The following is a 41095-nucleotide window of genomic DNA, read 5'->3' as shown; positions in this document are numbered from 1 at the left end:
GCTCGCACTACCTCGGTGGCTCCGTTCGCGAAAACGGGACGCTTATCAATGCAATCGTCCGTGCCGGACGAACGCTGGAGACCCGCCAGGCACTGTTGAAATCGCTCTCGGCCGCTTGGTCGAGCCTAACCGGGCAACCGGAGCGCAAACTCGTCATCAGAGTCGAGGAAGCGGACGCGGAGACGATCATGGAAGCGGGCCTCATCATGCCGCGTCCGGGCGAGGAAGCCGCATGGATGGCCGCGAACAAGGAGACGCTTGGCGAGCTCGCCGTGTAAGCCCAAAGGCAAGCAGCAATGTTGAAGGCATCGGTTTGTACGTGATTCAAGCGTCCAAGCCGGAGCCTCGAATCATGCGGTACGAACTTATAGACCTTGAATGCGCTGCCATCGGTCCTTCCTTCCGAACAAGACGCGCGGCATTCCGACGCGGCACGCAGTCAACCGAACGCCTGACGTCGAAAGTGGGAGGCGAATGCCCACTTGTGGGAGCTACTTCCGACCATTGGCGTTTTCAATCAGCGAGTGCTCATATAGGACAAATAAAGCGAGGCGTGCAGGCCCTGAAGCTTCTTGCGGCAATCCAAAATTTCGTAGTGGCGGCCTTGTCGCTCAAGGCTGAGTAATTCAAGCAGCAGTCGCATGGCACGCTCCGGACTCCTCTGCGTTGAAGGTTGCGCCGCGATCAGCAGGCGCGCAAGAACGGGTTTCTCGATCAAGACCCAGGCGGGGAACCAAGCGATATCCGTGATATCGCCGGCGCCTTCAAAGCTCGCGTAGAACTTCTTGAGCAATGAATCCAACGACTTATCGCCCATTCGATGGACAAACCCGGCACAGCGGTCCGGCGCGAGCCATGCGAGTTCCGCCAGGAGGGGCCATGTGTCCTCCAGTGCGTCGACACGGTAGGAGGCTTCGGCCATCCATGCTAGCGGAGCTGGAATGCGACGCCATGATTCGATCGTAAGGACCGCGTCGCGCGCAGCCGACCAACCGCCTGCCCGCAGCCACAGCGCTGCGGCATGGGTGTCGATCGAATCGGCTCGGAAGGGCAGAGAAGTCGCACGCTGCGCCAGTTCCTGCCATAGGGGTAGGAGCCATCGGGTCCCCGCGTGCTCGCCCCACATGCGTAGGGCGGCCGGGGTCGTTTTTTCAACGAGTGCACAGCGTGCTTCAGCCGCGACCTGATGATTGGAGAACGCGATGGTTGACCGCAGATCGAGTGCGCCGGCCAGAACGGTCAGTTGGGGAATGCTGTCGTCGTCGGGATACTCGTCACTCAGCCGCCGAAGGGTCTGCTGTGTCTCACGCGCGTCGTAGCGTTGCAGCGCGCTCAGGACATCGTTGCGCAGCATCACATCGCGGCTGTCAGCAAAAATATCGAGTTGCATGCTTGGAATCGGGCGCTGGCAGCTGTTCAGGTAGAAACCAATTATGCCATCTACATCTACTGCCCGGGATTGACTGGCCGGAGCGACGCCGGCTGTCACGGATCGGCGTAATCGAGCCGGGGATGATCGGCCCGATAAGGCCATCGAAACGGGGTATGGAAACGCGATTTCGGAGGCAGGTTTTGATCGAATCCAGAGGTATCGCGCAGGGTGCAATGATGAACTGGGCAATACGTGAATGCCGCAAACTGGAACAACGTCGCGTGAAATCCAGTCTACTTAGACGGGCACCGGGCCCTTACCGGCGCGCCAGTAATCTGTCGTGTCCTTCGCTCGCCCGGTGTGGCAAGCCGTCGCTAGTCAAACCGGGCAATCACGTTCAGGTCGTTCAGCCGACACTGGTTTCGACAACCGCTAACGGGGTGCTCACGGCCGCGCTCTTTGGTGATGTCTTTTTCGTCGGTGTCTTCTTTACGGATGGCTTCTGCGTCGTATTCACGGCAACTTTTCTACCCACGGTCTTTGCGGTCAAGGCCTTCTTGGCAGCAGGCTTCGTCGCTACAGCTTTCTTCTCCGCTACCTTCTTGACGCTAGTTTTCTTGCCTGGAAGCTTCGCGCTAGCCGCATTCGCCGAACCGACGTCGGCGCCGTCAACCAGAAACCGCGTCCGGTCTTTCACTGCCGCAAGCCACGCGGGTGCCGGACCGCGTCCGCTCCATGTTGCTCCGGTCTTCGGGTCGAGGTATTTTGCTGGCTGCGGTCCTTTACGTTGTCCCTTGGAAGCAAGTGCACCTGCAGCTACCGAGGCTTTCTTGGCTGCAGTCTTCGCCTTACTCACAGGATTCACAGGACTCACGCTCGCTGCGCGAACAACGTCCGTACCACTCGCAATTAGAAACTTGGCGCGATCCTTGGCATCTGCGATCCATGCCGGCGCGCGACCGTGGCCGGTCCAGGTGGCACCTGTCTTAGGATGTTGAAACTTCGGTGGGGTCCCGCCATTTAGACTACGGGCAACCTTCACCTTGACGTTTGGAGTACTCCCGTTCGCCGCTTTCGATTCGCGCTTTGCCTTTGCTTTAACTTCGATGTCTACGGTCGTCAAACCGTGCGTGAGCATAATTTTTCGAATTTGGTCGACCGCCGCTTGCGCCTTTTTTGCAATCAACGTATCTGCTTGCACCTGCAATTTCTTCATCTTTTGTTGGATCTGTTCGAGGGTTGGCATGGTGAGCTCCTTAAGTGGATATGGCCGCACTATGCCATGAGCCTCGATAGTGTGAAAGCGCTGATAGGGTCTTCGCGTTACGCATATGCAACCAACGACGACGGTTGGACCGGTAAGCATCCTTTGCGATTTGAGTCTAGCTGCAAGCGTTTGTGTACGCTCGATAACCCCGATTCATGCGAGACGAGGCGCTGGTTTTCGCAGAACAGTGACCGTCAGAGCGTGGGTCTATTGTTTGATTTGACTGTCTTTGAGCGTGTTCCAAGCCGTATTGGGTAAGAGTTCTACTGGACCCGCCTCCATGAAGCGCGGTACAGGTCAGCATTTTCGTGACTTTTATGGCAAAAACCCCTTGATTCATGGGCCGAAACGTTGCGTCTTCATGTCGGTGTTGTTACGCTGGCGCCCAACCCGAGAATTTGTACCTTTGCGTTAGTCGGTGACGGCGCAAAGGCAAAGGCCTTGGGCAACCTTTGACTAGAAGAGAGGCATTCATGGCAACAACCGCCACCAAGAAAACCGCGACTTCCGCTACGAAAAAAGCGACAACTATCAGCAAGAAAGCGGCGCCAGTCGCGAAGAAAGCAACCGCACCTGCAGTGAAGAAGCTAGTTGCAGCAGCCACTCCTTTGAAACCGATCAAGGATACGTTCACGAAGGCATCGCTGACCATTCACCTGGCCGAGCGCTCGGGCGTGGAACCGAAGGCGGCCAAGGCGTTGTTGGCAGCCCTCGAAGAAACGGTGCTCGCATCGATTCACAAGAAGGGCGCGCAGGAGTTCACGCTGCCGGGCTTGCTGAAGGTGGTTGCGCAGGATGTACCGGCCAAGAAGAAGCGCTTCGGCAAGGACCCGTTTACGGGTGAAGACAAATGGTTCGCGGCGAAGCCGGCTTCGGTGCGCCTCAAGGTGCGCCCATTGAAGAAGCTGAAGGACGCCGCGCTGTAAGCGAACGAGTTCTGACCTGGAAATGCCCCTCGTGACGAAAGCCTGTGAACTGAGAGGCGTCTTCCATTTGCCGTCGTGGTCGACGACGCCGGCGCGGCGATGGAATTGCAAAAAAATGGTTGATGGCAGCGAACGAACTGGCATCCACGCCCTCGGGTGAGACCACGTGCCTCACCTGCAAACCACATGACGTCGGCTGTCGTCTCTGTTGGCAACGGCAGCAACTGCTCTGGCTGCTACACCCAGACGCCGGCGACGACTAGCCGCTGTGCAGCGACATCTGGCTTTCCAACAACGCGCGAAGCTCATTCGAATCGGGCTGTGTTCCCCAATTGCGGGCGCCGGCGACAGACGCAATGGCCATCCACGAATTTGGCGGAAACCCACTCGCGCAGGAGAGCGCCATCCTTAAGGATGCGAAGACGTCGGGTCTGTGCGCAGTACTCGGCGCACCTCTCTGTGTCTGCCGACTGCGCGGTTACTCGAAGGCTACGGATTCGCAGCATGGGTCTCTCCAAAGTGATGAGGCGGTGACTGTGTAAGCCGCTGACATGACCGTCATGGACTCAAGGCGAGCCGGAGCGAAGCAACCCGTCTATTGGCCCAATCGCGACGCAATAATCTGCGAGTTCGACACGCGCTACCTGGTACCAGTCATCAGGACTGCGCGACCGCGGAGCGTTGGCTAACGGCTACCGCCTGCTCTTTCTCCTTTTCCTTTGCATAGTGATGCCCCACGAATGCAACAGCCCACGGCTCCGAGTACGGCATGGGGGCCCGCGACGTGGTCGGCCACTCCTCCGACCATCGCACCTTTCAGGCATCGCGCTGCGTGCGCCGTGCCGACGGCCGTCAGTAATGTCAGCGCCGATATTGCAGTGACCACATTCCGTGTGTTCATTTGTGGCTCCAAACAAATGGTCGGACTCGGATGCTGTCCAGTCACTGGAGTCTATGTGCGGGTCGCGCTCACAAGTGAAACCGGCTTGCGAGATTGGTAACATGCAGTTGCCGCTCGCACTGATGTCGCCGACGCAGAGCACTTGCGCTCTGGAACAACAGCGACAGGCTCTTGCGCCGGCAACTGGCGGTGATGACTGGCGATGCTCTTTTGACCAAGTTCGCCGAAGAGATCGCCGAGACCGTTGCGTACCCCATTTAAACGCCGGTTCAGCCGGCCTTACCGCAACAACGCGAGGCCGAAATCGGAAGGCGTATCATGGGCGGCGATTTCCACTACAGAGCGACTTGCCATGGCTGAAGTTAGTTGGTTCAACCAGATAGACCGCGAGTGGGCAGCACTGACCCGGCACGACCCAGGTCTCGACATCGAGAAGTTTTATCGACACGTATTGTCGGCCTATAAGTCTGGATTTGCGCCTCTAGAATCCATCGCTTCCACTGCGAACGCATTGCTCGTGTCGGCGCTCCCTGGCGCGGCGTATCTCGGGCGCAAGATGCTGGACCAGGTGGGCGTCGACAAACACCCGGCCCTACGGGTCACGTACGCGATATCGCTGCTCAGTGGCACCGGTGGCGAGGCCGACTACGCGTTGGGTCACCGCGTGCTGAGGGATGTGCTGAAGGATGAACACGCCCCGGACAAACTCAAAGGTCTATCCGCCGCCGCTCTTGGTGACAGCGCGCGGTTGGGGCGCGGAGAAGCGGTGGACCTCGAGCTTGCCAAAGCTCAGTACGAGATAGCGTTCGAACTCGGCATGCGAGATGCGGCTCATACCCTCGGGCTTTACTGGGAAAACTGTTGGAGCGGCGCCGCGCCCGGTGACGTTCTTCCGGACCGGCCCCGCGCACTGCAGTGGTATAAACGCGGCGGCGTAGCGAGCCCGAGGTGCATGGCGCGACTCGACGCCCTGACCACCAAGTAGTGCGGCGGGCCCGGTAACCGGGCCCGCATAGTAGTTGCCCAGTCGTTATTGGCAATTGGTCAACGGCAGTATCGAAGGGAGACGCTGCGCCAGGTTGGGCTCATCCGGGCGGCACAGGCCGTCGGATTGAACCTTTCGGAGATTCGATCCGGAGCAGATCAATCGCGCACAAGCCGAGCGGGATGGAGCTCGCCAGAACGGCGGAGGAAGTCCGCAAGCTCGCGGCCAAAGCGCGCGAAGCTGGGGCGAAACTAGCCGGGCAACTGGAAGCCACGCGGACGCAGAATGCCGCGCTGCTGGCAGCGATGAAGGAAGTCGGTACCACCGACAAGTCGACAAAAGGCGGAAAGGGCGCGGCGAAGTCACCACGTCCAGCGCGCCGTAGTTCTTCAGCGCATGTTGTTCACAACCTGCAGCTCGCCGGCGCCGCAGATTGTGAACGCTTGTCGGCTGATTACAAAACACGCGATCGGGCTGGCCAAAACTGTAATCAGCACGAGCCATGTGTGCGGTAGTTCTTCAGCGCAAGCCATCGCTCGTCACTTGAGAACGCGGGGCAGGGCCGGCGATGCTTAAAACAGTTGATCGTCAAGCGGCACCAGATTGAGCCACTTCACGGCACTGCGCCGCTCGACGCCGTCACGGTGAATCGATTTGATCATGACTCGTTGGCCGCGCGCCTCGCCGAGCACTTCGGCAATGCGGTCGCCGTATTGCACGAGTGTTCCGCGGGCTGGTCGACGGCGAATGCTGGGTCGGGTGCGTTTCGTCGGCATCGCGCAAGAAGGATTTTTGGAAGACGTATGATTATGCCCATTGCGGCGCATGCAATGCGTCTACTGGCGATTGTTTCTGTCGTGTTTTCCAAATCCTAGGTTTTTGTTATGCGCCGAATCGTTGTGCGTCGCTCACCCGTTCATGGCCGCGGCGTGTTTGCTTTAACCAACATCCCCTGCGGGGAGTCACTCCTCGAATACAAAGGTGATGTGACCTCCTGGCGCGTCGCAAGCCAGCGCTATCAACGCAACGGGGCCGAGGATGGCCACACGTTTTTCTTTGGACTGGATGACGGACACGTTATCGACGGTGCACGCGGTGGCAACTCTGCACGTTGGCTCAACCATTGCTGCGAGCCGAACTGTGAGGCAGAGCAAGAGGGAAGCCGTGTGTTTATCCGGGCGATCGCTGCAATCACGCCCGGCGAAGAGTTGTTTATCGATTATTTGCTCGACGTCAAGGGCCGCCGCACGGCTGCTCTCAAAAAGCTGCATGCGTGTCGATGCGGCGCGCGGCACTGCCGAGGAACGATGCTCGCCCCACGGTAAGTCGAACGCAGCGTTCTGACGACTGCCGTGCGCCTTTCATTTCGGGACCGCGATCGCGAAACCTGCGAGCGTCTCTCAATGCCCTACGGCGCATTACTTCTGTCCAGATTCAGTCTGGGAGGCAAGACCAACCATCCGCAAGGACGTTGTTCCGCTCAGAAGTATTGCCGAAGCAAAATAGCGCTACTGCAATGACAGCACTTGTTACTAGCAATGTTCATTGAGCACAGTAAATACAGCCTTATGCAGCAAGGGCTTGCGGCTCTACACGTAAGAAACCCCAAGCCGCCCGCGCGAGGTTGAAAACTCCCCGCCTCGTCACGCCGTAGAAGACTCGGCCTTACCGGTAGCCGCCCATTGGGTCGAGCGGGTAAATGCTGTCGAGCGAGACGTTGCGGCGAAGCTGGATGCGTCGGCCGAAACGGTGCAGGCGTGCGCTCGCGCTTTAGAATCGACAGGGACGGAGCTAGAGAACGCTCGGCAGGCTGCGCGGCAGGAGATAGACAAGCTGAATCAGACGTTGGACGAGCTCCGCGCGGCAGTGGCGGCACAACAAACGGCATTGCAGGAAACGAAGCAGTGGGCGACAGACAGGATCCGTCGGATTTACTTATCGATTGGAACAATAACGGTTTGTGCTGCGGTTGGGTTTGCCATCGCGTATGTGCTTCTTAAGCACGTTCACGTGATTCCGTAACCTGCAATAATGCAACTAACTATCGATCGAGCTTTTGTCCGCCTTCACCCCCCCATGCAAGGGCCGTGATCAGTACCAGACCCGCTTGATATTCCTACAACAGCACATTGCTCCCAAGGCTGCCGTCCTTCGCACGGTTCGGAGCGTTCCGCCAACCGCTCCCGCGCTTGCCCGATCCCATCTTGATTAGCAGATTTTAGTGAGGGTTCCGCATTACTAGCGTTGTTGGATGTGGATTGTGGTCTCGCTGATCGTTAGTTGCGCCGTATCGCTCTTGTCGACTAGCTAGTGAACACTCCGGGGTAACATCCAGTAGAGGAATTGAAGTTATAAATATCGTTATAAATATAACGATTGTTGTGGCAGAATTTCACGTACAGTCATCGCATCGGGGTGGCCACCGATCACACGATCCGGAGCCGCCTTGACTGACCCGCTAGCAGAAAACCTGCGTGAGGCGCGATTCGAGCATGAGATACCCGAGGCTCAGGCAGGGAATACCGCATACCCCCTCCTGCACAGCAGGCTGGCGATCGACGCGGCGCTGCCGTTCGATCCGGCGCAGCTCGAGGCGGGGCTCAGCGCGTGGCGCGATGACGGGCTGGCACAGCCTGATGGGCTAGCGAACGGCCGTGACGACGGTGCTCCCTCCGGTGCTGCGAGAATGCCGCCGGCGGGTAGAGCCCGAGGCGCGGGCACCTGCGTCGTCGGTCGGCGTCGCAGCTGGCAAGCGAAGGGGCGGCGCATGACTGGACGGGCGACCACTGCAGCCAACAGACGTCGTTGAAGGCGCTGGGTCAAGGCGGCCACATTGCGCTGCGCAGTGCAGGGCACCGTCGACCGGTTCGTCGACCAGCGCACGAACCGGCAACGCCGAAGGAAGAACGGACCATGACAACCCTGAGCAACGATTGCCGCACGAGCCTGTACCGCATCATCTGGGAAAGCGGAGAAGGCAGTGTCCAGGCGTTTGCACTCGAATCCCGACGCGAGACTGCGCGGCGGTTTTTCCAAGCCGCGATTGCGCTGATCGCCGGCAGGCCCGCCGATGATCTGGAGCTGTGTAACCTGTATTCGTTCCGGGACCTGGTCGACAACGGCGTGAGCGAAGACGAAGAGCTGCGCGTCTTCGAAATCGGATCGCGCGGCGAGCTCGTTACCGCGTGGGTCAACAAACCGCTCTTTCTGACGACCGATCCGACGCTGGTCGGCAAGTGGGCGGAGCTGCAGGTGCAACTCGCCGCACAGGCCGCGCAAGACGTGATCCGACGCGTCGGGGGAGGGCGATGACACCGCGTACGTTGAAAACCGCACTCGGCGATCACACGGTCACGGTCCTAACGGGTCGCGAGCCGTCTCTGCGGGATCATGCCATGGTGATCGAAACCCTCACCGGTGACGACGAGCCGCCCTACGGCAAGCTCCCCAATGATCGCGCGGTCCTACGGCTCGCCCACGCGAGATCGACCTGCGACGTCGCAGGCGTTGCGACGCGGGTGTAACGCAACATGACCCGTACCACACTGACCTGGTCGGACCCGCAGATGCGTCTGATCGTGACCGGCATCGAGCAATGCAACCGTGCGTTTCCCACGGACAACCCACGCTTCCTCGATGCGGTGATCAACGAGATCCGCGCCGTCACCGGCCGCCTGTACGGGGCCAAGACGTACGCGCGCCTGATTGACGCCGTGCCGGCATCGATGGCGGTTACGCGCCGGCCGAGCCTGACGACCATCCAGAAAGCGATCGAGCGCGCACAGGCTCTGGCTCCCGCGACGCTGCCCGCCGACGAAGACGTGGCAGCGTCGTCCGCGTTGGACTTGAGTAGCCTGCGCCGGGCGGTAGAGCCGGTGGTGCGGGATGCGATCGGCCCACTGCATGCATTACTCGCCCAACTCCTGGCCACCGGTTCGTCGCCCAGCGTGTTGGGCGGCGCACCGTCCAACGAGCAGGCGCTGCAAGCGAGATCGACCCAGACATCGCTGGAAGACGCCCATGCGCGCGTGCGCCACCTCGAGGACGAAACCGCGCGGTTGCGGCGCGAAGCGGGGCAAGCGGAGGCACGCGCGACGATCGCCGAATCCCGCATCACGCAATTGCTCGAACAGCTGCATCAGGCGTTCTCACACTCCGCCGTCGGCGCCGACACGTTGGCGAAGGCGGCGAAACGGCTTGAGGGCACGGAACAGTTTCTCAACATGCAGAACGACGCGGCTCGCCTGCAGGCGACGGCCGAGGCTGAGACGCTGCGCCGGCAGGTCGATCAACTGCGCAAGCAAATCGACCATCTGCAGCTCGACAACGATCAATATCGGCGCACGCTCTCGAAGCGTCCTGGCCGTAGCGGACAACCGGGATGACAGGCCCTTGTACAAGGAAAGCGCAGCGCGCCTCAACGGCACCCGCCACTGCTGATTGCCATCGTGATTAGAGGCAGGGGTTTGGCGTTAGACGAAAAACGGCGGGGTTTTCGTGCGCACATGGGCTCATCGCGACGGATCGCGCGAACGGCGATCTGATGCGTGAGGAGGGCGGTCGCGTTCGGCGCCCTTTTTGCTGACGTTTTTTTCAGCGGCAGGTACGCTGCGGCGCTCGGCCGAGTGCCTGACGGCGGCGCGTCCTGACGATTGCGCTCGGCCTGGCTAAATCAGCTTGCCTGCGAGCGCGGCGGCCACTTGCTTCATCTGTTCATCCGAGACGCCCGACGCGCTGGCCACGCCGTTGCGCCAAAGCTCCGATTCGCGAATAGCAAGCTGGGCCTTCAGAGGCTTGCGCGTGCACGCCATGGCAAGCAGTTTGAGCATCACCTCAAAACTCGGACCACGCTCGTTTTCTGCTGGAGCGGCCTTCACAGCGCTCAATTCAGCCTCGGCCCGCGCGAGCCGCTTACGCAGCACCAAAGCTTGGCGCCTATCCGATTCTGCGGCGGCCGATGCCTGCTCTTGCTCGAGACGCAGTTGATTCAGTGCGTGGCGGGCCTCGGATAACTCGGCGCGCAGGATCTGCATGTGATGCGGTAGGCCATCATTTTTCGTTACTGTTACATTAATTGAGGCAGCACGCTGTCTCTGCCGGTAAGCGGCCTGCCGCTGCGCGTTGCTCATCGCATCCGGTTTTCGTGGCCGGCCACGACCGCGCTTGGCTTCCTGATTGCCTGCTTGAGCAGTCACGTTATTCGTAACCTCACGCATATTGACCTGGGGCGAGGTCTCTATTTTCCGTTATTTATAACGAATATCCAATGCGCAAGGTGATCGTCTTGTCTCGGTGGCTCACCCGCGCCCGCCTGAAGACGGCTAACAGAGCGCTCAGATCCATTCATACGGCGCGTGTAGGGCGACAATACTTGACCGATGTGTTTTTGTGAGCGTAGAGGGTCCATCGAGTGGCCGTGTGTCTGGCAGGTGTGCCGCCTCTTGTCGGCCAATAGCAGACGATGGCGCATACGCCACGATCGTCGACAATCGCCTTGATTGCGGGTGACTACAGCTACTTGCAAGCTTGGCGGCAAAGTGAGATCGAAGACCCATATAATCTGCCCGGGAAGCGAATTTCAGCTGCTGCTTTACCATTCGATTTGAACCCCGTGTCCCAACGCTGGCATTCCTGAGAGGCCACACTTATGGTCAACGAATCAGCCTTCATCCATCCGACTGAAGTCATTAAATAGGCACTGTCATCGGCGCTTGCGTCGACAGCGGAAAAGCCGCCTGCTTCTACAACCGTGATAAAAGCGGTCAATTTAGGAATCGATCCATCGTCGACTTTTTGCCGTCGGAAACGGCGCAACGAGTTTCTCGTTACGCCAAGCGCAAGCGGAATTCAACGCGGTTCGCCGCGTGCTGAGTGATACAAGTCTAAATACGCTTAGCTCTACGCAACAAATCTGACGATGCCGCCGTCTACGCGTAGCGCGGCACCAGTAGTGGCCGAAGCCTGCTCCGAACAGACGTACACAACCATATTTGCAACCTCTTCTGTTGTTGCGAATCGGTTGATGAGCGATGTGGGACGCGTTGTATTCAGGAATTGCTGCTCGGCGGCTTCTTGGGTGATGCCTTGGCTCTCGGCCCCGGATTTCATCCAGTTCGACATAATTTCGGAGCGCGTCGGGCCTGGAAGAACTGAATTTACCGTTACACCTGTTCCGCCGACCGTTTCCGCAACCCCTCTGGAAATTGCAAGTTGCGCGGTCTTTGTCATACCGTAGTCGATCATTTCCTTTGGTATGGCCAGTGCGGACTCGCTGCTGATGAACACAACTCGTCCCCACCCCCGCTTCACCATTTTCGGCAGATAATGGCGAGTCATCCGTACACCGCTCAAGACGTTGATCTGGAACAGGTCGAGCCAATCATCATCGGTGAGCTCGTCAAAGGGCTTGGGCTTTGCCGTGCCCAGGTTGTTAATCAAAATGTCGGCCCCTTCCACTTGCTTGAAAAAAGATGCTGCGCCTTTCGCTGTAGCCAAGTCGGCGACGACGCCATCGATGTCAGACTCGGGAAATAGCTGACGTATCTCCTGAACAGCTTTGCTAACCCGTTCTTCGCCTCGGCCGTTGACCACGACAGACGCTCCAGCGCGCGCCAGCCCCTCGACAATCGCTCGGCCGATACCGGCAGTAGAACCCGTTACGATCGCCTTCCGGCCTTTTAGATTGATGTTCATAGAATCTTCCTCAGATTAGATAGCGTTGGAGACGCAGGATGGCCTTTGGCGAAGCGCCTCGGCGAAGCGGATAAAACGGCCTTGCCCTAAGGACCATTTCAAGACGACTCTGAAGGATTGTTAATCTTTTCGGAAAGCTGTAAACCCAACACGCTTACCTGCAAGAATGAACATAGAAGACGTTTTCTCTGCTCTTAACTAGAGGCCAATCGTAAAAGCTTTCTCCGCCAAAGATAATCCCCAACTTGTTCATAAGATTCATTCTTATAAAGAATAGATCCGGCGCCTGATCTGGTGGAATTGACGCGGCAACTATGTCTGCCGATTCATGTCGGTCGACCAGCGCCAAGCCGAGCGGTATGAACGTGTAGCAATGTCGATGGTCGCTTCGACAAGGACATCTCGTCTATGACGCAGCGAAGCGAATATTCCAACCGGGCGCGTGAGTGCGTGATCTGGAGACATGCAACTATGGAAAGCGCGTTGGGGCCTCACACCGCCAATGGATTCGAAGTGCCAGCAATGCATGCTAAAAAGCAAGCGCGCTCCCAGCGTTCGACGACGGGAGACCGATGGAAGCATTATGCCGAGGGGGTGCGGAAACTCCATTTATGCCGCTAAGGGCGAAGTCGGTCGGATCGATCAAATTAGAGGCGTCAAGCTTGCGCTAATCGAGCATCGCGGCCGCAAGAAGCCATCAGGGCGAATGGCTGCTTTACGGCTCTTTGATGGGCCGGTTTGGGTCGACTTGAGCAATCACGTCGGGCACAAGCCGGCCATGAACGGCCGGTCGACATACGCCCTTGAATTGTTGACAATCGCTATCCCGACTCAGATTCGTCTCCAATTTGTCAACTGCTGATTGCCGTACCCATTGCCCTCGATTCCGACCGAGCTAGTTGGTCTGCTTGACGGTCCATCCGGGCGGTAGTGTTGTGGGAATCTCCGCGAGCGGGGCCACTCCAGCCTCTGTGATCTTCGCCACTTCGCCAGTCTCAGTGTTCAGCCGCAGGACCATGCCACCGGCTTCCACCAGCCTGTAGCGGTCAACTGAATGGGTGTCGAGGTCTAGCTTGCAACCGGACAGGCCGAGCGTGACGGTGAGGAGGATCGGGAGCAACGTCTTCATCCTTATAGTCTCCTGCCGGACTTAGCTTTGCTGTTTGCCCATGAGGGTCGGGACTTCCGGGCCACTCCGTATGAGTCTGCGGCGAATCCTGTTCGTCTTGTCAAGTTCATAGAGGACCGCCCATCCGTCCAGTTCTTTCGTTGCTATGCGCTCTGCGTTTATCCATTTCAATTCGATGCCCCCCGCCTCACACTGCTTTCGGAAGCCCGACTTCTCAGTCCACTCCCTGTCCACCGGCTTGTCCTTCTCCTCCCACTTGAGGTATGCCTTGACGTCTTTGGCTACGGTGTAGATCAACGCATACGGCACTGACGCGAACAGCCATTCCAGCATTTCGTCTCTCCCTGTGGGCTACCGCTAGATTTTAGGTTTGCCGAGTTCACAAGTACCCGAGAACCGCGTCGAGGTAAAGAACGCCAAGTAGGAAGACTTCTTAGTCTTTTGATCGTAGGCGCCCCGAACGTGATTATCGAGCCACTCTTCGTCAACGCGTAGGTTCACTCGATCAACGAGTATCGTAACCACGCCTGTCGGGCTGTTAGGGTACTTCTTGAAAAATGGCCCCGTCTTGGAGTCGAAGTCCGTCCCGTTCTCCCAGTCGTTTATATACGGGCCACGATTTACGGAGCAGTCGGATGAGAACGAGTAGGTCGTTACCGTACTGCTGCATAGAGCATAGCTCCTGTCGGCTATCGTTCCGCCCCCGCTCTCGGTGATCGCATTGCCCTGTATTACGTAAGTGCCAGACAGACCGTTGTCACGCGGCGCGAGGAACGCGTCTTTCGGTGCGTCAATGCCGTCCATCCACTCATCTCCAATGCATTGCAGAACGGTCGGCTGTGGCGACGGGGTTGCGGCGTGAACGCTGGCGATAACCAGCAGTAGGGTAACGGACGCACTTATTGCACGTTTCTTCATTTGATCTCTCGGGTCTTATTACCGCCTGCACTGTAGCGCACCCGGCCCAATTTTGATCTGGATTTCTGTGGGGCCTTACGCCGCTCGCCCGCACACGTACGCCCCCGTGCGGCCCTCTTGACGCGTGCGCGTAGCGTGCGATTGCTCCTCTGTTGGGCCTCGGATTGCCTGCGGATTGCCTCATGACGGCAGTGGACACAGCACGCGCGTAGGTATTGCGTACAGCCTCGGAGACAGGACGGAGACGGGGAGGGACGCGAAGTGCTTCCTGCAATTGATGTATTTGCTTCGGTTGGTCAGAAGTTGTTAGCAAGACGGAGGGAATGTCGTCCATAGGTGGCGAACCTTTTCCTCGCACCAGCGAACTCGGCAAGCGTACAGCGTTTCCGGTGGCCGTCAATTCGAATGACCGCTGTCGGTACTTTCGAATGACAGGAAAGGGTCGGCATATGTCGACCGTATCGGGCGACAAGCGGCCACCTGCGGTCATGCATCTGTCCGTCTGGCAAAGATGGTCAACGGCGCTCACCCTTCGAATACCGGTCACGAGGGAAAAACTGCGCTAATCGCTTTTGTAGGAATGTCAGTTGTGACCTGGCAGACAAAGGAAGCTGAATCATCGAAACATATATAGTTTCGGAGGGGTGATGTACGCTTCACTACTCATTGTGATTCTGACGCATTAGCGCGTCGAAATGAGCCTCAATCGTTGCTCTTGAGTAGCTCGTAGACGGCCTGCTAACCAACGAAAGACAGACTCGCGTCGCCGACGCCTCATCAATTTTGGCTATGCTAACACCTGCAAGGCCTTCATTCTGTACGTTCACCGTAACTTGAACGCTCGCGCTTTCCGGTACGAATCGCCACCCGGGTTCGGGCGTAAAACACTGTCTAACCTCTTCGTTATCCCCCTTTGATGCTGCTCGTACAGTTGGGCTAGTAAACAAGCGCTCTTCCGGTTCTCTGCCTTCGGTGCCGGAAGCCGGAACTGACGTGGGATTCGGAGCCGGAATTGATGCCGAATTCGAAGCCGGAGCTGATGCCGCAGTTGAAGGTGGGGTAGCAGTCCGTTCCGGAAGAGTTTTGCTTTTCTCCGGTGATGGCGGTTGCGCAATTTTAATAGCTTGTTGCACGGTCGTGATTTCGAGAACTGTGAATACATACCCGCCGGCAGCGATAAATACGATCACCACCACGATCTGCCCCAACGACGGCTTAATCTTCAACAACAAGTACACCAGAGCAGCTGCTAATACTATGATTCCTAGCGCTACCCCTTTGTCTGTTTTAATTGCTGAAATAAACCCGTTGTAAAAAAGATCCCATTTTTGATCCATTTCCTTCACAATCGAATCGGCGTTCACGTTCATTTTTCCCCACAAAGAAATCTGCCTCTTGCAACGTGTCTTTGTTAATGAAAGTATCTACGCTGTCTTGTCTGCAGTGTAGTTTATAGCGTGCCGATGTTTTGGAAAATCGAAACGGCTGTGACCGCTGTACCGCAGGAGCAGCCATTGAAGATGCGCCAGTCTGAAGGTCTGTTCAGGGTCGGCTTCTGCCCGACGCTGACCGATCAATGGCGGCCCACTCCGCCAGTTCAACGTCGGACCGGGTTCGGCCAGGAAGCGACGTCCGCCCGCGACTTCGCTCAGTCATTCGGACGTCGGGTCCGCCCTGCGAAGCCGACACCCGAATCTCACGGATTCGTGCTAGATGAACGGCGCTTGATGGCCCCCATCTACTCTATCATTCTCAGTTCGTATAGATTCGACTACACAACGGAAAAGGGAACCGTAATGGGAAACTCAGCTCAACCCCAAGTATTGGATAACTCAGTCGATAAGGCATCACCTAGATGGGATATAAGCCAAGAGCGCGCGTTTCTTGAAAATCTACTTAATACGCGCTTCAATTTTTTGGTGACATTCTCGTCGATTGTGATTGCCGGAGCCATCAATATACGTGGCACACCGTTAATTCAAGCCCTCCTCCTTACCGTTGGCGCGGTGATTGCGCATTATTTATCACTTGTGGTGGGAAGGGCGCAGGAGAAATTAGACATTATTCTCGAGTTTCTGATAAAAAATCACCCCGAACACCCGGCGGCATTTACAAATAGACTTGCAAGCCAAACGAGCAGAAGGCAGATAATTGGCTACACCGTCCCAAGGTTTTGCTCAAAAACGCTTCGGTATTGTGCTATTGCCGCATGGATTTACTTTGCTTATAGTACCGTCTCCGGTGCACATTCGACAGACTCCGTAGCCGCGGCGCAGTGCATCAACTCTCCGGTACCTGGCAAATCAAGTCATCCCTAAGCCCTCTCGTCAAGTCGAAACACTGTAATAACGCATTGATGCACGTTCGCTGCATCTCGAAGGTCAACGCCGGTACAGCGTTTGCCGGATCTCGCAGCTGCGCGGCATGGTGTCGGAGCCCGACGGGTCTATCCGCAAAACCTTGCAGATCGGCTCGACCCCGAAGGTGACTGCGTCAGCATATCGAGATCCTGGCCGTCTGCTAATCGATCATGTGCAGCGCGCAGTTCGCCCCGGCGGCTAGCTGCCGCGCACGGTGTACGATCAATGGCGCACGTTGGAACAAGCGGCCTGACTCAAGCCTTTGATGGGATGAAGTAATGCGCAAACGAGAGGATCTATGAGACCATTTGGCAACCCGATGACAGGTCGTCCAACGCGTTGGCGTTCCTCCACCTACCAACGATGCGTAACCGTCCGCCGCAAGTCGGACTCAAACGGACCACATACTTCAAGCAATTTAATTGAGTCTTTTTCAAAGATTTCTTCAGGGATACAAAGCTTAGCGGTTGTTATCGGGTTAATGATTGGTGCATGGTGGGCCCTGCATACCTATATTTTTCAGAACCCTGCGTATTATGAACGGGGTGGTGAAGTAGCTGGCCGCGAACCGGATGTTATTCGAGTTGACCTATCACTGGTCGCGCTCGACCCAGTAGTAAGGCAATATCAAGTCACCTTGACGGTTCACAATGCAAGTAAGAACTTAAGTCAAGCTCTGAACCCCGCTCTCATTGAGCTGGCGTTCTTCAAACCTAATGAAAAAGAAACGTACACCGCCCAATTCACATCGCGATTGAGTCCCGATCCGGGAACCTCTGTACCCCCGGGGGAATCGCGTGATTTTCGATATCTGGCCGAGTTCCCAAGCGATGGCTCATACATTTTGGAAACGGACATATGCAAGCAATGGAGACAAAATTGTCTGTCACAAATAATGACTCACATATCGACAAAGCGCGTTGATACGGCTAGTCAGTCAATGACTGCGCCCTGATCATTTGTTGATCTCGGCCATCCGACATCGCCTGCGAGAACGCCGCTAGACACCACTTCCACCGCCAGTCCGCTATCGAAGCAGACTGCCCCGCAACGTATTGATGAAATGGCCGCTTACCTCGGGAGCGGCCATTCAGATGGCGCCTAGTCGAAGGGCGGCTGTGGGTCGACTTCTGCCCTACGCGGACCGATCATCAGCGGAGCACTAACCCGGTCCAACGTCAGACCGGGTTCGGCCAAAAGCAGACCGTCGACCTGAACGCCCAGATCGTCGACAATGACCAAGCGCTGTCGATGTCTGGACGGAGTGAGGAGCAGCCTCAGGATTCATTCTCTACGCTTACCGATAACTACTGCGCCGCGGGTAATCGAGAAAGTAGGCTCCGCGAGAAAGGTCTTATTCTTGCTATTGATAGTTTCAGATGTTCCGGTCAAGATAGGCACAACACTAATTACATCGTACCCTGCAGCATCAAATGCCTCATATTGTTTCTGGAGCGTGCTCGCATAATCAGCAAAATTCGTGCTCCGCGAGCCTTCCATTGCAGCCTTAAACCAAGTAGAGACAAATTTATTTGCCATTTTTCACCCTTTATTAAAATACGCAAATTTAATCCACGAAAAACGTTCTCTCGAAATCCTTGATCGGTAATTTACAATCTGCAAATCATCATTTTCATTCAAAATTTGCGACGGTATCGCGAGCTCTTGAATTTACTATATTATTAGAATAAAGTTAACCACCAAACTCTCATTGCGATAGCGTAGGATCGAGCGTTTTTCTTGGTACACCCATTATCGATATTTTTAGAAGAAAATATGTGCGATAACATACAAATAATTTGAGTGGAAGACTCCAACGTTGATTTTACAGGGCATCTCTTTCTAACTAACTACGTATAGCGACTTGAGACCGCTAAGATGGCCTCGCCAATTGATCTGCGACAGAGAGGCGCCAACTGAAATAGAAGTTCAACTTTCCGTAACAGATTTGACGACAATTGGTGTCACACTACTCGACCGTGCCATTTAGAACGCGCTATTCCCGTCGCTACGGCACAAAGTGCATTGAACTGAAAGACTGAAACGGGTCGGCCGGAGCCAGTTGCCCTCGGTCCAGTTCCGGCCAGTTTGAGACGTTCGACACGCGGCTGTAAATCGTCGACAATCAGTGCGCAAACGCTTAGCTGTAGCCGTGTGTTCGATTCCTCATTTTGGCTGCTCATCAGGAGTTTCAGGTGACATGGTCGCTTCCCTTTCTCGTGAAGAACTAATTGCTTGGGCTGCCGAGTCCGTTGCGTTCTATGGGCTCGATTTGTCAAGACTCAGTACAGTCTTGCTCGCTCAAGCGCATTCGTTTGAGATTAGAAGAACCTTTTCGACCTTTGATCTTACTCAACCGATCAAATTGCTCGAAGGACTAAGTTCTTCAAGCGCGACAGGTCAGGAAGATCAATTTCAGCATGCACCGCTGACCGGTCTCTATAAAAAGCATTTCACCAGCCCGAGGTTTCTCCCAACGAATTTGCTTAACTTTCTGCGCAGCAAGGAAGGGGGGCGTCACCTCAACGAGGTATTGGATAAGGCTGCTCAAGCCGATGGCTGCGATGCTTTCACCAAGTACCTTTCCCATCATATGGTCATTGACCCAATCGAGATCAAGAGCTCTTCGAATAAGATGACGGGGGAATGGGTGGTGTTCCACAAGCATGAAGGGAAGAACTACTATCTGACATTCGGTCTGCATAGCGAGACGAACGATGAAATCTACAAGAGAATCGCTTTTGCATGTGAATTCGACAGCCTTCCATTCAAGCTATGAAGCGCCCCGCTTCATGACTGGGTGATCGCATAGATCAAACGTTGAAGGTCACAATTCCGAAGCAAACTGCCCCATCGAAACCCGGCAGCTGAAAGCACCTCGAAAGCCACCCCATGAACGAAGCCTGGATTCTTCAAACATCTGAAATACGACGCCCGTTTGCACACGCAACATGGATCCCCCTTCGCGCATCTCAGAACGAAGAGCAGCTCGGTTTGAAGGACGTCGGATATGTCAGCGACTTGTTCGCTTGCGGTTCGGTCGCCTTTCCGAAGCAGCATCGTGAACTCGCTGAAGGTCTGAGCTGGAGCGACATTGGCATTGGACACACAGTGGCCCCTTATGCCTACGCAGATGGTCGCTACTCCCCGATCGATGAATATCAGTACAACGACAAGGAGCCAGCTGGGGTCAACCTCGTCTTCGAGCATCCGCAACCAGTCGTCGGCGGCCGACAATGGATCTTAAATCCAGACTTGGTAGTCGCACTTCGTCTGATTAAGGAAGGGCCTAACTGGGTTAGACCGGAAGAGGACTTCACCGTGGTCGCAAGGGAGACGGCGGGCAGCGATGGCGACCATCGTCGAATCGAAATCAAGCGAGAGTTCCTGATGGACTACCTCGCAGCGCGGAACTTATCGCTTCGCCTGTCCTATTACCGCCAGCGTGTCGAGAACGTGTCGAGCCTCAAGGACAGTCCCTATGCCAAGCTGTCTGAGGTTAGCGACCAACGCGATGGCGGAAGGTATGAACTCCGCTTTCGCGAGTTGGATGCTGTTTTTGGAGGAAGCTGGGCGTCGTTCCGAATGTGGCGAACCGACGTCGATGAAGAGGAAGACGCGCCGGTCATGGGGTCAGAGAACAACGACAACACCGCCTCGGAGAGCTCGAAAGGCTATCGAAGTGGTTACCTTGGCGTGCGTGTCGAAGGGGAGTTCTGGCGAGACGAGTGGATTGACCATCAGGGAAAGAGCACCCGTGTCCGCGGTGACGTCGATCAGAACCTACCCCATTTCATCGTTGACACCGATGGCGCGCGCAAGTCGTCGGCAGAGTTGGACGACGAGGACATCGGCAGATGGCTCTGGTTCCGTCCATCCGTGGTCAACGAACTTCTGACCCATCGGGGCTTCTCCCTGAAGTGGTACACCGCCGAAACCGGCGCGATCAACTCCAGCTCTGGATATTCAACGCATTTTGGGATCAACTCATCTGAGCTCATCACCGTTTATGCTTACGACATTGCAAAGCTGCCTGCCTGGGAGCAGTTCCTCTGGGCCGCGAACAACGTCGCACCGGAGGGCAAAGTTTCCGCTGAACTCTTGGCATCTCAGGTAAGGGCCCAGCCAGCGGACACGCATGCCGTGGAGGAATTGCTATTCGAGTGTATGCGGTTGCTCGAAGGAGGATTTCGCAAAGAGTTCGATGTTCCCCTGTTCTCGCATGAAATTGACGATGCCTCATCGATGCAACACGTCTCTCGATTTGCGAGCAAAGATCAAGCATCTCTCTTGAGACTCGCAAAGGAGCTAGTTCGCGTTTTCTCCGATCGACTCGACGTACGCTCACTTCGAAAACTCTCGAATCACCCCGAGAAGGAAAAGCTGGGCTCCAACAAGTTGCTTCAGAGCATACTGGCCCAGAAGGCTGGGGACGAGCGGGCGCGGGAGATTTTTGGAGCCATCGCCGGCGCATACGACATGCGCCTTGGCGACGCACATCCGACCACTTCAAAGATCGGAGACGCTCTCAAGCTCGCCGGCATCGACACCACCTCGTCGTATCTTCGACAGGGAGAGCAGTTGATTGGCAACTTCGGCCACGCGGTTTGGTGGACTGGAAAGCTGCTCTTCGGAGGGAATGACCGCAGCAAGGGATAGCCCCCGAGCCCACAGGGGCGTTATGGCTTGCAAGCCAGCGGATGCGTGGATTGAAGGGGCAATCCGCCCCACCGACTGGAGCCTTTGCAGAACCTACGCTGTAGGGCGAAGAGCTGCCGGTGGACTATTGGGGACGAGGACGAGAATCGCTGCAAAGCAGACATTGCTCAACGAAACCCGAACGGCTAATGGGTCGACTACGGCCGATCACCGGCAGGCAGAAACCGGCCAGAGCGGGTCGTCGACAGCGTCCGGTGTCGGCTTGAGAGAGGGACGTGAATATGGACCTGCGTGAGGCCAATCATGAATTGGGGAACGAAAATTCGCGCCTTGGGCTCCTCGGCGATTGACGTGCTTGGCCTCCCGGCCCTGCTCCTTGTCCTCATCGCGGTGTCTTACCGCCTAACGACAAGCACTAATGCTTTGCTAAAGGATCTTGGCCCGAATCTTATAGCCGGATTTATAGGCTCTGCCGTCACAGTCTATGCGATCGAGTTCCTGCAGAAGCGTCGCGAGAAGAGGCGCCTCTTGCCGGTGACGGCGTCCGTTTTCGAAGACGTTCGCCTTATGACGGACCGCGCGCTGCTTTTTTGGAAGACATGCTATCAAACCTCCGTTGGCGACGGCGAACCCTCAAGCTGGGAAGACTTACTGTCGGAATCCAGCATCCAAAAAGTACTCGACTCGCTCGATATCAGTCGCCCGCCAGGCATATATCCGGACGTGAAATGGCGTAATTATTTTTGTGAAGAAAGTACCTATATTCGCGACTCCGCTGAACGCGTACTGACGCGTCACGGGATGCTCCTAGACCCTGAGATTCATAACGCGGTGCACAAGCTGGTCTACTACAACTACGGCACGATGATCCCGACAGTGGAAGTGACGGACCGTCGATTTGGGGTGGTAAATCGACCGCCGATCTTGGGGTATTACATACCCCGTTTTTCAGAATATTTCGACGCCCTTTTAATGTTGCATCGATGGACACTGTCAACGTATCGCATGCTTCTGGAAAGGCGCGCGGCGGCGTCCGTGCATGAACCTTACACCTATACGTTCAAACCGCTCCCCATCGTTCAACATCCCGAGGCACGTTATCAACCCAAAGACGACCCGATCGGCGGTGAGTAGATGTCGTTCATCCACAGAGTACCTTCGTGTCTGTTCTCGAGACAGAGCAATTTACGTTGCAGCCCCGCGCCGACTGATCGCGTCCGCCGGGGCTATTTTTTCCCGCGTTGCTGCGCGTTCATGACGCGTGTAGAGTCCGGCCTTCTTCTCCCGAAACCATGTGAATCGAGCTCAAGCCCGGTGCGTACCGTCCGGGGCTATTTTTTTGGGTTTGGGCGGCGCCGCATTTGGTTAGATCCCGAGAATCTTTCTCGCGGCGCATGCGTCGAAAGGCACAGTCCGGCCAAAAGCCGACTTTCGACTTTGCCGGCCAGTCCGTCGACAATCACCTCACTCCTAGCCAGACGTATCTACCGCAAGTTGTGCAGCGCGTCTAACAGAAGCATGTACCAGCCGAACAGGACGAGTGGCGTCACACCCAAACCCGTAAGGCAAATTAGCGCCCAAAACAGCACCGGCTGGCGCTCACGGAAAATTATCGGTCCTCGCAAACCACTACCGAAAACCCCAGTACGTATGCTTTGGAGTGCACCTGCAAGCATCAGTAATATGGCGCAAGGCAACATAATCAATCCGGCAATGTCAGTGGTCCGAACGTCGCCATGTCGTGCGGCGAAAATACAGACGACCACTCCGATCGCTAGGGTGATCACGAGGGCGATCACTATGTAGGCCAGTAGCTTATGAACCAAGAACTTGCTGTCAACATTGGTTTTCATTTTTTGTTTGTCAGAGTCTTTTGGAAATTAGGCTTCTGTACTACGGCCGGCATAAATTATCTTGAATCTGCCAAGTGTCCACAGTGGGCTCGTATGAAACAGCCGTTGAGGAGGTATCTGGCCATTCCAAGTCAGCTCGGCACGCTTATCGTCGGCCCGCGTTCGGCCACAAACAGCCCTTCGAAGTACCGGTTGGAATCGTGCACGATAAGGCACCGCAACATCTTCCGACTACAGCCAAGCTCCACTATGTTATCTCCCTCAGTAGTCTTGCCGCTGGAGCGTCCACTAGCCCGAACTTTTTCCCGTCAATCAGCCGGAACCCTCAGCAGCACGGGGTGCTCGGCTATTTTTGTGATTCAAATGTAGCCATGTAAATAATTGTTTTTACCTTTCTTTTTACGTTAAATATGCTTTACTTGGTGTTCATGTACATCGAACACGTACCCAACCGCAACTCGCCACCCGCGATCCTCCTGCGCGAGTCCTATCGCGACGGCAACAGGGTTAAGAAGCGCACCCTCGCGAACCTGTCGTCGCTGCCGAGTGAAGTGATCGAAGGCTTGAAGGTCCTGCTGCGCGGTGGCGTCGCCGTGTCCTCGGTCGATGAAGCCTTCGTGATCGAACGCAGTCTGCCGCACGGGCATGTGGCCGCCGTGCTTGGCGCGGCGCGCGCCTGCGGTGCCGAGCAGTGGTTCGCGCCTGCGCCCGCGCCGCTACGCAGTGTGATCATGGCGCTGCTGGTGGCGCGGGTCGTGTCGCCCGCCTCCAAGCTCGCCACCCATCGCATGCTGCGCGACGAGAGCGCGACCCACTCGCTATCGCGCCTGCTTGGCCTCGTGGACGTCGAACTCGAGCAGGTCTATGCCGCCCTTGACTGGTTGGGCGAGGCTCAAGAGGGCATCGAGAAGCGGCTTGCCAGGCAGCATCTGGGCGGCAGTACGCTGGTGCTCTATGACCTCACTTCCACGTGGGTGACCGGACGCCGTTGCGAGCTTGCGGCCCGAGGCTACAGCCGCGATGGCAAGCGCGACGATCCCCAGATCGTGTTCGGTCTGATCTGCACGTCTGAGGGATGCCCCGTGGCGGTTGAGGTCTTTGCCGGCAACACCGCCGATCCGGCCACCGTGGCGCCCCAGGTCGCCAAGCTCAAAGACCGCTACGGGATCGACAAGCTCGCCTGGGTGGGCGACCGGGGCATGCTCACGCAAGCGCGTATCGAGACGCTCTTGCGCCCGGCTGGCCTGGACTGGGTGAGCAGTTTGCGCGCGCCGCAGATGGCCGCGCTCGCCCGCGAGAAGGGACCGTTCCAGCCCTCGCTGTTCGATGAGCGCAACCTGCTCGAGGTGACGAGCGAAGCGTTCCCCGGCGAGCGCCTGGTAGTGTGCCGTAATCCGCTGTTGGCCGAGGAGCGCACCCGCAAACGCGAGGCGCTGTTGCAAGCCACCGAACAGGAACTGACCCAGATTGCCGAGGCGACCACGCGCGTGCGCAACCGGCTCAAGGGCATCGAGGCGATTGCCTTGCGCGTGGGCCGGGTCATCAATCACTTCAAGATGGCCAAGCACTTCGAGTTGAACATCACCGACTCGAGCTTGAGCTGGCGGCGCAAGACGGAGCAGATCCAGCAGGAGGCTGCGCTTGATGGTCTGTATGTAGTACGTACGAGTTTGCCGACAGCGACGCTCTCAGCCGAGGCGGCCGTGACGGCCTACAAGGGTCTGGCGGTCGTGGAGCGGGCCTTCCGTTCGCTGAAGACGGTTGATTTGCAGGTCCGTCCGGTATTCCATTGGAATGCCCAGCGCGTGCGCGCGCATGTCTTTCTGTGCATGCTCGCTTACTACGTCGAGTGGCACATGCGCGAGAAGTTAAAACCTATGCTGTTTGACGATGAATACGTCGAGCAAGCGCGCGCGGCCCGGCCTTCGCCAGTGGCCAAGGCGCAACGTTCGCAACAGGCGAAAGCCAAGGACGCCTCCAAGCTCACCGAGGATGGCTTGCCGGTCCACAGCTTTCGCACGTTACTCGACGATCTGGCTACGCTCACGTACAACGTCTGCCACACGCCACTCAATCCAAACGCCAAGATCATCATGACCACTCGGCCCACGCCTATCCAAGAAAAGGCCTTCCGCCTTCTGAACGTCAACGCTGCTTGTACCCAGTAATCGTTCTCCCACCTACGCATAACACTGCGAAATCAATAGCTTATGTTAGCGCCGGGCTAAAGTTCGGACTAGCCGAGTTTCCGGCGACCACCCCGTCGTCGGCGCGAGAAATAGTACTGATTGGCCTTAGTTGGCCGACTGCGTATTGGTGTAGCCTTGCTGTGAGTTGGCTTGAGCAGGGATTCCTGTTGATGAAGAAATCGCCGCTGCGCTTTAGTTCGTTGGAGCGAGCCTCTCTTTTTCGCAGCGTTTGCGCCATCGCGCAAGGGCGCTAATACGAAATCGTGTAAATGCTGTTCGTGCGGGCGGCCGCTAACTGACGACGGTCGACTGTCTCTATCGTGGGTCGGGTAGCGGTAACCACTACCAGACACAATTCGGCCAGAAAGGAGCATTCGACAACGACAAATGAGTTGTCGACAATCGACTAGTGGGACGGGTTGCGCGCTCCGTTTCCTGATCCCGAAAATGGAGGCAGGTCTGATTTGGTTGCGCAGGAGCAAATCGTGTTTTGCAGGTAAATCAGGGCAAACGGAACGCAAAAAGGCGAGTGTCGATTCCTACAGGAGGGCCCAATCCGGGTCGAAAGTGCTCACGCTGAAACTGTTCTGCGTCCCAATTCTCGCAGTTCATTGCAAAGGACAACGCCCGAGATATATAGGGCGAGTTTGGCGAGCACGGGTCGTCTAACTTAGCCAGCCGAACGGGCGACGGCAATAAAATCGGCGGCGTACGATAAACGTTGTGCGGAATTAGAGGCTGGGGTGCAGGGGGATATGTGACCGATGCCCAATCTGACGGCTTGGATACTTGGACGTTGGGGTAGGACGGCCGCAATGAGTATTCGGCGTACTGTGCCAACGCCTGTGTTGTAAAAAGAGCGAGCGCAGGCCACGCAAGCAATCTCATCATTGTCGAAAATCCGATTGATCATGGTCGAATTGCAAAGTTTTTCCGGCAAATAGCTTTGCTATTTCGTCCGGCCAGAACATATTGCCCCATCCCGCTTCCGTAAATTGACTAACGATATTCTATTAGCAAGCCAGTTCAGTGTCCGCTTCCGAGCAGCCCAGGCGTCCGCAGTGGGTCGCCTACGGAAGTTCGGTGCTGGTCGACGGCCGGCGTCGCGCGGCGTTGGTCGTTCGTCTCTGTGCGGCCATGAAGAGACAGTCGACGGTAGCTGCTAGATCGTCAACAATAGCAGCACATCAAATAAGGTCACGATATAAAATAATCCGCCCAAAGCGAGGCCCGATGTCCATGCGTTTTCTCATTGTCGGAACAAGCGGAGCGGGAAAGTCCACCTTGGCTCAGGCATTGGCAAGGATCATGGCCTGTCCTTACATCGAACTCGACCAGCTTTATTGGGGCCCTGAATGGCAGCCCGTTCCACATTCAAGCTTCGAAAATGCGGTCCGGGAATCCACTGCCGGAGAGTGCTGGGTGGCGTACGGCAACTATAGCGCCGTACGCGATCTGCTCTGGTCTCGTGCCACCCATGTCGTCTGGCTGAATTTTGGTCGCACCACCGTGTTCCCCCGTTTGCTCTGCCGTACCATTAGTCGCGGAATCCTGCGCACCCGCCTTTCACACGGAAATCGTGAGTCGTTGCGTATGGCATTTTTATCCCGCGACTCGATACTTCTGTGGTCATACACGACGTTCGCGAAGAACCGCATCAAGTTCGCCAAACTTCGGGAGGACCCACACTATGCTCATCTGCAATGGACGGAGATTACTCGACCGTCGGAGGCCAAAGAATTCCTGAAGTCCTGCATGCCCGACAAGACCCGAAACCATGAGTAAGCTTACGTTTCACGGCTTGGTAGATGTAGCGATGGGTCCAGCACGGAATTTCGGTATCGGACCGGGTTCGGCCAACTGGAGAAATTCGACAGACGCGTCAAAATTGACGACAATCCAGGACCGAGTGGGCGCGCCGGTCATGACGACGTGCTGGACGCAGTGAGCCGATAACCCGTTATCGCGGACCTGTGGGCTATCATGCGCTTGAATTATTCCCAGGCATCAGATGCCATCTCGAATGCGCCTAGATAGAGCGGAGACTCATGAAAATATCTAGAGGCATTGGGAACGTTTTAGGGCGTTCGGCGCATATCGCTAGATGTGAGTTGATGTCGATTCGATTCGGTCTCGCGAGAATACTGATCTGTGTCGTTTGCGCAATCATGGCGACCGCTTGTGCACCGAGCAGTCCGGCATCCGCTTCTGGTGAGGTAGCAAGACCGCCGATCGACCTGTCCTGCCAGATCGTTGCTCCGGAGTATCCTCAAGATGCCCGCCGAGACGGGCAAAGTGGCACAGTCGGCGTGACTTTTATCGTCGAGACGGACGGAACAATTACGAATGCGCTCGTTGGTAAAGGCAGTGGTAACCCTGCCATCGATTCGGCGGCACGAACGGCCGTCCTGAAAGGGCACTGTTCACCGTATGTCTTCGAAGGCTCGGTGCAACGAGTCGCTCAAAGCGTCACGGTTCAGTTTTCAATGAGCCCATCGATGCGCACTTTGTCGCCTGACTCGGAGCGTTATGTGCCCGCCGCCGGTGCAGCGGTATTAGCAAGAGCGATCGCCGCACGTAAGGGGCATCCCGCGGACTGGACCGTGATCGCGACGTACAAGGGATCTCATACAGAACTCGATGCGTCGTCGGTACAATGCAATGATAAGGCCGTCAATCTATGGATGCGAACACAGTGGAACGAGCCATTCAAGATTTCTATCGCTCTTATACCGGTGACCGAGCAGTTGATGAACTACACGATCGACTGCGAGCGCAATCGGGGTGCAATATTGGCCGGAGTCTTCTCAAATCGAGAAGGACCGATTGATCCGCCAATACATGGCACCGGGTATGGTGAAATTCGCGCCGGTTCGCCGCTAGCGGCTGCAGCAAAACAGTATTGCATCAAATAGTTGTGGTTGAAATTGGAAATGGGGCTGCACTAAGCGCGTGCCATTTTGAGGCGATGGCGCACGATAGCGGCTCCGACAGGCGACGTTGATCGGACTTCAGCAGACGCATCGTGCGCTGATCCGCCAGCAGCCGACGTTGGTCACCGCTGTCTAGATCGTTGACACTGGGAGGCAATGATTACCGGCTGCTCATGAGCCGCTTCAAATCAATCGAATCTGGAGCGCCCCATGGGTAGGGAGCGTGCCAATTAGCAAACAGCAGGATGTCTTTTGTTGCGGGGTCGTAGATTTCCTGGAGGCTTTTCACCTTGAACACCACGCCTTTGTAGTTGACTACTGCAACTGGCGCGTCATTAAGCTTGGGAGCCGTGCGAGTTTCCCTGGTTGCGTACCATGTTTGCACGCCCGCCTGTGGGCCGTCTTTGACTATGAATGCCTCCCCGTCGTATTCCACGTCGAGCTCCTTTAGTCCAACGATTTCGCCGTTGGTACCCTTTTGATAGTTACGCTCCCGGTAGAACCGAAACTGCACAAACGAATCCGGCCACCCACTAACCGGAGGAGCCTCGCCGACGCGCGCCACTGTCACCGTCTTAAACTGGCTGAAATACTGCCGCGCTGCATCCGCGACACCCCAGACTTCGAATGGAATTACTCTCACGGTTACGCGCTGAAAGCCGTGCTGACTATTCCGAACGGTCTCCTTCAGTGCAAGTTCCGCTTCAGAAGGTCCGATCGGGCCTTTGACCGGATCGATTCGGCTAGTCGATTCGTGTTCTATCTTGACGGGGAATTCGTCCATTTTGCCCGTCAAGACATAGAGCCTTTGTGGGTCTCTGGCGCTATCGAGCACCCTAGCCACATCGGGCTCATACGGGTCGAGCCTACCTCGTCGGGCGACCGGAAACTCCTGGTGATCCGATTCACAGTCGCCTGTTATGGAATAAACCAGAACACGGCCACTGCCAATATCGACGGTCGCGAATCCGCCTCCGGATCTGGTCCAGCGTGGATGCAGCTTGCCGTCCCCTTCGCTGAGTTCCATTGTCTGAGTGCATTCGAAGTACCGCTTGAAATCGTAACGGTGCCCGTCAGCGCTGACGGCCATATCGTGTTCGAAGTACTTCGCACTACCGGGTACGGGCACGCACCCATTGATCAGCATCAAAAGACCAAGAGTAAGCATGCACTTGAGGCGGTGAAAGGCACTCGGCGGTTTTCGCATAGAAGTGATCTATCTTCCTATAAGAAGTCGGTCCGGCATAGACGATCCATTTTTATCAAATACGACGTCTCGATGGCAGCGAATCTTAAGGATACGGTCGATTTTAGAAACGCAATTCGAGCACTCTTTCGCCCGGTGAGTTTCACCAGATCGCAGTATTCGCCAAGCTAACGTCAGGCAGACCGCCGGGGGAAATGACGGCCGGCTGCGAACCAGTATGTCAGCCCCGCAATGGCACCCGCAACGACGAATACGTTCGCGATTGCACGGGATTCTTGCGAGAACGTTCGGAGTGCCGGAGGGTTCGGGGAATCTGTGTACCATGTCCAGCCGGCAGTGGTCGAAATCAAGGGAGGAACCGCGAGAAGCGCTACACTGCAGCCCATCAAAACATAAAAAACCGGATTTCGAATACTGTACCGGCAAGCCAATAGGTTGAGCAGCGCGCATGGCAGGGCGGAGAAAAATGCCGCGGGTACCCATACAACGACAGCAAACACGCAGTCAGATAAAAGAACAAAGAATGTTCGCCAAAGTGGGTACAGCAGTCCTGTCGAGGCTCGTTGTTCGACCACGTGAGGAAAAACCGGGGCGATTATGGCGATAGCCGCTGTCGTTACACTGAGCAAGTAGGCAATGGTGGCGCGCATGGCCGACGGCCGCAGCGGCATCTCATTGTGGGCAGTCGTAGCAGATAAGTTGATCATCCTGAAATGGTAAAGTCAATCCGATCCCAGTTTAAGCTCAATTAGGTGGCGGCTGTGGGTGGCTCGCACCGCACGATGATCGATGAACGGCGCGACGCATCGGCGGTCCGGCATCTGCCTGGGTTCGGCCAACTTCGGTCACTCGACTCCACCGCGTACATCGGTGACAATCGACAAAAAGCTAAATTGTGGGAGCCGGCAGATGCCCGACATCGTTTTACGCCCCGCTGTTGAACAAGACCGAGACTTCGTAGCATTTGTCACGGAAACATGCATGCGTAGATATGTCGAGCAGACATGGGGGCAATGGCGAGCGGATAGTCCCGACGATTTCAACGCGGGCATCCATGAAATCATCGGGTGCAACGGCGAAGAGATCGGATGCGTTGTCTTAATCGATGAACCTGGCGCGCTGGTTTTGAAGACACTTTACATTTTGCCCGGTCACCAGAATCGCGGCATTGGCGCGGCGTTGATCCAGCGGATTATCAAACGCGCTGGTGCCAGCAAAAAGCCGATTCAGTTGCGCGTTCTCCGCGTCAATCCAGCTCGACGCTTCTACGAGCGACATGGCTTTGCGGTCACTCATTCAACTGCCGAGCGACATTTCATGGCTTGGTCGCCGCTTTGAGTTCGTCTTGCTGCGGCTAAGTGGTTGGCGGGCGAGCGACACGGTACCGCGAACTTCAAGGTTCGGCCAGGAGGAGACGCTCGCCAGTGCAATCGACAGGACGTTTGCGCGGCGGCTTCGGCTCCGGCATCAGCCATTCGCGATTGGCGGGTACTAAGCGATCGCGGCGAAACTCGGCGGCCGCGAGAGAGCGGATCAGCTGATCCGCTTGACGGCGCCTTTCTTCTTGCAAGCCATGCACGAAAACTGGTGATAATTCCCGGGGATGTTTTGCTTGCTGGGGCACTTCACGCACTTGACGTCACCGCAATTGCTGCAACGGAAAATGGTGCCGCAGTCTTTCCCGCAATTTGAGCATTTCATGAAGTTGGCCGTTTTGGTGTTGATATTAGAAAGTTTTACTTGAGCATGAATTCAGCGATGAATTCGCCCGTCTTTTGGATCAACGCGTTGCTGTTCAGCCCGTTGGCCCCAGAAAAGTGAGGAATGACGACCAAGCGCTTGCCGTCGCCGCTTTTGCGAAAAATGCGTCGGCGGGAATGCTCCGTCGAGATCTGCACTTCTTCCATTCCGTCCTCGGTGCCGAACACGGCTGCGGCGAAATCACGATGGAAGCCGATGCCAAGGCCGATGAAAATGCTGGGCGAGTGTTCGCTGATCCAGTTCTGTATGACCGGGAAGCGGTGCTTTCGACACCAAGCTTGATATTGAAGCTTGTTCGTGATGCCGGTCTCTTGGACGACATGCTCAGGCCATTTCTCCACGTCGTGACACGCGTAGGGATATATATTTCCCTTGAAGTAGCCCGGCGAACCTTTCACGAAGGGCTGGTGTCGCTCAGCGAAGTCGAGCCAATCATCGACTTGGAAGCCTCGAATTGCGGCGAGAAGTTTGAATGCCTTGACGTTGTAGGGCCATCGACGCTGCATCGTGATCGAATAAGAATCGTCGCCGTCGGCGTCATTGCTTTCGAACGACTCGTCGTGAATGCTCTTGTAAGTTCCGTGCTCGATGCCAAACAGCCAGATGGACGGATTGGAGGGCGTCCCCGCCGCGAATTCATCGCTGTCGCATCCGGAAAATTTGGCGACGGCGTCTTCGGTGAATGTGCTCAGCATTGGCCTTTGCTAGTGATTGAGGATGGTGGAACCGTTTCGACGTGCCCCTAACCTTCCTCTCTTTCTTCAAATATTCGACGGAATCGGCGATCTTGGTCTGAGAGCGAGGCCCTCGCGACGGGGAGACCGGCAGGCGCACGGTGTAGGCTGCAGTGGCGCACCACGGGTCCATCTTAGCAAGACGCGGGATCCCATCACTGGCTGTCGCAGCACGTATCGGCGAACAATCCCAGCGCTGAATGGACGTGTGATGAATCGGATGCTCATCTAGAAAGAACTAAAGGACCTCGATGCGCAGTTCGAGGGCACCCTCGCAGTCTAATGACAGGTGCCGACATCGGAATCGAGACTCGTAGGCATAATTGATTGCGTTGCGGTTGAAACGCGGTATGCCGCGGAGAAGTGCATCTGGCGCCAGTCTTTCACGCCGGCGGCCGAGCGATTCATTCGCTCGGGTGAATGGCTGTTGGTCTCTGGAAGCAGACGTTGCAGTCGCGACGATCCGAATGACGGCAACGGGTCGTTAAGCGCCGATCACGCAGCGCGGCAACGGCCGTCTTATGAAAGGGCGCAGCGGAGCAGACAGGCCGACGCTTCGTATGCCGATGCGCCGCCGGACCGCACTATTGCGCTTCGGTTGGACAGCTCTTGATAACGGTTACAGCTATTGAGAAACGATGCTTACCGTCAATGCCGAGAACCATGAGCTCATGCGGCGCTTTCATAAGCCGGGGGCTGAGAAGCGATCGGTGATCATCCTGCGGCCTGAGCAATACCAAGACTGGCTTGGGTGCCGCACAACGGACGAGGCGCGTTCGTTCCTAAACCTGTTTCCCGCTAACGAGATGGCTGCCGCGCCGGCGCCGATTCCACCGCGGCGCCCGAAACCGAAATCTGAGGTTAACGAATCGCTCCTGTAGAGCTACGGTTGTGTGGCACATCCTTGGTTCACCAACGCTTACCGGCATATTGACCGTCCGCCGGCAATTTGATCATGATGCCACCTTGTGATCCGAGTCTGACGTGCTCGTCCTGTAGGCGAGCTAATAGTGACTTCGCAGCACCAACAATTTTCCCCTGGTTATTTGCTCCCAGGCCGTAATGAATTTGCAGGGCCTCAGCATGCGCTTTGTCTATGACGCGCCGGTAGCGCACCACCTCTAGGATTAGTCGACGAAGGGCTGGATCGCGGCAAATCCGCCATAGATCACGCAGGTCTCCATTGGAGACGGGCTCGAAATCCTCGATTTTGAGCGACATGATTCTGCATCACAAAAGCTGTATGGATATAAGGGCTATCCACTTAGCGCCAACTGAGCGTTCATGTCAGCGTGAGTGAATCTCAGCCTACCCCTATTGCGGGCGTCGACTATCCTCGGACGTGGAAGCCAGTTTGAAGAATGGTTTGCCACCGAGGATGATTGCGCACGTTATCTTGAGCGACTGCGCTGGCCAGATGGATTCGCTTGCCCGAGTTGTAGAACAAAGGGTGAACCGTATCGGGGTAGCCCCGTTCAGGCAGACCCGATTACCTACCGCCAGATCGCGAAGAAATCTCCGCGCAAGACCTGAAATTTCAGCATGCGGAAATTTGGTGCTAAGTGGATAGCCCTTATGGATATACAGTATAGACAATGCGCAGCGTGTCTATCATTGGTCTGGCGAAACGCAGGGCACAAAGTGTTCTCGGCTTGTTTCGAAGGTCGCGGCTCCAAGGAAAAGGATGTTGTTGCGGGGATGACTTCAGGATTCGGATTTTTTCGTACGGTGGCTGCGGTGCACAATCAATGAAATCAAAGACTTAACTTCGCACGTGCTGGCGTCATGGTTGCCGTTTCTGTGGAAGGTCTGATGTTTCCCCAGTAAAGTTTGCGGGCGGCTGACGTACGTTTTCGTCCGGATTCTGAAGACAGCCCAAATGGCTTTGTCAGCGCGGTATCGAGGTGTACGATCGGCATAGGGGACGGCCAAGAGGCCGTACCCCTGCCACACCACCCGGCGTGCGGGTCCGCACCGGGCGGTTCGAGAAGTTGAGGTTATGAGAGTCGAGGCATTCCCAACTTGTCGAAGTAGGCGATTGTCAGCTGCGTATTCCGGTGAACGTGACCGCCAATTCCGGCGCAACGTGACCGTTGCGCACGGGTGGGTGTTACGCGGTTCAGATTGTAGACGGGGCGGTCACGATGAGTTGTTTTTTCCTCCTATTTTCGTGTTTTTCGAAGCGTTACTGCGTAACGGTTGAGGAAGCAAAGTACTCGTCCCATTCTGGCGTATCCAGTTCGAGTGTCGCGATCACGCGGTCGTCCTCGATCTTGATGAGGCCTTCGATCAATTCCCGTTTGGTTACTCCGTAACGGCATGCGAGCCGGGCCAATCCAAGGAAGGCGCTGGTGCCGATCCACATGCTCAACTGACGTTCGCCGTTGCCATCGGGTCCTGCCATCTGGCGTCTGGCTCGGTATTGGGCCTGACGCTGCGCTACTGTCTTTGCCATTTCTTCTTTATCCCCGTGTGCCAACGACGATCGGTGCGGCGATGCCTGCTTCGCTACCCTGTGCTGGCTGAGCCTTTCTCGAGCGCAGCGAATCGCCGGTCAGCGTAATGCGGTGATGGTGCTGCATCAGCCGGTCGAGCATGGCATCGGCTATCGTGGCGTCGCCGATCCACGCGTGCCAGTGCTCGATCGGCAGTTGTGATGTGATGATGGTGGCTTTGCGCCCGGCCCGGTCGTCGACGACTTCCAGCAGGTCGGAGCGGGTCATGCTGTCGATGGCACCCATGCCCCAGTCGTCCAGGACGACGACGTCGGTCTTGGCCAGTTGAAGCAGCCATTTGCCGAACGCCCCGCTGCCGTGGCGGATGCGCAGCTCTTCCGGCAGGCGTGGCACGCGTTGATACAGCGCGGAGTGGCCGCGGCGGCACGCATACTGCGCCAGTGCGCAAGCCAACCAGGACTTGCCGACGCCCGTCGGTCCGGTGATCAGGATGCAGTGGCCGGCGCTGACCCACTCGCCTAGGGCCAGGCTCATGATCTGCGAGCGGTCGACGCCCCGGCCGGCCCGGCTGTCGAGATCTTCCAGCGTCGCCTGTCCATATTTGAGCCGCGCGTTCTTCAACAGGCGCATCAGCTTGCGCTCGTTGCGGTGGTGGACCTCGCGGTCCACCAGCATCGTGAGCCGTTCCTCGAAGCTCAGGTTCGCCAGTCCCGGCTGGATGAGTTGTTCCTCCAGCGCGCCGGCGAGGCCCTCCAGTTTCAGGCTGCGCAGGTGGGCCAGGGTGTGATGCATCATCATGTCGTTATCCTTATTGGTAATAGCCGGGGCCGCGCACGTGCGTGTGATCGGGGCTGACCCAGTCGCCGGCGGGAGCCGGTGCGCTTTGATCGCGGTTGTTGGCCAGGATGTCGCGCACATGCCGGTATTTGCAGGCGCCCAATTGCAGCGCGAGCATGCAGGCGGCTTCCAGCCTTGAGCGGCCATAACGCTTGGCCAGCGACAGCAAGCCCAGGCAGGCGCGGTAGCCATGCTCCGGATGCTTGTGCTCGGCCAGCTGCCGGGTGACGACTTCCGCCGTGGCCGGGCCGATGCGCTGCCCCCAGTCGATCAGGCGTTGCGGGCTCCACTCGCGGTGGGCACGGTGAGCGGCCGGCATGTGCTCGTTCACCGTGGAGAACTTGCCAGCTTGCGAGCTGCGGGCATGACAGGCGACTCGTTGCCCGCGATGCAGCAGTTCGACCGTGGTGCGTGTAACACGGGCCTCCAGGGACTGTCCGACCAGCGCATGCGGCACGCTGTAACGATGCAGGTCGATCTCGACGTGATAGTCAATGTGCACCTTGACAGGCTTGAAGGTGGCCAGCTCGTAACGCTGCATCGGCAAAGGCGACAGCGCCGGGGCATCCAGCTGGGCAAAGGCACTGGCGCGGCTGCCCGGCAGCTTCTGGAAGGGACGCTCATTGAGCCGCTGCAAGAGCGGCTCAATCGCCTGGTTCACCTCGCCTACGCTCGCAAAGCGCTGGTGGCGCAGGCGGGCCATGATCCAGCGCTCGACGATCTGGACCGCCGATTCCGCCTTGGCCTTGTCCTGTGGGTGATAGGGGCGCGCTGGAAGAAACGAGGTGCCGTAATGACGGGCGAAGTCGAGCACGGTGTCGTTGGCGCGCGGCTCGTAACGGTTCGCCTCGGCGATCAGGGCGCGGGGATTGTCGGGCACGATCAGTGCCGGCACGCCACCATAAAACGCCAGGGCGCGCCCCGTCGAGTCGAGCCAGTCGGCCATCGTTTCGCGTTCGGTGGCGCAGGCGAACGTATAGCTGGATGCCCCCATCGCGGCGACGTAGATATGAGCGCGACCGCCATCGGCCAGGGCGAGAGTCGGGCCGGCGAAGTCGATGAACAGCTTCTCGCCGCCGCGGTGGATCTGCCGCATGGAGCGCTTGAGCCGTTTGGCGAAGTGCCGGTAGTTCTCACAGAACTGCGAATAGCCGTAGGTCTGGCGCTCCGCGTATTCGGCCCGGTACTCCTCCCACAGCAGCATGAGCGTCACGCCCTTGCGTCGCAGTTCGTAATGGATGCGCCCGAAGTCGGGCTGCACATGGTGACGCGGCTTCTCGGGGGAGGCCAACAGGCGCCGCTCCAGCGTCACGTCGTCGAGCGACTGGACAGCGGCCCGGTCCAGCCCGGCTGCAGCGGCCAGGCCGACATATTTGGTCACGACGCCTTTGGACAGATCGAGGGCGGCAGCGATCTGCTCGTGAGACAACCTGGCGTCAAGTTTCAGACGCAGTACTTCCTTGATCTTACGCATAGCGATCCTCGTTGCGGGCATGCTTGTCCCAGACAAAAAATCTGGCAGCGTACCCGTCGGGGTTGTGGATATGCGTAACACCATTACGGCGCTGTACGACACCATTCCGGTATCGTGACCGCCGATTCCGGCATCGTGACCGCGGATTCCGGAAAGCCCGGGAAATCGGTCACGTTCGCCCGGAATGACCGGTCACGATCAATCGGAATGCTCGGTCACGTTCGTCCGGAATCGTCGGTCACGTTGGGCCGGAATACCCATCAGCACGCGTTTGAGAGCACGGTCGCTGTTGCGCCACCAGCAACGGTTATTCGCCGCCACCTGTCGCGCTGTCTCAGCGGACGCACCCAATGCACGCAGCTCCCGGTAGATGGTCGTACCACGGCGCCAGTGTTTAAGCTGGATAGCGCGCAACCGGTGACGCAACCACTCGTCTAGCTCACGCCAGATCTTCGGCGTTTGCGCCAACCGGAAGTACCCCTTCCAGCCGAGCACGTAAGTCCGTAGCCGTTCCACCACCTCCTTCATGCTGCGCCCGCCAGAACGACGGGTCAGTCCACGAATGCGGTGCTTGAACGCCAGCAGCGGTTTGGCCGCCACCTTACGTTTCACCACCCCGCCCGGAGCTACCCACAAGCTGTAGCCCAGAAACTTGCGACCGAACACACTTGCCACCGCGCTCTTGGTCTCGTTGACTTTCAAGCGCAGCCGACCATACAAGCGTCGCAGCAACGCCATCACCCGCTCACCCGCGCGCCGGCTACGAACGTACACGTTCGCATCGTCGGCATAGCGCACGAAGCAATGGCCCCGACGTTCCAATTCCCGATCCACCTCATCGAGCAGCACGTTGGCCAGCAGCGGCGATAGCGGCCCGCCCTGTGGCGTCCCCTGATGCCGCTGCTGGACCACTCCGCCATCCATGATGCCGCTGTTCAAATACGCCCGGATCAGCCGGATGGCTCCGGCGTCACCAAGACGTTTCTGTAGGCGGTCGATCAGGATGTCGTGATTGACCCGGTCAAAGAACTTCTCCAGATCCACGTCCACCACAACCCGCAGCCCAGACTGCACGTGCGACTGCGCGGCTAACACCGCGTCGTGCGCACGCCGACCGGGCCGAAAGCCGTAGCTATGCTCGCTGAAGGTAGGGTCCAGAATCGGCTGCAACACCTGCAGCAGTGCCTGCTGGATCAGCCGATCCGTCACCGTCGGATACCAAGCTCGCGCTCACCTCCGTCCGGTTTCGGGATCGTTACCCGCCGTACCGGACTCGGCCGGTACGTCCCCTTTAACAGTTGCTCGCGAATCTCGGGCCACGCCGTTACCAGGTGTCGGGAGGTCTGATCTATATCCAGACCGTCTACACCAGCAGCTCCTTTGTTTGCCCGTACCCGCTTGAACGCCCGCTTCAGGTTCTCTCTCGTCAACGCCGCTTCCAGCAGCGCCGACCCTGTGTTCCCGGATTCATGCCGCGGGCAGCAAGCTTCGTCGCTCACAGGTACACGCGCAGCTTCACCGCGCGCGACTCCCGCTTGCCCCGTTTGCACGGGCATCTGACGCAATGCCTGCCACATCGACATGACGCTGAACACTCCTTCTCGTTTGGCCCTTCGTCACCAGCTTCAGCCTCACCGGCCTATCCTGTGACTGTTGGGTCGGAGGAGGCGCGCTCACGCGCTGGCCTCCGTCCGCCGCCCAGTAGGGTCGAGAACTGGCGCGCGCACTGGTAGGCGCCGGTGGTGATTCCACCGCTTTCGCGATGGCCCGCAGTCCGGCAACCATGGCCACGTTTCCAGCTCCCGCCACGTCGAACGCAGCGGGCCGGTTTCCGGCACTACGCTCTCCTGTTTGCTTCACCTCAAGGGTTATGAGACCTATCACGCTGGGGACGCTTTCGGCGCGGCAGTTCGACGAACCCGATAGCCATTAAACAGCTTCAGTTCTTCATACAGCCAGCGCCTACTCCACCTCTTCCAGCCGAAGCCCCGTCGATTTCGAGATCGACCCATGTGGCGTCGAATCTTCTTTTCCACCCAGTCTTTGATGAAGCTGAAGCACTCGCTGGAATGTCCAACAGCGAAGTAATTCACCCAACCGCGTAACACCGGATTGATCAGTTCTACCACCCGATCCACCGGCTGCGACTGGTATCGCCGGAACACCTCTTTGAGCTTGCGCAATAACGCCGTCCGCTTCTTCAGCTTGGGCGTGTAGTGCGCTCGCCACACGTGCTTCTTTACGCTGCGGAGTCGACGGAAGTCGAATCCCAGAAAGCCGAAGCTCTCTGCGCGGTCCAGATCCACTATGCGACTCTTCTCTTCATTAACCTCGACCTGCAGTTTGGCAAACTCTTCCCGAAGTCGCTTGCTCACTGCCCCCAACAACCACGCATGGCGCGGGTGGGCATCGATCAGCACGACCAGATCGTCAGCGAAGCGGACATATTCGACGTACGTGTATTTCCCGTTTCGCGTGGCATCTTTCGCACGCTCCAGCATCCGATCCACCTCGGTGAGATAGACGTTACTGAGCAGCGGCGAAATCACCCCGCCTTGCGGAACGCCTTGTTTGCCCGATGCCGTCAGCATCAATTTCAGCAAACGCATGACCTCGTCGTCATTGACCCGACGCGCCACCTTTTCAAGCAGTATGTGATGCCGAACTGTGTCAAAGTAAGCGCGTAAATCCAAATCTATGATGCGGGTCTTCCACTGAACAATGGCCGTTGCCACCCGATGCACCGCTTCATGCGCGGTACGCTTGGGACGATAACCGTACGACCCCGGTTGGAAGTCTGCCTCGAAGATCGGCTCCAATATGAGCTTGAGTGCACCTTGAACCACTCGGTCCCGGATAGCAGGGATCGACAGGACACGAACCTTTCCTCCGTCCTTCGGTATCTCCTGCCGCCGTGCCCGTAACGGTACGTAGGCGCGCTCGACCAACTCGCTCTGTATCTGATCGAGGAACGCCTCTACGCCTTGCTCCTCGATGACCTCGAACGTCACTCCGTCAATACCCGAAGCGCCGTTGTTCTTTCTGGCCAGCGCATACGCCTCGCGCAGCGTTTCCATCTTGCAGACATGGACGTACAACCCCCAGAAACGCCAGGACGGTTCAGCCTTCGCCTTGACGTATATTCCTCGCCTCAGGTCCTGCAAACTGCTGGACGCCTTTGTCATCTCGTCCTTGCCTCCCATGTTGTCGAGGAAACTACAAACAGCAGGGCCCCTTCGCTCCACCAGCGTTGCCCGGCTTCACGGCTACTACGGACCCATCCGCCACCCTCTCGCCTTCAGCCCACTTCCCGGGTTCGCCGGTTATAGGACCTACCTTGCTCCGGCGATTTCGCACCGGGGCGAGGAGGGCTTCTCCAGTTGCTTAGCATGTCCTTGTCATCGTGCCGTCGCTTCCACCCCGCCGAAGTGGAATAGCCGTATCGGTCAGAATTTCGGCTACCCATGCTGCCTTCGTCCTACAGTTGCGGACTCGGCCTTCGGGATTTCTCACTTTCGAGGCCACCTTTGCGTTCACTGTTGTTACGGCCCGATGACTCGCGCATTCCCCAAGGAAATACCCGTCGATAGGCTTCAAGGTCTTGGTTTCCCGCCACCCTGCTATCCAAGCTACGGGGCCTCTGACTTCTACCCCCGCAGGACTGACTCCTGCTGAACATGCCAGCCTTCGCTGGACGCACAACTGCACTTGCCGTTTTCCGGCATGCAGCTTTCACGAAGATGCAGCATGCTGAGAAGCAATCGAAGGTATCAGTTGCACTAGATTCACCAACCCGAACTCCCCGTACAGCCGCGCCTCGGACAACACTTTCCAGCCCATGTTGCGCCAGCGCTTGAATCGATGGGACCAGAGTCGCCGCACGATCCATCGGTCGAGCCTGTTGAAGATCCGTCGGACGTGGGAGCGCTTGTAGTAGTGCCCCCAGCCCCGCAAGATGGGATTGAGTCGTTCAATCAGTTCGCGCGTACGAAGCGGCACGCGCCGCTGTGTGAGACGACGCACCTGATCCATGAGCCGCTGAACCGATTTCTCCCGAGGATACGCATACAGCGCACCCGATCGCGCGCCACTGCGGATCTTGGCTGTGGGCAGCGATAGCTGCCGCCCGCGCTTGATCTTGTAGCCGAGAAACTCGAATCCAAATCGAACGTGCACGATTCGCGTCTTCTGCGGATGCAGTTGTACGCCCAGTGCTGTCAGGATCTTCGTCGCCGCCGCAATTGCAGCATGCGCGTGTGCTTTGGATGAGCAGGTGACCACCCAGTCATCCGCGTAGCGGGTAAGCTGATAGCCCCTGCGTCGCATCTCCTGATCAAACGGCGTCAGGAGAATATTGCTGAGCAAAGGAGACGCGACCCCACCTTGGGGCGTTCCGCGCTCGCTCGGAAAGAGACGACCCTCGCCGAAGCTGCCGGCTTTG

General features: G+C 57.2%; 37 protein-coding genes and 3 pseudogenes (1 of these 40 running past the window's edge). 20 read left to right on the top strand and 20 right to left on the bottom strand.

From position 1 onward, the window contains the following. Positions 1 to 278, top strand: a pseudogene (locus ACSQ36_RS44450) (tautomerase family protein); the annotation flags it as partial. Positions 279 to 517: 239 nt separating this feature from the next. On the opposite strand, the gene ACSQ36_RS44445 reads toward ACSQ36_RS44450, so the two are convergent. Together ACSQ36_RS44445 and ACSQ36_RS44440 are read right to left on the bottom strand one after the other, a co-directional pair. Continuing rightward, positions 518 to 1390, bottom strand: a complete 873-nt coding sequence (locus tag ACSQ36_RS44445; protein WP_436187195.1) for a hypothetical protein — start codon at positions 1388 to 1390, stop codon at positions 518 to 520. A gap of 388 nt (positions 1391 to 1778) precedes the next feature. Next, entirely contained in the window at positions 1779 to 2618 is an 840-nt protein-coding gene (locus tag ACSQ36_RS44440; RefSeq protein ID WP_436187194.1) for an H-NS family nucleoid-associated regulatory protein, read from the bottom strand. 494 nt (positions 2619 to 3112) lie between these two features. Here ACSQ36_RS44440 and ACSQ36_RS44435 point away from each other — a divergent pair, with 494 nt between their 5' ends. The 3 genes and pseudogenes from ACSQ36_RS44435 to ACSQ36_RS44425 all read left to right on the top strand — a co-directional run bounded on the left by ACSQ36_RS44435 (position 3113) and on the right by ACSQ36_RS44425 (position 5451). Beyond that, complete coding sequence (locus ACSQ36_RS44435; RefSeq protein WP_436187193.1) at positions 3113 to 3565, top strand: HU family DNA-binding protein; 453 nt, start codon at positions 3113 to 3115, stop codon at positions 3563 to 3565. 1045 nt (positions 3566 to 4610) lie between these two features. Then, positions 4611 to 4724, top strand: a pseudogene (locus ACSQ36_RS44430) (GntR family transcriptional regulator); the annotation flags it as partial. 94 nt (positions 4725 to 4818) lie between these two features. Further along, positions 4819 to 5451: a sel1 repeat family protein gene (locus tag ACSQ36_RS44425; RefSeq protein ID WP_436187192.1), complete on the top strand. Its 633-nt coding sequence runs from the start codon at positions 4819 to 4821 to the stop codon at positions 5449 to 5451. Positions 5452 to 6023: 572 nt separating this feature from the next. Here the strand turns inward: ACSQ36_RS44425 and ACSQ36_RS44420 are convergent. Further along, positions 6024 to 6170, bottom strand: coding sequence for a hypothetical protein (locus ACSQ36_RS44420; RefSeq protein WP_436187191.1), 147 nt, complete (start codon positions 6168 to 6170; stop codon positions 6024 to 6026). A gap of 165 nt (positions 6171 to 6335) precedes the next feature. Here ACSQ36_RS44420 and ACSQ36_RS44415 point away from each other — a divergent pair, with 165 nt between their 5' ends. The 5 genes from ACSQ36_RS44415 to ACSQ36_RS44395 all read left to right on the top strand — a co-directional run bounded on the left by ACSQ36_RS44415 (position 6336) and on the right by ACSQ36_RS44395 (position 9836). Then, the gene (locus tag ACSQ36_RS44415; protein WP_436187190.1) at positions 6336 to 6776 is read left to right on the top strand and encodes an SET domain-containing protein; all 441 of its coding nucleotides are present in this window, start codon (positions 6336 to 6338) and stop codon (positions 6774 to 6776) included. 1121 nt (positions 6777 to 7897) lie between these two features. Then, positions 7898 to 8260 carry a hypothetical protein gene (locus tag ACSQ36_RS44410; RefSeq protein WP_436187189.1) on the top strand — a complete coding sequence of 121 codons (363 nt, stop codon included), beginning with the start codon at positions 7898 to 7900 and terminating at the stop codon, positions 8258 to 8260. Positions 8261 to 8364: 104 nt separating this feature from the next. Beyond that, positions 8365 to 8763 carry a hypothetical protein gene (locus ACSQ36_RS44405; RefSeq protein WP_436187188.1) on the top strand — a complete coding sequence of 133 codons (399 nt, stop codon included), beginning with the start codon at positions 8365 to 8367 and terminating at the stop codon, positions 8761 to 8763. After that, entirely contained in the window at positions 8760 to 8975 is a 216-nt protein-coding gene (locus ACSQ36_RS44400) for a hypothetical protein (protein ID WP_436187187.1), read from the top strand. Before ACSQ36_RS44405 ends, ACSQ36_RS44400 begins: the two co-directional genes overlap by 4 nt. Positions 8976 to 8981: 6 nt before the next feature. After that, positions 8982 to 9836: a hypothetical protein gene (locus tag ACSQ36_RS44395; RefSeq protein WP_436187186.1), complete on the top strand. Its 855-nt coding sequence runs from the start codon at positions 8982 to 8984 to the stop codon at positions 9834 to 9836. A gap of 282 nt (positions 9837 to 10118) precedes the next feature. On the opposite strand, the gene ACSQ36_RS44390 is transcribed toward ACSQ36_RS44395, so the two are convergent. From ACSQ36_RS44390 to ACSQ36_RS44365, 6 genes are all read right to left on the bottom strand, one after another. Then, positions 10119 to 10580 (bottom strand): hypothetical protein, encoded by a 462-nt coding sequence (locus tag ACSQ36_RS44390; RefSeq protein WP_436187185.1) that lies wholly within the window; start codon positions 10578 to 10580, stop codon positions 10119 to 10121. Positions 10581 to 11349: 769 nt separating this feature from the next. Further along, entirely contained in the window at positions 11350 to 12144 is a 795-nt protein-coding gene (locus tag ACSQ36_RS44385; RefSeq protein ID WP_436187184.1) for an SDR family NAD(P)-dependent oxidoreductase, read from the bottom strand. An 895-nt stretch (positions 12145 to 13039) separates the two neighbouring features. Beyond that, positions 13040 to 13273, bottom strand: coding sequence for a hypothetical protein (locus ACSQ36_RS44380; RefSeq protein ID WP_436187183.1), 234 nt, complete (start codon positions 13271 to 13273; stop codon positions 13040 to 13042). Between the two features lie 21 nt (positions 13274 to 13294). After that, entirely contained in the window at positions 13295 to 13606 is a 312-nt protein-coding gene (locus ACSQ36_RS44375) for a hypothetical protein (RefSeq protein ID WP_436187182.1), read from the bottom strand. A 24-nt stretch (positions 13607 to 13630) separates the two neighbouring features. Then, entirely contained in the window at positions 13631 to 14191 is a 561-nt protein-coding gene (locus ACSQ36_RS44370) for a hypothetical protein (RefSeq protein ID WP_436187181.1), read from the bottom strand. 659 nt (positions 14192 to 14850) lie between these two features. Next, entirely contained in the window at positions 14851 to 15555 is a 705-nt protein-coding gene (locus ACSQ36_RS44365) for a hypothetical protein (protein ID WP_147467929.1), read from the bottom strand. Between the two features lie 99 nt (positions 15556 to 15654). Here ACSQ36_RS44365 and ACSQ36_RS44360 point away from each other — a divergent pair, with 99 nt between their 5' ends. Together ACSQ36_RS44360 and ACSQ36_RS44355 are read left to right on the top strand one after the other, a co-directional pair. Next, positions 15655 to 16509: a hypothetical protein gene (locus ACSQ36_RS44360; RefSeq protein WP_436187180.1), complete on the top strand. Its 855-nt coding sequence runs from the start codon at positions 15655 to 15657 to the stop codon at positions 16507 to 16509. Between the two features lie 340 nt (positions 16510 to 16849). Continuing rightward, the gene (locus tag ACSQ36_RS44355; RefSeq protein WP_436187179.1) at positions 16850 to 17506 is read left to right on the top strand and encodes a hypothetical protein; all 657 of its coding nucleotides are present in this window, start codon (positions 16850 to 16852) and stop codon (positions 17504 to 17506) included. A gap of 329 nt (positions 17507 to 17835) precedes the next feature. Here ACSQ36_RS44355 and ACSQ36_RS44350 read toward each other — a convergent pair whose 3' ends face one another. Next, positions 17836 to 18090 (bottom strand): hypothetical protein, encoded by a 255-nt coding sequence (locus ACSQ36_RS44350; RefSeq protein ID WP_436187178.1) that lies wholly within the window; start codon positions 18088 to 18090, stop codon positions 17836 to 17838. A gap of 661 nt (positions 18091 to 18751) precedes the next feature. On the opposite strand from ACSQ36_RS44350, the gene ACSQ36_RS44345 reads away from it, so the two are divergent. The 3 genes from ACSQ36_RS44345 to ACSQ36_RS44335 all read left to right on the top strand — a co-directional run bounded on the left by ACSQ36_RS44345 (position 18752) and on the right by ACSQ36_RS44335 (position 22344). Further along, on the top strand, positions 18752 to 19330 hold the full coding sequence (locus ACSQ36_RS44345; RefSeq protein ID WP_436187177.1) for a hypothetical protein: 579 nt from the start codon (positions 18752 to 18754) through the stop codon (positions 19328 to 19330). 113 nt (positions 19331 to 19443) lie between these two features. Continuing rightward, positions 19444 to 21210, top strand: coding sequence for a hypothetical protein (locus tag ACSQ36_RS44340; protein ID WP_436187176.1), 1767 nt, complete (start codon positions 19444 to 19446; stop codon positions 21208 to 21210). A 303-nt stretch (positions 21211 to 21513) separates the two neighbouring features. Next, positions 21514 to 22344 (top strand): hypothetical protein, encoded by an 831-nt coding sequence (locus ACSQ36_RS44335; RefSeq protein WP_436187175.1) that lies wholly within the window; start codon positions 21514 to 21516, stop codon positions 22342 to 22344. 350 nt (positions 22345 to 22694) lie between these two features. Here the strand turns inward: ACSQ36_RS44335 and ACSQ36_RS44330 are convergent, their stop codons facing one another. After that, positions 22695 to 23063, bottom strand: a complete 369-nt coding sequence (locus tag ACSQ36_RS44330; RefSeq protein ID WP_436187174.1) for a hypothetical protein — start codon at positions 23061 to 23063, stop codon at positions 22695 to 22697. 428 nt (positions 23064 to 23491) lie between these two features. Here ACSQ36_RS44330 and ACSQ36_RS44325 point away from each other — a divergent pair, with 428 nt between their 5' ends. From ACSQ36_RS44325 to ACSQ36_RS44315, 3 genes are all read left to right on the top strand, one after another. Further along, positions 23492 to 25231 carry an IS1634 family transposase gene (locus tag ACSQ36_RS44325; RefSeq protein ID WP_436187173.1) on the top strand — a complete coding sequence of 580 codons (1740 nt, stop codon included), beginning with the start codon at positions 23492 to 23494 and terminating at the stop codon, positions 25229 to 25231. 1260 nt (positions 25232 to 26491) lie between these two features. After that, positions 26492 to 27037: a toxin gene (locus ACSQ36_RS44320; RefSeq protein ID WP_436187172.1), complete on the top strand. Its 546-nt coding sequence runs from the start codon at positions 26492 to 26494 to the stop codon at positions 27035 to 27037. 329 nt (positions 27038 to 27366) lie between these two features. Next, complete coding sequence (locus ACSQ36_RS44315; protein WP_436187171.1) at positions 27367 to 28167, top strand: energy transducer TonB; 801 nt, start codon at positions 27367 to 27369, stop codon at positions 28165 to 28167. Between the two features lie 178 nt (positions 28168 to 28345). Here the strand turns inward: ACSQ36_RS44315 and ACSQ36_RS44310 are convergent, their stop codons facing one another. Further along, positions 28346 to 29275: a hypothetical protein gene (locus ACSQ36_RS44310; protein ID WP_436187170.1), complete on the bottom strand. Its 930-nt coding sequence runs from the start codon at positions 29273 to 29275 to the stop codon at positions 28346 to 28348. 1026 nt (positions 29276 to 30301) lie between these two features. Here ACSQ36_RS44310 and ACSQ36_RS44305 point away from each other — a divergent pair. Beyond that, positions 30302 to 30730 (top strand): GNAT family N-acetyltransferase, encoded by a 429-nt coding sequence (locus ACSQ36_RS44305; protein ID WP_436187169.1) that lies wholly within the window; start codon positions 30302 to 30304, stop codon positions 30728 to 30730. A gap of 398 nt (positions 30731 to 31128) precedes the next feature. On the opposite strand, the gene ACSQ36_RS44300 is transcribed toward ACSQ36_RS44305, so the two are convergent. Next, a complete protein-coding gene (locus ACSQ36_RS44300) occupies positions 31129 to 31848 on the bottom strand; it encodes a hypothetical protein (RefSeq protein WP_436187168.1) in 720 nt (239 codons plus the stop codon). A 677-nt stretch (positions 31849 to 32525) separates the two neighbouring features. On the opposite strand from ACSQ36_RS44300, the gene ACSQ36_RS44295 reads away from it, so the two are divergent. Beyond that, on the top strand, positions 32526 to 32768 hold the full coding sequence (locus tag ACSQ36_RS44295) for a hypothetical protein (protein ID WP_436187167.1): 243 nt from the start codon (positions 32526 to 32528) through the stop codon (positions 32766 to 32768). Between the two features lie 28 nt (positions 32769 to 32796). Here ACSQ36_RS44295 and ACSQ36_RS44290 read toward each other — a convergent pair whose 3' ends face one another. Then, positions 32797 to 33108, bottom strand: a complete 312-nt coding sequence (locus ACSQ36_RS44290) for a hypothetical protein (protein WP_436187166.1) — start codon at positions 33106 to 33108, stop codon at positions 32797 to 32799. Positions 33109 to 33183: 75 nt separating this feature from the next. Between ACSQ36_RS44290 and ACSQ36_RS44285 the strand changes: the two genes are divergently transcribed. Then, complete coding sequence (locus tag ACSQ36_RS44285; protein WP_436187165.1) at positions 33184 to 33420, top strand: transposase; 237 nt, start codon at positions 33184 to 33186, stop codon at positions 33418 to 33420. 652 nt (positions 33421 to 34072) lie between these two features. Here ACSQ36_RS44285 and ACSQ36_RS44280 read toward each other — a convergent pair. From ACSQ36_RS44280 to ltrA (ACSQ36_RS44255), 6 genes and pseudogenes are all read right to left on the bottom strand, one after another. Continuing rightward, positions 34073 to 34342, bottom strand: coding sequence for a hypothetical protein (locus ACSQ36_RS44280; RefSeq protein ID WP_408371042.1), 270 nt, complete (start codon positions 34340 to 34342; stop codon positions 34073 to 34075). A 7-nt stretch (positions 34343 to 34349) separates the two neighbouring features. After that, positions 34350 to 35141 carry an IS21-like element helper ATPase IstB gene (gene istB / locus ACSQ36_RS44275; RefSeq protein WP_436187164.1) on the bottom strand — a complete coding sequence of 264 codons (792 nt, stop codon included), beginning with the start codon at positions 35139 to 35141 and terminating at the stop codon, positions 34350 to 34352. Positions 35142 to 35151: 10 nt separating this feature from the next. Then, a complete protein-coding gene (gene istA, locus ACSQ36_RS44270; protein WP_436187163.1) occupies positions 35152 to 36675 on the bottom strand; it encodes an IS21 family transposase in 1524 nt (507 codons plus the stop codon). Between the two features lie 177 nt (positions 36676 to 36852). Then, positions 36853 to 38237 (bottom strand): annotated as a pseudogene (ltrA, locus tag ACSQ36_RS44265) (group II intron reverse transcriptase/maturase). Between the two features lie 297 nt (positions 38238 to 38534). Further along, positions 38535 to 39839 carry a group II intron reverse transcriptase/maturase gene (ltrA, locus tag ACSQ36_RS44260; protein ID WP_436187162.1) on the bottom strand — a complete coding sequence of 435 codons (1305 nt, stop codon included), beginning with the start codon at positions 39837 to 39839 and terminating at the stop codon, positions 38535 to 38537. Between the two features lie 547 nt (positions 39840 to 40386). Further along, a protein-coding gene (ltrA, locus tag ACSQ36_RS44255) for a group II intron reverse transcriptase/maturase (RefSeq protein WP_436187161.1) crosses the window boundary here: on the bottom strand, positions 40387 to 41095 show its 3' portion. The gene runs 596 nt beyond the window's last position; 709 of the gene's 1305 nt are visible here — the last part of the coding sequence; its start codon lies beyond the right edge, outside the window; it ends in the stop codon at positions 40387 to 40389.

The sequence above is a fragment of the Caballeronia sp. LjRoot34 genome, assembly GCF_964253815.1.
Classification (GTDB): Bacteria; Pseudomonadota; Gammaproteobacteria; order Burkholderiales; family Burkholderiaceae; genus Caballeronia.
Note: the sequence above shows the minus strand (reverse complement) of the source record. Positions and strands in the feature narration are given on the sequence as shown.

Coding starts and splice junctions, on each gene's coding strand:
- ACSQ36_RS44370 (WP_436187181.1), bottom strand. CDS start 14,191: ATGAAGAAACGTGCAATAAGTGCGTCCGTTACCCTACTGCTGGTTATC.
- ACSQ36_RS44350 (WP_436187178.1), bottom strand. CDS start 18,090: ATGGCAAATAAATTTGTCTCTACTTGGTTTAAGGCTGCAATGGAAGGC.
- ACSQ36_RS44305 (WP_436187169.1), top strand. CDS start 30,302: ATGCCCGACATCGTTTTACGCCCCGCTGTTGAACAAGACCGAGACTTC.
- ACSQ36_RS44380 (WP_436187183.1), bottom strand. CDS start 13,273: ATGAAGACGTTGCTCCCGATCCTCCTCACCGTCACGCTCGGCCTGTCC.
- ACSQ36_RS44400 (WP_436187187.1), top strand. CDS start 8,760: ATGACACCGCGTACGTTGAAAACCGCACTCGGCGATCACACGGTCACG.
- ACSQ36_RS44335 (WP_436187175.1), top strand. CDS start 21,514: ATGAATTGGGGAACGAAAATTCGCGCCTTGGGCTCCTCGGCGATTGAC.
- ACSQ36_RS44440 (WP_436187194.1), bottom strand. CDS start 2,618: ATGCCAACCCTCGAACAGATCCAACAAAAGATGAAGAAATTGCAGGTG.
- istB (WP_436187164.1), bottom strand. CDS start 35,141: ATGATGATGCATCACACCCTGGCCCACCTGCGCAGCCTGAAACTGGAG.
- ACSQ36_RS44385 (WP_436187184.1), bottom strand. CDS start 12,144: ATGAACATCAATCTAAAAGGCCGGAAGGCGATCGTAACGGGTTCTACT.
- ACSQ36_RS44390 (WP_436187185.1), bottom strand. CDS start 10,580: ATGAGCAACGCGCAGCGGCAGGCCGCTTACCGGCAGAGACAGCGTGCT.
- ACSQ36_RS44405 (WP_436187188.1), top strand. CDS start 8,365: ATGACAACCCTGAGCAACGATTGCCGCACGAGCCTGTACCGCATCATC.
- ACSQ36_RS44315 (WP_436187171.1), top strand. CDS start 27,367: ATGTCGATTCGATTCGGTCTCGCGAGAATACTGATCTGTGTCGTTTGC.
- ACSQ36_RS44310 (WP_436187170.1), bottom strand. CDS start 29,275: ATGGCCGTCAGCGCTGACGGGCACCGTTACGATTTCAAGCGGTACTTC.
- ACSQ36_RS44340 (WP_436187176.1), top strand. CDS start 19,444: ATGAACGAAGCCTGGATTCTTCAAACATCTGAAATACGACGCCCGTTT.
- ACSQ36_RS44395 (WP_436187186.1), top strand. CDS start 8,982: ATGACCCGTACCACACTGACCTGGTCGGACCCGCAGATGCGTCTGATC.
- ACSQ36_RS44355 (WP_436187179.1), top strand. CDS start 16,850: ATGAGACCATTTGGCAACCCGATGACAGGTCGTCCAACGCGTTGGCGT.
- ACSQ36_RS44415 (WP_436187190.1), top strand. CDS start 6,336: ATGCGCCGAATCGTTGTGCGTCGCTCACCCGTTCATGGCCGCGGCGTG.
- ACSQ36_RS44375 (WP_436187182.1), bottom strand. CDS start 13,606: ATGCTGGAATGGCTGTTCGCGTCAGTGCCGTATGCGTTGATCTACACC.
- ACSQ36_RS44320 (WP_436187172.1), top strand. CDS start 26,492: ATGCGTTTTCTCATTGTCGGAACAAGCGGAGCGGGAAAGTCCACCTTG.
- ACSQ36_RS44295 (WP_436187167.1), top strand. CDS start 32,526: ATGCTTACCGTCAATGCCGAGAACCATGAGCTCATGCGGCGCTTTCAT.
- ACSQ36_RS44425 (WP_436187192.1), top strand. CDS start 4,819: ATGGCTGAAGTTAGTTGGTTCAACCAGATAGACCGCGAGTGGGCAGCA.
- ACSQ36_RS44445 (WP_436187195.1), bottom strand. CDS start 1,390: ATGCAACTCGATATTTTTGCTGACAGCCGCGATGTGATGCTGCGCAAC.
- ACSQ36_RS44330 (WP_436187174.1), bottom strand. CDS start 23,063: ATGAAAACCAATGTTGACAGCAAGTTCTTGGTTCATAAGCTACTGGCC.
- ACSQ36_RS44300 (WP_436187168.1), bottom strand. CDS start 31,848: ATGCTGAGCACATTCACCGAAGACGCCGTCGCCAAATTTTCCGGATGC.
- istA (WP_436187163.1), bottom strand. CDS start 36,675: ATGCCCGCAACGAGGATCGCTATGCGTAAGATCAAGGAAGTACTGCGT.
- ACSQ36_RS44345 (WP_436187177.1), top strand. CDS start 18,752: ATGGTCGCTTCCCTTTCTCGTGAAGAACTAATTGCTTGGGCTGCCGAG.
- ACSQ36_RS44290 (WP_436187166.1), bottom strand. CDS start 33,108: ATGTCGCTCAAAATCGAGGATTTCGAGCCCGTCTCCAATGGAGACCTG.
- ltrA (WP_436187162.1), bottom strand. CDS start 39,839: ATGACAAAGGCGTCCAGCAGTTTGCAGGACCTGAGGCGAGGAATATAC.
- ACSQ36_RS44325 (WP_436187173.1), top strand. CDS start 23,492: ATGTACATCGAACACGTACCCAACCGCAACTCGCCACCCGCGATCCTC.
- ACSQ36_RS44435 (WP_436187193.1), top strand. CDS start 3,113: ATGGCAACAACCGCCACCAAGAAAACCGCGACTTCCGCTACGAAAAAA.
- ACSQ36_RS44280 (WP_408371042.1), bottom strand. CDS start 34,342: ATGGCAAAGACAGTAGCGCAGCGTCAGGCCCAATACCGAGCCAGACGC.
- ACSQ36_RS44360 (WP_436187180.1), top strand. CDS start 15,655: ATGTTTTGGAAAATCGAAACGGCTGTGACCGCTGTACCGCAGGAGCAG.